We start from the raw sequence: 57,671 nt of genomic DNA, 5'->3' as shown, positions 1-57,671 counted from the left end.
GAAGCGCGCCGGAAGGTCCGCCGGGCGCGCGCAGTTCTCGCGGATCACGCCGGCAACACGGCGCAGCACCTCGTCCCCGGCCACGTGGCCGTAGGTGTCGTTGTAAGCCTTGAACGAGTCCACGTCGATCATCAGCAGCGCCAGCTGGCTTTGCTCGCGATTGGCGCGCTTCCATTCGGCCCCGAGGTACTCGTCGAAATAACGCCGGTTCGACAGCCCGGTCAGGCCGTCCGAGTTGGTCAGCCGCTGCAGCTCCAGGTTGGTCTCGAGCAACTGCTGCTGGCTCTGGCGCAGCGCGCGGTAGGCCTCGTCGCGCTGCTGCAGGTTGAGGTACGAGCGCGAGTGATAGCGGATGCGCGCGACCAGCTCGATGGTGTCAGGCAGCTTGACCAGATAGTCGTTCGCGCCGGCGGCGAAGGCCGCACTCTTCATGAGCGGGTCTTCCTTGGTGGATAGCACGATGATGGGGATATCGCGCGTTGCCGGGTTGGCGCGGTAGCGGCGCACCAGCGTCAGGCCATCGATGCCAGGCATCACCAGATCTTGCAGGATCACCGTGGGACGGGTGCGCTCGGCCACGGCTACGGCCTCGTCAGGCTTGGCGCAGTAGTGAAAATCGATATCTTGTTCGGGTTCCAGCTCGCGCCGTACCGCTTCGCCTACCATGGCCTGGTCGTCCACCAGCAGCACCATGGCCAGGTATTCATCCGGGCGCAGGGGCGCTCTAGGGGTTGTATCTTTAGACATTGTCTTCCTCGTGCTCTCCGACCTGGAGACGCTAACAGCATGATCCTGGCATGGCGGCGCAGGCGCGCGCGGCCAGGTTTGCATTGTGTTTCATGTTGTTAGCGCCTCTGTGCTACCCCTGGTTGTTGATGGCATTGCATGCCCGTACGATGCGGGCGGCGATCTGCTGCAAAGGCAGGATTTCGCTGGCGGCCCCAATGGCGGCGGCGGCCTTGGGCATGCCGTAGACGGCACTGCTGGCCTGGTCCTGGGCGATGGTCAGGTAGCCGCGCTCGCGCATGGCCTTGAGGCCCAGCGCGCCGTCCCGGCCCATGCCGGTGAGCAGCACGCCCACCGCGTCACCGCGCCAGTGCTGCGCCACGGTCTCGAAAAACACATCGATCGAGGGCCGGTACAGGTAGTCGCTCGGCTCTTCGGTGTAGACCATGCGCGAGGCGCTGACCAGGCGCAGGTGGTCGTTGCTGCCAGCCAGCAGCACGGTGCCCGGCTGCGGCCCCTCGCCCTCGCGGGCCAGGCGCACCGGCAGCGCGCACTGCGCGTCCAGCCAGTCGGCCATGCCGGCCGCGAAGGCCTCGTCCACGTGCTGGACCGCGACCACGGCGGCGGTGAAGCCGGCCGGCAGGCCGCCCAGCACGGTAGCCAGCGCGGCCGGGCCGCCGGCTGATGCGCCCAGCGCGACAAGGCGCTCGGCGCTGGCCTTGTGCCTTGGCGGCGCGGCCGCGCGCGCGGGTCCGGTGCGGCCCTCCAGCAAGCGGCCGATATTGCGGATCTTGCGCAGCAGGGGGCCGCTTGCCAGTTGCGAATCCGGCTGGGTCAATGTGGGCGTGTCCACGGCGTCGATGGCGCCTTGCCCCATGGCATCGAAGACCTGGGTGGCGTTGCGGCCAAGGTCCATGGTCACCACCACGATGGCGCATGGCGTGGCTGCCATGATGCGGCGGGTTGCCTCGACGCCATCCATCACCGGCATCATCAGGTCCATCAGGATCAGGTCGGGCGTGCGCGCGGCGGCCAGGCGCACAGCGCTCTCGCCATCCTCGGCCACCCATGTGACCTCCAACGCGGGATCCAGGGCAATGACGCGCCGCAGCGCGACCACCGCCAGGTGGGAGTCGTTGACGATGCCGATCTTCATGCGCGTGCTTCTCCAATCAGGTCTTGCACCGCATCGAGCAACGCGGCGTCCTGGAAGCTGCCCTTGGCCAGATAATAGTCCGCGCCGGCCTGCAGCCCGCGCTGGCGATCCTGCTCCCGGTCCTTGTAGGACACCACCATCACGGGCAGGTGCATGAGGCGGGCCTCGCGCTTGATGCGGCTGACCAGCTCGATGCCGTCCATGCGCGGCATGTCGATGTCGGTGATGACCAGGTCGAAGGATTCCGCGCGCAGCACGTTCCAGGCATCCATGCCGTCCACCGCTACCGTGACGTCATAGCCGCGGTTGGACAGGAGCTTGCGCTCCAGCTCGCGCACCGTGAGCGAATCGTCCACCACCAGCACGCGCTTGCGCCGTACCGGGGCGGCCTCCGCTGCGCGGCGGATGCGGTCGATCTTGCCCTCCGAGAGCAGCTTCTCCACGGAGCGGACCATATCCTCCACGTCGAAGATGAGCACCGGCGTGCCATCCTCGGTGAGGCTGCCGGCGGCGATGTCCTTGATCTTGCCCAGGCTTGCCACCAGGGGCTGCACCACCAGGATGCGCTCGCCCAGCAGCCGGTCCACCGCCACGCCGTAGGTACGTTCGTGATCGCCCAGGACCACCACCGGCACGGTGTCCTCGTCGCGCCGGGTCTCCGCTTGCTGCAGGACCTGTGCCGCGCTCACCAGCCCGACCTGGCGCCCGCCAAAGCGGAAGTGCTGGCGGTTTTCCAGCTGCTCGATGCTGCCGCGCTCCAGGTTGATGGCCTGCATGACATAGGCCAGCGGGAAGGCATAGGCCTCGCCGGACACCTCCACCAGCAAGGCGCGCACCACCGACAAGGTGAGCGGCAACTCCAGGTGGAATTGCATGCCGCGCCCGCTCTCCTGCGTCAGGCGGATGCTGCCGCGCACCTGGCGGATCATGTCCTGCACGGCGTCGAGCCCGACGCCGCGCCCGGACACTTCGCTGACGGTTTCGCGCATGCTGAAGCCGGGCAACAGCAGGAAGTCGAGCAGCTCGGCCTGCGACAGCCTGGCCACGGTTTCCTCGGGCACCAGCTTGCGCCGCACGATGGCGGCGCGCAAGGCGTCGAGGTCCACGCCCGCACCGTCGTCGGCAATCACGATCATCAGGCGGCCGGCGTTGTGGCGCGCGTTCAGCGTGATGCGGCCTTCGACCGGCTTGCCCGCGGCGCGGCGCGCCTCGGGCAGCTCGATGCCATGGTCCACCGCGTTGCGCAGCAGGTGCGCCAGCGGCGCTTCGAGCTGCTCCAGGATGTCGCGGTCGACCTTGGTGCTCTCGCCGACCAGTTCAAGGTGCACGGCCTTGCCCAGCGAGCGCCCCAGGTCGCGCACCATGCGCGAGTAGCCGGTGAGCCCGTCGGCGAGGGGCCGCATGCGACTCGCCAGCGCCCGGTCATAGAGCTGGTGCGAAAGCTGGCCGGTGCGGTGGTCGTACTGCTCCAGCTCCGTGACCCGTTGCGACAGTTGCTGGTGGCTCTCGCCCAGCAGGCGCTGTGCTTCTGCCAGCGCGGCGTGGGCGGCGGGATCGGCCGTGCCGGCCGCGAGCGTGACCTGCAGGGCGTCGAGTGCCTGCAGCGCGCGCATCTGTACGCGCCGGGTCTGCTGCAGGGCGTTGCCGAAGGGCTTGAGCCAGTGCGTCTCCACCATCGCCGCGCCCGACAGCGCCAGCAGCTGGTCCAGCGTATCGGCGCTGACGCGCAGCATGCGCTCCTGGGCTTCCGGCTCGCGGGGGGCTTCGCCGGGCGCGAACGTGGCTGGTGCCGTGGCCGTGCCGGGGACCATGCCGGGGACCGCATCGGAGACCACGTCGGCCACCGGGCCATCTGGTGGCGCCGGGTGGACGGCCGCTGTCACCGTGGCCTCTGGCTCGGCCGTGGATGCACTCGCAGGCGTTGCCGCCGCCGAGGCATGACCCGTGGCCCAGGCGTCGGAGTCCACCTCCTCGCCGGCCAGCAGCGCGGCCATGCGCAGCACCAGCGCATCGACTTCGGCCTTGCCGTCCCGGTCGGCCCAGTCCAGATCGCCGCCGGGCGGGCAGCCCAGCCGCAGCAGGAGGTCGGTGCCATGCAGCAGGGTGTCGATATGCACGGGCCGCAGCAGCAGCTCGCCGCGCTGAGCGGCCACCAGGCAGTCTTCCATCACGTGTGCCACGCGCACGCCGCCATCCAGGCCGACGATGCGCGCGGCGCCCTTGAGCGAGTGCGCGGCGCGCATGCACGCCTCGAGCTGCTCGGCCGCGGCGGGGTCGCGCTCCAGCGCCAGCAGGCCGGTGTTGAGGACTTCAGCCTGCGACTGCGCTTCCAGCGCGAACAGCTCGAGCAGCGAGGCGTCGCGCAACTGGTCGGGGTTCATGCCAGGCTCCGCTTCAAGGCTTGTTGCAGCCGGGCCGGGTCGAGCAAGCCCACCGTGCGCTGGCCGCTTGTCAGCAGCGCGCGGGTGTAATGCGCCGAGGCGCGTGACAAGGTGGTCGGCAAAGGCTGCAGGTCGGCTTCGGCGATCCGTTCGATGCCGGTGACTTCATCCACAGGCAGCGCGATGGCGGTGCGGCCCTGGCCCAGCACCAGCAGCCGGGCGCCGTGTCCGGCGCTGCCTTTGGCATTGGCGGCGGCGTTGGAGGCGGCGCCGGCGGCAGGGTCCTGCCCGAGCAGCCGTGCCAGCGAGATGCATACCAGCAGATTGCCGCGCACGCTGGCCAGGCCCAGTACCGCGGCGTGGCGGCGGTGCGGCAGCGAGTGCACGGGGCAGGGCGCGGTGACCAGCGCCAGCGCGCCCGCGGGCAGCGCCAGCCATTCGTCGCCGATGCGAAACACCAGGCATGACATGGCAGGCCCGCGCGCGGTGGCATTGGCATGAACGGCGTGGCCGTCCGGCAGGCTGACTTCGCCGGTGGGCAGGTTGTCGAGCAGCGTGAGCGCCGCGCGCGAATAGGTTGGGCAGTTGCGGCAATGGATGTGCACGGCCAGCAGCGCACAGCTGCCATCGCCCAGCACGCCGATGCGGCGCCAGCAATCGTCGACGGCGACCGTAACAGTGCCCATGCCGGGCGGCTGGCCATGCGCGGCCAGGGGATGCGATGCGGGCTCAGCCATGACGGATCGGGGTCTTGCGCTGTGCGCGGTTTCTCAGGCGGGCCGAGGCCGCGCCGTCGCCTTCCGCTTCCAGGATGGCAGCCATATGGTAGAGCGCCTCCTGGTGAGCCGGGTCGAGGTAAAGCGCGCGGCGATAGGACTCGCGCGCGTCGGCGGGACGGCCGGTGGCGTCGTGGAGCACGCCCAGCAGGCAGTAGCCGGCAGCCGACGGACCTTGCGCATCCAGGTGCGCCACGCAGGCCGTCACTGCGGCGGCCAGTTCGCCGCGATCGGCGAGCCGGGAGATCCGGGACAGTGCGTCGGTGCTGGCCTCGGCCCGCTCGGCCGCTTTGCCGGTGGTGGAGGCGCCAGGCGCCGGTGCCGAGGGCGCCGGCACGCCGATGGAGCCCGCATGGCCGCCTGCGGCCGGCGGCCTCGGCGGCTGCGGCCACGGTCGCGGGGCGGCCCGGGCCGGCGCACTCGGCTGCGCAGGATAGCGCGGCATTGCCGGCGTGGCGCTGCCCGCCTGGTGCGCACTGCGCCGGGTGAAGGCAAAGGCAAGCGGCACGCCCGCCGAGATAAAGCCGTGCCGCGTGAGCAGGCTGGCCTCGGCCGGGCCGACAAAGAGCGTGGCATCCTGCCGGCTCAGCCGTTCCAGCATCTTGAGCGAACGGTGCTGGGTCGGTGCATCGAAATAGATCAGGAGGTTGCGGCAGAACACAAAGTGGTAGGGCGGCTCATTGGCCATTAGCCCCGGGTCGAGCAGGTTGCCGCGCAGCATCCGTACTTTGGCGCGCACGTTGGCCTTGAGCGCGTAGCCACCCGCGCAGGGGGTGAAATGCCGGTCGCGGAAGTCCAGCGGGGTGCCCCGGAAGGAGTTGTTGCCGTATTGCCCGATGCGCGCGCGTTCCAGCGAGCGGGCACTCACGTCCACGGCATCGACCTGGAAGCGTTGCTCCGGCACGCCGGCGTCCAGCAGCGCCATGACAATCGAGTATGGCTCTTCGCCGGTCGAGCAGGGCACGCTGAGGATGCGCAGGGGCGCGGCGCCGTCCGGCGCGCGATCGCTGCCGAAGACCCGCAAGGCGGCGAAGCGGCCGAGCGCCAGCAGCGCCTCGCGATGGCGGAAGAACCAGGTCTCGGGGACCACCACGGCTTCGATCAGCGACTGCAGTTCGTCCGGGTGCGAGTGCAGCAGGTTCCAGTACGCGTGGTGGTTGGGCACCGCGGCCGCTGCCAGGCGCTCGCGCAACGCGCGCTCGATCATGCCGGGGCCGACGGTGGCGGCGTCCAGGCCAATGCGCTCCTTGAGCAGTGCTTCGATATGGGAGGCGGTGGTCATGGCCCTGGCGCGGTGGCGTCAGCCGCCGGCAGATCGGGGAATAGCCTGGCGTGCACGTCGTCGGGCAGCAGGGCATCGACCTTGATCCACTGCACCAGCCCCTGGCTGCCGCTGCGCACGGGCCCCAGGTAGCGGGCCGGGGCGGCGTCCACGCCGCTGTCGATAAACTCGGCGGGTTCGCAGCGCAGCGTCTCGGTGGCGTACTCCAGCCGTAGCCCGAGCAGGCGTGCAGGCGCCTCCGCGTGCCGGCGGTAATGCACCAGTACGGTGCGTGTACTGGTCCGGCTGGCGACCGGCGTGCCGATGGCCAGCGCATTGATGTCGATGACCGGCACCACCTGGCCGCCCCGCGCCAGCAGCCCGCTGACCCAGGCCGGCGCCTCGGGCAAGTGCTTGAGCGTGGTCAGCGGCAGCACTTCGACGATCTCCTTCGCGTCCAGCGCGTAGTGGTCGGTCCCGATGCGAAAGAGCAGGAAGAGTTTCATGGGGTTGCGTGGGTGCCCGGGGCGCTCAAAGTGCGCTCAAACCTTGAAGCGCGACACGCCGGTGCGCAGGTCGTTGGCGACCAGTGTCAGCTCGTCGATCGCCTGGCTGGACTGGCGCAGGGATTCCACCGTCTGCTGGGCCGCCTCGGACAGCTGCATCAGGGCCTGGTTGATCTGTTCCGCGCCGCCCGCCTGGGCTTGCATGCCCTCGTTGACCATCTGCACGCGCGGTGCCAGCGACTGCACCTGGCCGATGATCTGGGAGAGCTGGTCGCCCACCTGGGTCACCTCCGACATGCCGCGCCGCACTTCCTCGGAGAACTTGTCCATGCCCATTACGCCCGCCGCCACCGCTGACTGGATCTCGCGCACCATCTGCTCGATGTCGTAGGTGGCCACCGCGGTCTGGTCGGCCAGGCGGCGGATCTCGGTGGCGACCACCGAGAAGCCCCGCCCGTACTCGCCAGCCTTCTCGGCTTCGATGGCAGCGTTGAGCGACAGCAGGTTGGTCTGGTCCGCGACCTTGGCGATGGTCGTGACCACCTGGTTGATATTGCCCGCCTTCTCGTTCAGGGTGGCCAGCTTGGCGTTGACCGAGCCGGCGGCTTCCATCACATGGTGCATGGTGGCTTCCATGCGCGACAAGCTGGCCTGGCCGGTGCCGGCCAGGCCAGCGGTCTGCTCAGCGGCGCCGGAGACTTCGGTCATGGTCCGGACCAGGTCGCGCGAGGTGGCGGAGATCTCGCGCGAGGTGGCGCCGATCTCGGTGGTGGTGGCCGCCGTTTCGGTGGCGGTGGCCTGCTGCTGGCGCGCGGTGGCGGCGATCTCGTTGACCGAGGTGGTGACCTGGATGGCCGAGCGCTGGGCCTGCCCGACCAGCGCGGTGAGGTCGCCGGTCATCTGGTTGAAGCCCTGCTCGACTTCCAGGAACTCATCCTTGCGGTTTAGCGACAGGCGCTGGCGGAAGTCGCCGCCACGCATGTCGGCGAGCTGCTTGACGATCGAGCGCATCGGCACCGTAATGGAGCGGAACAGCAGGTAGCCGGCCACCAGCGACTCCAGAAGGGCAGCGATCAGGGAGACCTCGATGCTGATCTTGGCCGTTTGCACCGCCTGGTTGATGCTGCTGGCGCCTTCTTCGGCCACTTTGTTGTTATCTTCCAACAGTGCTTGCACGGCCGTGCGGCCTTCGGTCCAGGCTGCGTGGATGGGTCCGCGCAGCTTGGCCTCCGCGGCGACGACCTCCGGGCCGGTCGCCGCGAACAGCGGCGCTGAAAGCTCGTCATAGTGCCGGCGCAGTTCCCGGTATTTCTCGAAGCGCTCGCGATCGTCGGCGCGCCGGATCGAATCGGCGTACTTTGCCTCCAGGCCGTCCAGCCGCTTGAGCAGGGCCGAGTTGGCCTCGGCGTATTGCCGGCGCTCGGCGTCATTGGCCGCGGTCACGCTCTGCCAGGCCAGCACATAGGTCTCGCCCCAGGCGCCGCGCATCGCGGTGCTGTAGTAGAGTCCCGGGAGCGCATCGTCGCGCAGCGCATTCGCATGGGTCTGGATGGCCGACTGGCGGTCATAGGCGACCACCGCCGTGAGTAAAATGACCGCCAGGATGAAGGCAAAACTTGCCAGGATGCGCGTGCGGATGGTCCAGTGAGTCACGGTGCGGTTTCCCGTTGCTTATTCTTGTCGGAAGGCGGTCCATGACCGGCCGGGCGCACGGGAATCGGCGCGCGTGCGCGGGCCGGGCGCGAGCGGCCGGTTGATAGCGGCGTAGGGTACTGTAAGGCCCCGGCCATTTCAATGGCGCCCGCGCAGCGGCAAGGGGATTCGGTGCGTTGCAACTTGTTGCCGCAACATATCGTTTAACTCGGCTTGATTTTTTCCTGGTTTTAGTCACACTTGCCAAATAGACAGATCGGACCGATGTCGATAATCACGAACAGGGCAGGCATGGTGGCCAGGTCAGAGGCGAAGGCCGGCGCCCCGCCAAACGCGGACATTGATCCGCTGACAGGCGTAGCGTCGCGCCAGGCATTCTTGAACACGCTGGAAGGCCGCCTGCGCACGGAGGCTTCCCCGCGCTGCTCGCTATTGCTGCTTGGCATCGACGATTTCCGCGCGTTCAATGACATGCATGGCCATGCCGAGGGCGACGAGATCCTGCGCCGGGTGGCCCGCCGCCTGCGCGACGCCTCGCCGCGCGATGCCATTCTGGGACGGGTCGGCGGCGACGAGTTCGCCGTCTTGCTGCCTTCCATTGCCGATCCCACCCTGGTGCGCCACGTCAGCGCCGCCATCCTTTCGCTGCAGACCGAGCCCCACGAGTACGGCAACCGGCGCCACCACGTGCTGGCCAGCCTGGGCGCCTGCGTGATGCCGGCTGGCGGCGACAATGCCTCCGATGCCCTGGCCTCGGCCAGCCTGGCCCTGGGCCGGGCCAAGCGCGACGGCGGCCGCACCATCCGCTTCTTCAAGCCGCAGATGCGCACCGACGTGACGACCCGCCTGTCGCTGGTGCAAGCGCTGCGCGACGCCTACGCGCAGCGCCAGTTCGAGTTGCTGTACCAGCCCCAGATCGACCTGCGCGATGGCCGCGTGGTTGGCGCAGAGGCGCTGATGCGCTGGCGCCATCCCACCCAGGGCTTGCTGACGCCGGCCAGCTTCATCGACGCGCTGGCCGCCAGCAGCGTGGCGGCGGACGTCGGCGTCTGGCTGCTGCATACCGCCTGCGCCCAGGCGCGCATGTGGTCGCTCGGGTTTGCCGATGCACCGCGGGTGGCCATCAACCTGTTTGCCGCGCAGCTTAGCGAGAGCCGGCTGCTGACCGAAGTCCGCCACGTGCTGCGCGAGCTGGCACTGGCGCCGGAGCGGCTGGAGCTGGAGATCACCGAGACCATCGCCCTGCAGCAGGGCGACGAGTTTTCCGGGCAGTTGCAGACCCTGCGCCGCGACGGGGTGACCCTGACCTGCGACGATTTCGGCACCGGCTACGCCTCGCTCAGCTTCCTCAAGTCCTTCCCCGTGGACCGTATCAAGATCGACCAGTCGTTTATCCGCAATGTCACGCAGAACCCGGTCGACGCCGCCATCGTGCGCGCCATGGTGAACGTGGGTGGCAGCCTGGGCATCGGCGTGGTGGCCGAAGGCGTGGAAACCGTCGAGCAGCGGGATTTCCTCTCCGAGAATGGCTGCCATGAGGTACAGGGCTACCTGTATGGCAGGCCCATGTCCGCCGACAAGTTCACCGAGTTCCTGCAGCAGTCGGCACGCTGATCCGGGCCGGCTGCCCGGGCACGTTGCGCCACTTTCCGCCACTTCCCCATCGTCCCATGGCCTTGCCGCGCGGCGTGCGCGCAAGGCCCGCGCTCGCGCGGCTTGCGGCAAATTGTTTCCGGCTTTGTCCCGGCCACCGGGCTCCTGCGGCTAACGCCGGCAGCACCTGGGCCGCCGCGCGGGGCACGCAGGCGGGCGCGCTTGCCGGTCACGGCCGGGCCGGGGACATATGTGCTTACAAAGTCAAGTCGGCCAGTCTGGCTGCGTGGCGTTATCGGAAGTATGGTGATATCAGGGGCGGCGAGTCTCGGCCCGGGCGCCCATACTGACCAAGAGGTATTCCAAATGTTCTCTGATCGCAGGCTTGGCCCCGGCGCCCGCGCCTTGCTGCTTGCCGCAGGCCTCGTTTTCGCCACCTGGCAACTGCCGGCGCTGGCGCAGTCCGCCGATCCCTCCGGCCGCATCGCCACCGTGACCGATGCTGCCGGCAACCTGAGCTTTGCCCCGGCGGGTTCGGACGATTGGGCAGCCGCGGCGCTGAACCGGCCCATTACCACCGGCGACCGCCTGTGGGTCGACAATGGCGGCCGTGCCGAGCTGCATGCCGGCTCCACGGCGATCCGGCTGGGCAGCGGTACCGCCGTGACGGTGCTCAACCTCGACGACAGCGCTACCCAGGTCAAGCTGACCCAGGGCACGCTGCAATTGCGTGTGCGCGCGCTGCCGCCGGACCAGCCGGTCGAGGTGGATACGCCCAACCTGGCGTTCGTGCCCAGCGAGCCCGGCGACTACCGCCTGGACGTGGCGCCCGACGGCACCAGCACGGTCGTCACCATGCATCACGGCACTGCCGTGGTCTACGGCGACAACCACTCGCTGGTAATGCGGCGCGGTGACCAGATCCGCTTCGATGGCTCCGACCTGGCGCAAGACGGCAGTGCTTCCAATCCCCCGATGGATGCGTTTGACCGGTGGGCCCTGGCGCGCGACGCGCGGGAGGATGGATCGCCGTCGGCACGCTACGTGCCGCGTGAAATGACCGGCTCCGCCGAGCTGGATAGCTACGGCGACTGGCAGGAAGATCCCGGCTATGGCGCGGTGTGGTTCCCGCGTGTGGTGGCGGCGGACTGGGCGCCGTACAGCACAGGCCACTGGGCCTGGGTGGCGCCGTGGGGGTGGAGCTGGTGCGACGATGCGCCCTGGGGCTTTGCGCCGTTCCACTACGGCCGCTGGGCGCGCGTTGGCGAGCGCTGGGGCTGGATGCCGGGCCCGGTCGCGGCGCGCCCGGTCTATGCGCCAGCGCTGGTCGGCTTTATCGGCGGCGGTGGCTGGAACGCGTCCATCCAGATCGGCAATGGTCCTGGCGTCGCCTGGTACCCGCTCGGCCCGCGCGAAGCTTATCGGCCTGTCTACGGCGCAAGCCCGACGTACATCACGCGGATTAACAACGTCGCGGTCAACAACGTGACGATCAATAACAACGTCCACAACACGTACATCAATCGCGATGTACCCGGCGCCATCACTGGCATGCCGGCGCGCGCCTTTGTACAGGGCCAGCGCGTGCCTCCGGGTGCTCGCAACGTGGCCTGGCGCGACCTGCCGCGGGGCGAGGCCAATGGCGCGCCGCCGCTGGCACCCGTCAAGGCGAGCCTGGCCGGCCCGGCGCCCGCACGGCCGGCTCCGGCCGCGGCGATGCAAGGCTTTGCGCGTCCCGCTATCGCGGCGCGCCCCCCGGGCCGCCCGGCCAGCGACGAACTGGCCCAGCGCTTCGCCCGCGCCGGCGGCGCAGTGCCTGGCGCCGGGCCAGTCTGGCAAGGGCGGGGCAACGGTCCTGCCGCCATCCAGGCGGCGCCCGCGCCAGTCCGGCTGAGCCAGGCAGCCCAGGCCAATCATGGCCGCATCGCAGGCGGCCAGGTCGGCGGTCCGGCAGGCGGTAACTTCGGCAACCCGGCCATGGTGCCGCAGCGGGCGGAAGGCGGGATCCGTCCGCCGATGCCGCAGGGCCTGGCAGGCGAGCATGGCGCCCAGCCGCCCGCCCAGGGCATCGATCCGCGCACGCGCGGCTGGACCACGCGCCCGGGCCAGGCCGGCGGCATGCCGCCGCAGAACGGCCAGCCGGCAGCGCCCCTCCAGCAGGCACAGCCGAATGGCCACAGCCCGCAGCCGGAGCCGCAAGGCATGGCTCGCGGCCAACAGGCGCTGCAACAGCAGCAGGACATGCAACGGCAGCAACAGCGGCAGGCGGGCGACCAACAGCACGCGCAGCAGGCGCTCCAGCAGCAGCAAGAGATGCAGCGCCAGCAGCAACAGCGGCAGGTGGGCGACCAACAGCACGCGCAGCAGGCGCTCCAGCAGCAAGAGATGCAGCGCCAGCAGCAACAGCGGCAGGCGGGCGACCAGCAGCACGCGCAGCAGGCACTCCAGCAACAGCAAGAGATGCAGCGCCAGCAGCAACAGCGGCAGGCGGGCGATCAGCAGCGCGCGCAGCAGGCGCTCCAGCAGCAGCAAGAGATGCAGCGCCAGCAGCAACAGCGGCAGGAGGGTGACCAGCAGCGTGCGCAGCAGGCGCTCCAGCAGCAGCAAGAGATGCAGCGCCAGCAGCAGCAACGGCAGATGCAGGAGCAGCAGCGCGCGCAACAGGCCGCGCAGCAGCAGGCCCAGCAGCAGCAGGCCCAGCAGCGCCAGATGCAGGAGCAGCAACGGCAGCAGCAAGCCATGCAACGGCAGATGCAGGAGCAGCAGCGCGCGCAACAGGCAGCGCAGCAACAGGCCATGCAACAGCAGGCCCAGCAGCGTCAGCAACAGCAACAGCAGCAGCAACAGCAGATACAGGAGCAGCAGCGGCAGCAGCAAGTGATGCAACGTCAGCAGCAGGAGCAGCAGCGCCAGCAGCAGGACCAACAGCGCCAGCAGCAGGAGCAGCAAAAGCGCCAGCAGGAACTGCAGCGCCAGCAGCAACACGCGGCGCAGCCGCATCCCGTGGCGGCGGATGCGCAGCCACCCCACGCGTGAGGGCGGGGCGGATCGCTTGCGAGAGCGCGGTTGCGCACGCCTGAAGGGCAACGAGCCCGCCCTGGCTAGCCAGGACGGGCTCGTTGCCGATGGCGCCGGCGGTGCGCCGGGCCTGTCTCTTGCCGCGCGTTACTTCGCCAGTTCCGACAGCCGCACCGGTGCGATCTTGCCGTTCTGCACCCAGCCCACCACGGTGTCGGCAACGGTGCCGCCCTTGGCGTCGATGCTCTCGATCTCGTTCGGGTTGGCATCCTTGGCCAGCGTCTTCACCGCCTCCGGCATCCTGGCCCGGATCGCGGCCACGTCGCTGGTGGTGCCGGCCAGCTTCATGGCGCCGGCCAGCGCGTAGACCATGGTGTAGTTGAGCGACATCTCGGTGGTGGCGTCGCGCCCGTCATGCAGCTTCTTGTATTTGCTGTTGTAGGTTTGCGCGGCCGGGCGGGCATCGTTGGCCAGCGGCATCACGCCGATGGAGCCTTCGAGCATGGCCAGGCCGTTGGTGACCTTGGCCATCTCATCCAGCTTGGCCTGGTCCATCACGATGAAGCCGCCCTTGAAACCCAGCTCGCGCGCCTGCTTGACCACCAGTGCGGTCGGCTCGGACGGGCCGCCCACAAACATCACGTCGGGCTTGTCGGCCAGCACGCGTGACACGCCGCTGTAGAAGTCGGTGGCCTTGGTGTAGGACATCGGGTTGTTGGCCACCACCTTGCCGCCCGCGCCTTCCCAGGCCGGCACAAACGCCTGCACCCAGGCCTTGGCGTAATCGTGGTCGGCCGGGGCCAGTGCTACGTTCTTGCCGTAGCGCTTCATCTGCGCCTTGATGAAGGGCTCGATATAGCCAGTGTAGGACGGCGGGATGCGGATGGTCAGCTTGTTGCCTGTGTCCGTGATGCGCGGCACGCTGGAGTAGGCCATCACCAGGAATTTCTCCTGCTCGTTGAACGCCTGCAGTGCGAAGATGCCACCCGAATGGGGCACGAACACGGCGGGCGTCTTGTACTGCTGCACCAGGCGGCGCGCATTGATGGCGGCCTCGGCGGGCGCGTACTTGTCGTCCAGCGACACCACTTCCAGCTTCACCTTCTTGCCCTTGACCTCCAGGCCCGAGGCGTTGATTTCGTCCACTGCCATCTGGATGCCGGACAGGACGTTCTTGCCGTACAGCGCGGCGCCGCCCGACAGCGGGCCGGTGTAGCCGAGTTTGACGACTTCCTGCGCGAAGGCGGTGCCGGATGCCATCAGGGTGGCCACGGCGGTGGCGGCGAGGGGGAAGAGGCGGCGGATCATTTTGGTTTGCATTTGGCTGTCTCCTGATGTGGTTGTATTGGATTTAGTTGGAACGGCTTAACTTCAAAGTCAAAGGCTAAAGGCTTAAAGTCAAAGGCGGTTTCACCCCCTGCGGGGGCGACCTACTTTCTTGTCTTGCCAAGAAAGTAGGCAAAGAAGCGCGCCGGATGGGGCGACACCCCCTCGGGCTCCGGCGAAAAGAGCGGCCGGGACCCAAACTCGCATCGCCTTAAGGCGATACTCAGACATGGGTCCCTCTTTTCCGCTCTTTTCGCCGGATCCCGAGGCGCCCCATACGGCTTGGTACACCTTCACGGCTCGCTTCGCATCGCTTGAGGGGTGGCCCGTTTGGGCCACGAAAGCCGCCGGGCGCTATCCGCCGATGTACGCCTTCCGGATTCCTTCATCCTTTAGCAGCGTGTCGCGGTCGCCTTGCATCACGATGCGGCCGCTCTCGATCACATACGCGCGGTGGGCGATGCCCAGCGCCGCATAGGCGTTCTGCTCGGCCAGCAGCACCGTGGTGCCCGCGCGGTTGATGCGCTGGATCACCTCGAACATCTGCTTGACCACCAGTGGCGCCAGGCCCAGCGATGGTTCGTCGAGCAGCAGCGTGCGCGGGCGTCCCATCAGCGCGCGGCCGAGCGCCACCATCTGCTGCTGTCCGCCTGACAGCGAGCCGGCCGGGTCGTCCTTTTTCTGCCGCAGGATCGGGAACATCTCGAAGACTTCTTCCAGCGAGCGCTTGATGCCGGCCGAGTCGCGCCGGTGCACGTAGGCGCCCAGCGTCAGGTTCTTCTGCACGCTCATGGCGGGAAACAGCTTGCGCCCTTCGGGGCAGTGCACCAGCCCCGCCTGCACGATCTGCGAAGGCTTCATGCCAGCCAGCTCGCGGCCGTCAAAGCGCATGCTGCCGCCGCTGGTGCGATGGATGCCGCTGAGCGCCATGAAGATCGAGCTCTTGCCAGCCCCGTTGGCGCCCAGCAGCACCACCAGCTCGCCGGCGGCGGCGTTCAGCGTGATGTTGTCGAGCGCGCGAAAGCTCCCGTACGAAAGCGAAACGCGTTCAAGCTGCAACATGGTCGGCTCCCAGATAGGCTTCGATGACCTGCGGGTCTTGCTGGATCTGCGCGGGCGACCCCTCGGCGATTTTCTCGCCGTAGTTCAGCACCATGATCTTGTCGGCCAGCCGCATGATCATGTCCATCTTGTGTTCGATCAGGCAGACCGTCTTGCCGTGGCGGACCATCTTGCGGATCAGTTCGGCCAAGCCCACGGTCTCCTCGGGGTTCACGCCACCCGCGGGTTCGTCGAGCAGCAGCAGTTCGGCATCGGTGGCCAGCGCCAGCGCAAAGGCCACGCGCTTGCGCTCTTCCTGCGTGATGTCCGCCGCCACTTCATGCGCGAGGTGCGCCAGGCCCACGAAGTCGAGCGCCTCCTCGGCCTTGGCGCGGCACAGCCGCTCTTCCTCGCGCAGCCGGCGCGTGTTGAAGATCACGTCGGCCAGCCCCGCTTGCGTGCGCAGCCGGTGGCCAACGATCAGGTTGTCCAGCACGGTGGCGCGGTCGAACAGGTGCGTGGCCTGGAAGGTGCGGGCCACGCCGAGGCGGGCGATCTGGTCGGCGCGCAGGCCGGCCACGTTGCGGCCCTTGAGCAGGATCTGCCCGGAGGTTGGCGCATGGGTGCCGGCGATCAGGTTGAAGAAGGTGGTCTTGCCCGCGCCGTTGGGGCCGATGATGGCGTTGATATGGCCCGTCTCGAAGGTGATCGAGACATCGTGCACGGCGCTCAGGCCACCGAATTTCTTGGTCAGGTTGCGGATCTCAAGCATGGTCGGCCCCTGCGTTCGCAGCGTTTGCATTCGGGTTGCCGGCGACGGGCGCGTCGGCCGGGTGCACGCGGCTTGTGCCGCCGCGGCGTGCAGCGGCGGCGCGGCGCGCCTGGCGCTTGGCCCACGAGCCCACGATGCCGTCCGGCACGAAAATGATCAGCAGCACCAGCACCGGCCCGAACACCAGCATGCGGTAGTCCTGCAGGAACTGCAGCGTCTGCGTGACCCACGGCACCAGCACCGCGCCCAGCAGCGGCCCCAGCAGCGTGCCGGTGCCGCCCACCAGCATCGCCATCACCATCTCGAAGGTCAGGTCGGTGCGCGCGATGTCCGGCCCGAGAAAACGCACCTGGCCCGCGTACAGCGCGCCGGCAAAGCCGGCATAGCCCACCGACAGCACGAACGACAGCACCTTGGTGCGCATCAGGTTGATGCCGAGCGCCTCCGCCAGCGCGTCGCTGTTGCGCACGGCCATGAAGCTGCGGCCCAGCAGCGAAGTGACGATGCGGTGCATCAGGAAGGTGCCCACCACCAGGAAGAACAGCACCAGGTAGTACTGCGCCTGCACGTTGTCGAACGCGAGCGGGCCCACCGAGGCCGGCACCGGGATGCCGATCAGGCCCACGGTGCCGTGCGTCAGGCTTTCCCACTTCTCGATCAGCAGGTAGATGATGTATCCGATGCACAGCGTGAAGATCGAGAAGTAATGGCCTTTGAGCCGCAGCGATACCACGCCGACGAAGTAGCCCACCACCATGCACACCACGCCGGACAGCACGAACGCCGCCCAGAACGGCACCTGGTGATCCACCGTGAGGATGCCCAGCGTATAAGCGCCGATGGCCATGAAGCCGCCGTGCGCCAGGTTGAGCTGGCCGGTGTAGCCCGTGATCAGGTTCAGCCCCAGCGTGGCGATGGCGTAGATGAAGGCCAGCGTCATCACCGTCAGGTAGTAGCTGTTGGGCGTGACCAGCGGGAACGCGATGGCCAGCGCCAGCAACAGGGCCCAGCCGGTCTTGCCTTGCAGTGTCTTTGTCATGGTGCGCTCCTTATGCGGCCTTGCCGGCAAACAGGCCTTGGGGCCGGATCGACAGGATGAGCACCAGCAGCGCAAAGGCGATGATGTCCTTGTAGTCCGTCGAGACGTAGAAGCCGCCGAAGCTCTCGGCCATGCCGATGATCAGTCCGCCCACGATGGCGCCGGGAATGCTGCCCATGCCGCCGAGGATGATGATGACGAAGGCCTTGGTGATGACCAGGTTGCCCATGCTCGGGTAGACCAGGTTGATCGGCGCGTAGAGCGTGGCGGCAATGGCGGCGAGCGCGCCGGAGATGGCAAACACCAGCAGCGTGACACGCGTGGCGTCGATGCCCACCAGCGCCGCGCCCTCGCGGTTCTGCGCCATCGCCACGATGGTGGAGCCGGTCACGGTGCGCGTGAGGAACAGGTGCAGCAGCACCATCAGCCCGAAGGCGGCGGCGATGATCAGCAGCCGTTGCGCCGGCGCGGTCAGGCCCATCACTTCCACCATCTGGCCATAAGGCGTGGGCATGCGATGGAAGTCGGCGCCCCACATTGCCTGCGCGCCGGCTTCGAGGAACAGCATGATGCCGATGGCGGCGATCATGTCGTGCAGCTCCGGCGCGTTGCGCAGCGGATGGAACACCAGCCGGTCGGCCAGCATCGACAGCGCCGCCACCGCGATGGCGGCGGCGCCCATCGCCAGCCAGTAGTTCATGCCCAGCGACGTCATCAAGTAGTACGAGACGTAGGCGCCTGCCATGTAGAAGGCGCCATGCGCGAAATTGGGCACGTGCAGGATGCCGTAGACCAGCGTCAGGCCCAACGCCACCAGGCTATATACGCCGCCCAGCGTCAGGCCGTTGAGGACTTGTTGAAGAAACAATGTCACGGGCTTACCTCATGCGACTTTTCGAATCACGAACGAAGGCACGCAAGCCGCGCTGCGGGCTGCGTGGAAATGGCGGCGCCGCGCAAAAAACAATGCGGGGGCCACTTGGTCAGGCGGGGCGAAAGTCAGCCGCGGGGCGGTGCGGCCTGGTGAATGGCGTGATGCATGCTTGGTCTCCTGTGCGATGCGGCAATGGCCTGCCGTGCAGGCCCCGGGTGCGGTGTCGTCGTGTACCGTGAAGCGCTACGCATGTCTGCGTAGGTATGTTCCAGCACGATCGTTCGTTTTCATTGACTGTTGCATACGGCCTGAGGCACAGTCAAGAAATACGGAATAGTCTTCCGCACAGCGAAATAGCCGGCTTACCTCCGGCCCGCCATCTCCAAAGGCGGCCACAGGTCTGCTTCCCGCACCCAGTAGCCAAGCGTTATCGCCACGTATGAAGCGCACCTCGTCGATCCCGCTCTCGCCTGCCTCCTCCGCTTGCTTGCCCGGCGGCGCGCATGCCACGCCTGTGCGCGCCGCCGATGCGCCGCACCACGGTGGCGAACCGGACATCGACCGTGACGACCGCAATTTTGTCACCGCGCTGGCGCGTGGGCTGGACCTGCTGCGCGCCTTCGGCCCGCACGACGATTACCTTGGCAATGCGGAACTGGCGCGGCGCGCCGGCATCCCGCGTCCCACGGTTTCACGCCTGACCTACACGCTCACCAGCCTGGGCTACCTGATCTACTCGGCGTCGCTGGAGAAGTACCGGCTCGGCCAGGGCGCGATGGTGCTTGGCCAGCGTTACCTCGCCGGCTCGGGCATCCGCGAGATCGCGCAGCCGCTGATGCAATCGCTGGCGTTTGCCACCGACTGCACGGTGGCGCTTGCCACATCGGACCGCCATGAGATGGTGTACCTGGAAGTCTGCCAGCCGCGCGGCGCGCTGGTAATGCGGCTGGCGCCCGGCTCGCGCCTGCCCACCGCCACCTCCGCCATTGGCCGCGCGTGGCTGGCCGGGCTGGAGCCGGAGCGGCGCGCCGCCGTGCTGGCCGACCTGGAGCGCCACTACGGCGCACGCTGGCCCGCGATCCGCATCAAGCTCGAGCGCGCGCTGCGCGACTACGCCAAGCGCGGCTTCTGCCTGGCCCACGCGGAGTGGGACCGCACGGTCAGCGGCGCGGCCGCGCCCGTGGTGCTCGAAGACGGCGCGGAAGTGCTGGCCATCAACATCGGCGGCGCGGCCACGCGGCTGACGCCGGAAATCCTCGACGGCAATCTCGGCCCGCGCATCCGCGAACTTGCTGAAGCGCTGCAGAGCCGTCTGTGGCAGGGGCGTGGATAGCTGTGCCATGCGCGCCATCGATGCCATCGCCACGTATCGCTTTCTCACGGCCCCAGGGCCACACATCTAGCTGGCAATACAGACATAGCAAACAAAGGAGACAAAGATGGAGATTCGCAACAAGACCGTGGTGGTGACGGGTGCCGCCACCGGCATCGGGCGCGCGCTGGCGCTGGCATTTGCCGCCGGCGGCGCGCGCGGCGTGGCCGTGGCCGACCTGGATGGCAAGGGCGCGCAGGCGGTAGCCGAGGAAGTGGCCAAGGCCAGCCCGGACTGCCAGGTGTTCGCGCAGCAAACCGACGTGGCCGATGCTGCCGCCGTGCAGGCGCTGGCCGATGAGGCCACGCAACGCTTCGGCCAGATCGATGTGTTCTGCTCCAACGCCGGCATCATCCTGCGCAAGGGCCTGGATGCCAGCGCCGAGGAATGGCAGCGCATCTGGGAGATCAACGTCATGGCCCACATCCACGCCTCGCGCGCGGTGCTGCCGCAGATGCTGGCGCGCGGCGATGGCTATTTCGTCAACACCGTATCGGCCGCCGGCCTGCTGTCGCAGATCGGCTCGGCGCCCTATGCAGTGACCAAGCACGCCGCCATCGGATTTGCCGAGTGGCTGTCGATCACCTACGGCGATCGCGGCATCAAGGTCAGCTGCATCTGCCCGCAGGGCGTGCAGACGCGCATGCTGTTCGGCGAGGATGGCGAGCGCAAGGGCTTCCTGCAGGCCGGCTCGGTCACGCCCGAGCACGTGGCACAGGTCACGCTGGAAGGCGTGAAGGACGAGCGCTTCCTGATCCTGCCGCATCCGGAAGTGCTCGAGTATTACCAGCGCAAAGGACAAGATTACGATCGTTGGCTAAAGGGAATGCGCCGGCTGCACGATAAAGTGATGGCGGAGTTCGGCGGCACGGTGGTTTAAGCGTGGCGTGAAACCCCGCGCAACGTTCAGAACAGTCAGAACAGTCAGTTGAGTTACCGCTGCCGGCGCACGGGTGCAAGGCTTCGCCCCTTCGCCCCTTTGCCCTGGCCGCGTGCAAGATCAGTCCGACACCAGAATAAAACCGAACATCGGGAGACACACCATGCGTTGCAAACCTTTCGCAGCTGCCGTCCTGGCCGCCTGCGCCACCTTCGCCGTGCCCTCGGCCCATGCCGACACCTATCCTTCCAAGCCCATCCGGATGGTGGTGGGCTTTCCCAGCGGCGGCGCGCCCGACATCCTGGCGCGCATCTTCTCCGAAAAAATCTCACCCTCGTGGGGCCAGCCCGTGGTGGTGGACAACAAGCCGGGCGCAGGCGGCAACATCGGCGCCGAGTCCGTCGCGCATGCCGCGCCGGATGGCTACACGTTGGCGCTGGGCACGGTCGGCACGCACTCCATCAACGGCGCGCTCTACAGCAAGATGCCGTACGACATGGTCAAGGATTTCACCCCGGTGATCCTGGTCGCCTCCACGCCCAACGTGCTGGTGGTCAACCCTTCCGTGCCGGCCAAGAACGTGGCGGAGCTGATCGCGCTGGCCAAGGCCAAGCCGGGCGCCCTGACTTTCGGCACGCCGGGCATCGGCACCTCGCCGCACGTGGCGGGCGAGATGTTCAACTCCCTGGCCGGGGTCAAGCTCACCCACGTGCCCTACAAGGGCCGCGCCATGGCCATTCCCGATCTGCTCGGCGGCCATATCAGCATGATGTTCGACAACCTGCCGTCGGCGCTGCCGGTGATCAAGGAGGGCAAGGTGCGGGCGCTTGGCGTGACCAGCGCGAAACGCTCGCATTCGGCGCCGGATATTCCCACGCTGGCAGAGCAGGGGCTGCCCGGGTTTGATGCGGACTCGTGGTTTGCGATCTTTGCACCGGCGAATACGCCCAAGGATGTGATCGCCAAGCTGAACACCGAGCTCAACCGGATTTACCAGCTTCCCGATGTGCAAGCCAAGCTCAAGACCTTGGGGCTGGATCCTATTCTTGGTACGCCGGAGAAGTTGGCGGGGTATCAGAAGGTTGAGATTGCCAAGTGGGCGAAGGTGGTGAGGGATTCGGGGGCTAAGGCGGAGTAAAGGTGTTGGTTTTTGGGGCTAGGGGCTATACGACGTCGCTCTGCGGGGTTGGTCGCTGTTTATTTCTTCGGCGTTGGTTTTTGGACCCAAAAGCCATACGACATCCCCCTGCGGGGGCTGCCGGTCACTCTTCTTTGCGTCGGCAAAGAAGACTAACGAGAAGAAAGCCGACCCTGCCGGGGGCAGAGCAATCGGGCTTATGTGGGGCTGTGGTTTCGTCGTACGGCCCGGAGTGTTGGCTGGCGTGTCCAACCGGCTCGAAGGTCATCGAACTTGCATGACCCATGGGTTACGTCGTGCAGCCGCTGACCTCGCTTGCGGTGACCATTCACACATCTGCCGTTCGCGGTGCAAGGGGCTGCGCCGTTTCGGGTGTCGCTGGTTTCGTGGTTTTGTCTCGAAGACGAGCGCCGTGGGTGTGAGCGCGCCCCTCGCGGACGGGCCACGGTGCCCACCACGAAACCCGGGAAGCCGAGAGCAAGGCGCAGATAGAGCCGGTACGGCAGGGCGTCAAATAGGCCGGGCGCCCGCCGCCAGAGACAAAACCACGAAACCACCAAGGAAGGCAGGATCGCGGCGCTACGCACCGCGAACGGCAGATGTGTGAATGGTCACCGCGCAAAGCGATCAGGGGCACCACCACGTGACCATTGGGTCATGCAGTTATGATGATCTGTGAGCCGGTAAGGCAAAGGCCAGCCAACACTCCCGGCCGTACGACGCAACCACCGAGGCTGAACAGCCTTATTGCTCTGCCCCCGGCAGGGTCGGCTTTCTTCTCGTTAGTCTTCTTTGCCGACGCAAAGAAGAGTGACCGGCAGCCCCCGCAGGGGGATGTCGTATGGCTCTTGGGTGCAAGAGCCAACGCCGCTCAAACAAACAGCGACCAACCCCGCAGAGCGACGTCGTATAGCCCCTAGCCCCAAAAACCACCGCCAACAAAAATCACAAATCCGCCTCAGCCGCCACCCCCACCCGCACCGCAGGCCCACTCCCACTCCGCAACCGGCTAAAACTAACCACAGCCCCCACCAGCGCCACCCCCGCGGCAACAAAAAGCGCCACCCGAGCCGCCCCGCTGGCATCAACACTAAACAACAACGCCACAACAGCTGTCCCGGTGGTCTGCCCCAGCAACCGCGTTGTCGCCTGCGCCCCGCTAGCGCCGCCACTGCGCGCCGGCGGCGTAGCGCCAATCATCGCGCGGTTGTTCGGTGACTGGAATAACCCGAATCCCAATCCGCACATGGCCATGCGCCAGCACACGGCAAAGCTGGACGCTTCCGGCCCAAGTGTCGCCAGGCCGATCAGCCCGCTCCCGAGCAAGGCCAGCCCGATGCCGGCCAGGATGCTGGCGGGATAGCGATCGGACAGGCGTCCCGAGATGGGCGCCATGATGGCCACCATCAGCGGCCACGGCGTGATCAGCAGCCCCGTCTCGTGCAGCGTGCGGCCAAGCTGGTATTCAAGGTAGAAAGGCAACGCCACGAAGGCCAGCATCTGCGCCATGAAGGAGCAGAACGACGTGCCCACCGCCAGCGTGAAGGCGCGGCTGGCGAACAGGTCCACCGGCACCAGCGGCGCATGCTTGCCGCGCTGCATGCGTACCAGCCACCATCCCAGCAACGCTGCCACCACCAGGCCGGCGGCGGCGGCGGGGCGCCATTGCGCGTGGCCCGCGCCGTCCACGCCCAGGATGAACAAGGCAAAGACCACGGCCGAGAGCAGCGCGCTGCGATAGTCGAAGCTGCGCGGCTGGGGCGGCGTCGCCGGCAGTGCGGTGCGGGCCAGCGCGAGCGCAAAGATTGCCACCGGCACGTTGATGGCGAACAGCCACGGCCAGCTCGCCACCGACAGGATCAGCGCGCCCACCGAGGGCCCCACGGCAATGGTGATGCCCACCACCAGCGCGTTCAGCCCGATGCCCCGGCCCAGCTTGGTGGGCGGATAGATAAAGCGCACCAGCGCCGTGTTCACGCTCATGATGCCGGCGCCGCCGATGCCCTGCAGCACCCGCGCGGCCACCAGCACCGGCAGGTTGGGCGACAGCGCGCACAACAGCGAGCCCGCCAGGAATATCGCCAGGCCGCCGCGGTACACGCGCTTGTAGCCAAGGATGTCGCCCAGCGAGGATAGCGGCAGCAGGCACACCGTGACGGTGAGCTGGTAGGCGTTGACCACCCAGATGGTGCTGGACGGGTCGGCCGCCAGCTCGCGCGAGATCGAGGGCAGCGCGATATTGGCGATCGAGCCATCGAGCACGGCCATGATCAGGCCGCAAAACACGGTGAGGATGGCCCAGGAGCGTTGGGGATAGGGTAAGCCTTGGTGTGGCTGCATGAGGGAGGGCGGCTGCTGAAGGAGTGGCGCGAGCAATACATTAGATGCTTGACGACACAATTATCGTCTCGCGGAGCGGCACTCGCAAATGATTGGAATGTGGTAAGGCAGCGCCGGCAGTGTTGTTTTTCGGTCGCAGAGAAATAGGGCGGAAAACCGGCCGTACTCCACCAAATGCCCTGCTGGCCCAGCGCTATGATCCCCGGCACGATGTCCCGGAAACCAGGTCGCGAACCGCACCTCCCATGGGGACGCAGCGTTTTCCGGACCGCCATTAGCCATGTCAACACCAACCACCCAGGGCTGCTGGCAGCCAGTCACCACTAGTCTCGATCCCGTCGACTGGAGCGCGCTGAGGGCGCAGGGGCACAGCATGCTCGACGATATGCTGGACCACCTCCAGGGCATCCGTGCCCGCCCGGTCTGGCAGCCGATTCCCGACGCGGTGCGCGCACGCTTCCGCGAGTCCCTGCCGCGGGAGGGCAGCGGGCTGGATCAGGTGCATGAGACCTTCATGGACAGCATCCTGCCATTTGCCGTGGGCAACGCGCATCCCGGCTTCATGGGCTGGGTGCACGGCGGGGGCACGCCGGTCGGGATGCTGGCGGAAATGCTGGCGGCCGGGCTCAATGCCAACCTGGGTGGGCGCGACCATATCCCGGTGGAGGTGGAGTGGCAGGTGCTGCGCTGGGTGATCGAGCTGTTCGGCTTTCCCGAGGATGCCAGCGGCCTGTTCCTGACCGGCTCGTCCATGGCCAACCTGTCCGGCGTGCTGGTCGCCCGGACCCGGGCGCTCGGGTCCGAGGTACGGTCAACCGGCATGGGGCAGACATCGCGGCCCCTGACGGCGTACACCTCCACCCGGGCGCATGGCTGCATCGCCCAGGGCATGGACCTGGCCGGCCTCGGCAAGGACAATCTGCGCTCGATTCCCGTTGACGAGATGGGGCGCATGGATATGGCGTGCCTTGCCGCCGCTATTGCCGTCGATCGCGCTGCCGGCTTGCAGCCATTTCTTGTGGTGGGCACCGCCGGCACCGTGGATACGGGCGCCATCGACGACCTGGCCGAGATCGCGCGCATTGCCCGCCGGGAGCAACTGCATTTTCATGTCGATGGTGCCTTTGGCGCCCTGGCCATGCTGTGCCCCCAACTGGCGCCGCGCCTGCGCGGCATCGAGCAGGCGGATTCGATCGCCTTCGATTTTCACAAGTGGCTGCAGGTCCCCTATGACGCCGGCTTCTTTGTGGTCCGCGACCGGCAATTGCACCTGCGCACCTTTGCCACGCACGAGGGCACGTACCTCAGCCGCGGCGAGCGCGGCATGGCGGCCGGCTCCCCCTGGCCTTGCGATTTCGGGCCGGACCTGTCGCGCGGCTTCCGTGCGCTGAAGACCTGGTTCACGATCAAGGTCTACGGCACCGAGCGGCTGGGCGGCATGATCGCCCACACCTGCACCCTGGCGCAGGAACTCGCGCGGCGCATCGAGTCCGAGCCGGAGCTTGAGTTGCTGGCGCCGGTATCGCTCAACATCGTTTGCTTCCGCTTTATCGGCGCGAATGCCAGCGCCAATGTTGATGCCGATGCGAACGGCGTCATCGAACAGCTCAACCGCGATCTTGTTGTCGCCCTGCAGGAATCCGGCCTCGCCGCGCCTTCGTCGACCGTGCTCGACGCTCGCTTTGCGATCCGGGTTGCGCTCTTCAATCATCGCAGCGCGCCGCAGGATATCGATGTCTTGCTGAACGCCACTCTCGCGCTTGGCCGGTCGCTGAGCGCCATATCACCCGTACCCGTTCCCGAAGCCAGCGGCCTACCACAATGAACGCAATTCTTGATTCCGCCAACATGACGCCGGCCCCTGACACCCTGATCGGCCTGCGCCACCTGCTGCGGGCGGCCCATCAGAACGAGGACCTGCGCCCGCTCGGCGCCGAGCTGATCAACCACCTGCAGGCGCAGCCGGACGATGCCAATGCGTTGATGGATCTCTCGCTGGTCCTGCAGCTCATCGGCGATCACGCGCTGGCCATGACCATGCAGGCCGAGGCGCTGCAGGCGCGCCAGCTCTATCACTTGCCGACCCTGCGCAATGGCGAAGCCCGCCTGCGCGTGCTGGCCATCATGGTGTCGGGCGACCTGATGGCCAACACGCCGCTGGAGTGCCTGCTGGGCAACTCCGACGTGGCGCTCGATGCGCTCTACGTCACGCCGGAGAACCCGCTGCCGCAGGCCGTGCCGGAGCACGACGTGCTGTTCATCGCGGTTGGCGAATCCGACCGTACCCAGCCCGTGCTGGAGCACCTGCGCGCGCTCGCGGCAATCTGGCCGCGCCCGGTGCTGAACCAGCCGGATCGCCTGCAACAGCTCTCGCGGGACCGGGCGGCGTCGTTGCTGGCCTCGGCGCCGGGCGTGTGCATGCCGCCGACGCTGCGGGTGGATCGCCAGGTGCTGGCAGGCATCGCCAGCGGGCAGGCAGCGATCTCGTCGGTGCTGGGCGAGGGCGCTTTCCCGATCATCGTCAGGCCGCTTGGCTCGCATGCGGGCAAGGGCCTGGAGAAGATCGGCGACGCGGCCGAACTCGCCGGCTACCTGGCGCAGACGGACGAGCCGGCTTTCTATGTCTCTTACTTCATCGATTACCGGAACGATGACGGCCAGTTCCGCAAATACCGGCTGGTGCTGATCGAAGGGCGCGCCTATGTGTGCCACGTCGGCATCTCGGAGCACTGGATGATCCACTATCTCAATGCCGGCATGGCCGAGAGCGCGGCCAAGCGGGATGAAGAAGCCGCCATCATGCGCGACTTCGACCACACCTTCGCGCTGCGCCACAAGGATGCCCTCGCACGGATCCAGGAGCGGCTGGGCCTTGACTACGTGGGCCTGGATTGCGCCGAGACGCCGGATGGTGCGTTGCTGGTGTTCGAGGCCGATACGGCGATGGTGGTGCACGATATCGATCCGGTTGACCTCTTCCCGTACAAGCAGCCGCAGATGCACAAGATCTTCGCGGCGTTCCGCACCATGCTGATCAACGCCAGCCAGGCCCATGCCGACCGCATGGACGCGCACGATGCCGCTGCCATCGACGGCTGACCTGCTGGTCAGCGGCGGGGACCACCGCATCGCGCTGGATCCGGAGACCGGCCGTAACAAGTACGGTTGCCAGCCGCTCGCCTCGACGGGGCTGGTTCCCTTTGGCTCCTCCACGTCCTCGGGGATTTCTCCCGCCGCGTTCGCCGAGGTGGACGTGCTGCGCAACCGGCTTGCCGCGGCGCTGCCGCACCAGAGCGCGGCCGAGCTGTATCGCCGCGAGCTGGACCGGCTGCGCGGCGAGTTGCTGGCGCTGTGCGGCATTGGCGATGCGCTTGGCACCGGGCTTGTCTTCTCGGCTTCCGGCACCGATGTGCACCTGCTCGCGGCGCGCGTTGCCGCGCGGGTGGCGGCCGATGGGGCCGGCAGCGATGCGGGCGATGCGGGTGTTCTTGGCGTTCAGGGCCGGCCGCTGGTGATCCTGGCCGGCGAGGCCGAGAGCGGCAGCGGCGTGGCCGCCGCGCTCGCCGGGCGCCACTTCAGCACGTACAACGCACTGGGCCGTACCACCATCCCGGGCGAGTCGCTGAGCCAGGCCTGCGCCAGCGACATCCTCGATGTGCCGATCCGCAATGCGGACGGCAGCTTGCGGGATGCGAGCGTGGTCGATGCGCAAATCGATGCGCTCGTCAGCCAGGCCGTGCAAGACGGACGCCAGGTGTTGCTGGTGCAGATCGACATCTCCAAGACCGGATGCATCGCGCCGAGCATTGCGTGCGTGACGGCGCTGCATCGCCGCTGGCCCTCGGCGGTGCAGGTCCTGGTCGACGCCTGCCAGTTCCGCATTGAGCCGGGTACGCTCCAGGCCTACCTGCGCAACGGCTGCATGGTGGCGCTGACCGGCTCCAAGTTTGTGACCGGGCCTTCGTTTTCCGGCGCCTTGCTGCTGCCAGCGGCCATGGGCAAGACACTACGCGAGCGCGGCGTCCCGGCGGAGCTGCGCCTGTACTCCGCGCGCGAGGAATGGCCGCAAGGCTGGGCAAGCGCGCAGGCGCTCGGCAGTTATGCGAACTTCGGCCTGCTGCTGCGCTGGCAGGCTGCGATCCACGAGCTGCGCGAATTCCTCGCGGTGCCGGCCGGGCAAGCCGCTGGCATTCTGCGGCGTTTTGCCAGTGCCATCCAGCAAAGGCTGGGCAGCGATCCCGCCTTTGCCGCGCTGGCGGTGCCGGCGCTGGACCGCACCGCGCTGAACGCGCCATCCCACTGGGACGAGATCCAGACCATTCACCCCTTCCTGCTGTACCGATGCCAGCCGGGAGGCGGCAGGGCCGCGCTCAGCCGGGAGGAGACGGCCGCCATCTTTCGCCGGGTCCAGGCGCCGGGGAGCGCCGACGCAGGCGTGGCCTACCAGCTTGGCCAGCCCGTGGACAGCGGCCACAGGGCAGGTGTCCCGGTCAGCGCCTTGCGGCTGTGCATGAGCGCCAGGCTGGTAGTCCAGGCGGCGCGAGACCCGGATCAGGAGCGGCACCTCATCGGCCAGGCCCTGGCATGCCTGGAGATGGTCTCCGCCCTTGTGCATACCCCCACGCGCGACGTTGGCGTTGCGCCAGTGCTGGATACCGCCTTTTCATAAATACACTCGCGTTTTCTCGCGGACTACGGCGTCACGATATTGAAGTCAGGCTTGAATGTGTCGAGCATGCCCGCGAGTTCGTCGAATTTCTCGCCAGCGCCTTCCACCTTTGCCCCTCCCGCCTGCGACAGTTTGCTCAGTGTGGTCGCCCCGCCCAGCACGCTGGCCAGGCCGAGCTTGTTGGTTGTGATCGTGACATCCGCCTTGGGGAGCTGTTTCCCGACGGTATAGATCAGGACCGAATTGCGCAACTCGATCGCGTACTGCTCGTTGGTCTGCGGATTGATCCAGTTGACATTGAGCGTCTTCCCGGCTGCCTTCTTCCCATTCAGGCGGATGCCGGCGTAGTCCAGGATCATGTCGGCGGTCATCGCATTCACCGTATCCGCCGAGGCCACGCCGGCGCCCGGTAGCTTGACGGTGCCGCGCCGCAATTCCAGGGCGCCCATCAGGAACTCGTTACGCCATGTGGGACTCTCGGTCTGGTAGGCGAGCTGCTCCAGCGCATCGGCGCCCAGTTCGCGCGCCTCCTTGTTATCCGGATCGGCAAAGACAACGTGGTTCATCACTTCCGCCACCCAGCGATAGTCGCCTTCCTTGAACGATTGCCGGGCCTTGTCGATGACGCGCTTCGCGCCGCCCATGAACGCCACGTAACGCACGGCTGCCTCGGTGGGCGGCAGCTTGTACAGGTTTGCGGGGTTGGAGTCATACCAGCCGAGGTAACGCTGGTAGACCGCCTTGGCGTTGTGATTGACCGAGCCATAGTAGTCCCGGTTGTACCATTGCTTGCCAATGCTGTCGGGGAGTTTCAGCATCTCGGCAATTTCCACCGACGTGTAGCCCTGGTTGGCAAGATTCAGCGTCTGGTCGTGAAGGTACTTGAACATGTCACGCTGGTTCTCCAGGAATGGCACGATGGCGTCGCCCCAGGTCGGCCAATGGTGCTGGGCGATCACGGCCTTGGCGCGCACGCCATAGCGATTGGCCGCTTCGTTGACGGTCTTCCACCACTCCCTGGCATCGCGCACCTGGGCGCCGCGCAGCGTATAGAGGTTGTGGAGCGTGTGCGTGGCATCCTCGGCCATGTTGAGCACCTGGAACTGAGGCAGCCAGATCAGCATTTCCGCGGGCGCTTCGGTATTGGGCGCCATCAGGAACTCCATCTGCACGCCGTCAATCGTGCGGGTCTCGCCGGTCTTTGTCACCGAATCGGTGGGGGAGATCAAGGTGACCTCGCCAAGCGAGGTACTCTTGCCGAGTCCACCATCGACCTGGCCTTGCGGCCCGCGCGGCAATAGCGACCCATACATATACGTGGCCCTGCGGCTCATGGCGGTACCGGCGTAGATATTCTCGCTGACCGCTTCTTCCAGGAAGCCCTCGGGCGCCAGGATCCTTACCTTGCCAGCCTTGACATCCGCCTCGTTCACGACGCCCTTGACGCCGCCATAGTGATCCACGTGGCTGTGGGTGTAGATCACTGCCACGACCGGCTTGCGCGGCCGGTGCTGGTAATACAGGTCAAGCGCGGCTTTCGCGGTTTCCCTGCTCATTAACGGATCGATCAGGATCAGTCCGGTGTCGCCTTCGATCATCGTCATGTTTGACAGATCGAAGCCGCGTACCTGGTAGACGCGGTCGACAACGGCGAACAGCCCGTTGAACATATTGAGCTGGGCCATACGGTACAGGCTGGGATTGATGGTGTCGGGCGCCGTCTCAGCCTTGAGAAAATCGTACGCCGGCAGGTTCCAGGCAGCGTGCTTGCCGTTCCCCGCCTGAATGACAAGGTCCGGTGTGGTGCCGATAAACCCGCGTTGGGCCGATTCGAAGTCGGTCCGGTCGTTGAACGGAAGCGCCTTGAGCACTGCGGCGTTGGCTTGCCGGGTCAGGTCAGTGGCAGGTTTGCCAGGCGCCGGGGCGGATTGCGCGCAGAGGAGTGCCGGGGTGCTCGCCAGGGCGAACGCCATTGCCAGCAGGCGTTGCCGGGGACCAAGTCTGTTCTTCATGTTTATCGCTTCTTCTTGTTATGGGTATTCACAGCAAGGATGTCGACTACTACCACGCATGGTTGTAGCTGATGGAAAAGACCTTCACATTAGCGGCCCCTGCTGGCGTGCTGACGGTCTTGAGGAAGGAAGCCGCCACGGCATCCGTAGGGGTGAAATTGAAACTTCCGCTGACGCCAAGCTTGAGCGTGTTCTGCGCATTGTCTTGCTTGATGCCGTTGATTCTGGTCTGCCCCCCGTTGCTGTAGACCATGTCCACCGCCGCCCACAGCGCGCGGTTGAAGCTGTAGCTGTAGTGCGCTTCCAGCGTTCCTAACGGCGCTTGCTGTAGCTTTCCGTGACCATCCGGCTGGAAGTACTCGCCGTTCTCGGTGTAGAACGAGACATTGCCATTGACGGACAGCATCGACTTGCCAAAAGGGTAGTTGAATGCAAGCTGTGGCTTGATCACCCAACGATTTCCACCGAAATTGACGGGCTTGTTCCGGTCATACTGCCCGGTGGGGACGGTAAGGAAGACGGCCGAGGTAAGAAGCGTCTGCGGTGTGGCCTTTGCAAATGCTTCCTGAGTCAGTGCCGGCGCGCCAAACAGGTTGGCCGCGAGCACAACGGTCAGGTCGCCCGCGCCGTTCTTGCTGAACTCGCGCGACGCCAGCGGGGCCATGGAACTATCGACGTTGGCGCTCGCCCAGCTGTAGGGCAGCAGGAACTGGATGCCACCGGTCTTGCCTGCCACCGGAAAGGAATATGCATAGCGGGCCAACGCCATGTTCATGGTGGCGTTGACCCCCTGCACTGGAAGGGTCGTGTCCAGTTGCGTGTTGGACTGAACATGGTTGTAGTAGAGATAGACCAGATTCGTGTCGATCGGGAGATTCATCCAGTCCCGTGCGCCATCGGCAGCCGCAATACCAGGCAGCAGGCCGAACAACAATGCCGCGGCCGATGGGGCCAACCGTACGGTGTCGAGATGGCCATGCCATGCAGGCCCGCGCGAAGTGCGTGCGTCCGTTACGTTCTTGCCGCATGTCATTGCGCGTTTTCCCAGCGCGCGGCGTACGGAACGAACGGCCGGGGTAATGCTATTTCGCATGAATGCTCCCAATCTGATGCGAAGTGAAACGCAATAAGTGATCATCGGTGGATGACCGGCTGATGTGTGACGACGAGCTTGGGTAAATGACAACGAGCTTGAAGCCTGGAAAATGGGCGCCAAAGCGATGCCTTACGGCTGCCTGCACAAGGCTAGTCGGCCATTCCCTTTTCACCCGTGAGAAGATCCTCGGACCCAACGAAAGCGATGCCCGGCGCAAAGGCGATTGGGTAGACGTCTCCCACAAATTGTGCGTAGGTGGCGAAATAGTAGTAGACGGTCTCGCATCTCCGTACGCGGATATCCTGCGTTAGCGAGTGGATTGGTGCGCGCCAGGTCTTGGGGGACGCTTTGCAGTTGCTCCTATCTCGGGAGTCACTGACTGCCATGCTCTCCGCCTTCGCCACCGCTTCGTCAAGCTGAGACCGGATCATGGATTCGGGCGTCAAAGCGCAGCCGGAACTGAGTGCAATCAGGGATAGCGATAGCGGAAGCAGGTACATTTTCTTGGGTAAGAGTGACAGGCGCCAGAGGCCGGTCGGCTATGGCCCAGGGCAGCCGTTCATCAACGCGATTGAACGGATAATCAGCAGTGCGAGCGAGCCGGCGCCGCAGGCAGGCCTCGGGGGTGAACCGGTTGGACTTGCCAAGAGTTTGATGCAGAAACCATTCGACGATGGTCGATGGCTTGTCACGGCTCATCCTCCGCTCATGGCATCGTCGTCGTGAGGTCTTGTCCCGCCCTCCACTCGCGCGCCAGCCGCTCGGACTCGGCGCGCTGTTTGGCGGTCAGTTCCGCGGCCATTCCGGTGCGCAGCGTCATGTCCTCCGAACCCGGCTTGGCCTCGCGGGTCGACAGCAGCACCCAGGCGTAGGCCAGTACCAGGTTGCGCGCCACGCCCCAGCCATTCTCGTAGGCTGCCGCCAGGTTGTTCTGGCCGGTGGGATGGCCTTGCATGGCGGACTTGCGCAGCCAATGCACGCCTTCGCGCTTGTTGCTCAGGACCATGCCTTCGCCTTTGATCAACATGGCGCCCAGGTTCGCCTGCGCGTCCGCAAGGCCCTGCACGGCCGCCTTGCGCAGCCATATGACCGCCTCGCGATCATCCACCGGCCCGCCTTCTCCGAAGTGGTACTGGAGTGCCAGGTTGTATTGGGCCGGCCCGTAGCCTTGCTCGGCCGCCAGGCGGGTCCAGCGCCTCGCCTGCGCATAGTCCTTGGGCACGCCATCGCCCGTCGAATAGAGACTACCAAGCTCATTGCGCGAATCCGCGTCGCCCTGCGCGGCGGCCTTGCGCAGCCAGGCCACGCCTGCCTGCATGTCCTTCTTGACGCAGGCGCCGCGGACATAGGCAATGCCCAGATGGCCCTGGGCCGCGGCCACGCCAGCCTTGGCGCGCGCTTGCAAGGCGGCGGCGGCGGGCACGCACTTGCCACTGATCATCGCCGCGTACAGGTCCTGGGCCTCGCCGGCCCAGGCGCTGCCTGCGGCCATGGAAATGGCGGCGAGCCCGAGCGTCAAGGTACGGCGCGTTTCGTTGTGCTTCATTTCGCTTCTCGGTAAGGCAAGGCGCAAGCTTACTGGCGGCATGCCGTCAAGAGAATAGGACAAGTCCTAAAATGCAAGCGTCGGCCGCAACCGACCCCTTCGAGCGGAATCGATCGCTATGCCCGGGCCGGTCACTGCACCGACATCAATGCGAGAGAGGTTGCGGTGATTATGGAATTCGCCGCCTAAGCGATGCCTTATTGTAAGATCCATCTTCTAAATTTAGGATTTGTACTAAAAATGAGGGCCCCGGCCAGGATGCAGCAAGGTAAAGGGAACGCTCGCGAGACAAACACAAGATCATCGGGAAGTCGACCTGGATTGCAGCGGTTGTCGTGCTGAAGGTGGGGCCTGGACGCATGGCGGGCCCGGACGAGTACACATCAATCACACCGTAGCGCGAGCACGTCAGCAGGGATGGGGTACCTAAACTTGGCCTCCCGACTGCACGTCACGCGCAGGAGCATCGAACGTGCAGATCATCAAGCTTCGGCGTGAGCAATACTGGCACCCGGCAATCGTGCTGGCAGCCATGCTGATCCCCGCACTCGTCATGGTGCCGCTGGTATTCCTGCAGGGAAGGCAACGCGCCGACGGCGAAGCGTTGGTCACGGCGGTGTCGATCCAGAAGCAGATGGACAACATCCTCGGCGTGGTCACCGCCAATGTCGACAAATCCATGGCGCTGCTCGGCAAGCCATGCCAGGAGGTGATCGGCGAACTCACGCGGGCGAGCACCCTGAGTCCGTATTTCCGCTCGCTCATCCTGGTTCATGAAGAGAAGCTCTACTGCTCGCCGGTCCTGGGCAAGGTCAACGATATCCCGCTCACCCTGGCATTCGACGCGATGACCAGCTTGCCATTGGGGCCGCGGATCACCCCGAGCGCGGGCACCTCCCTGGTCCCGGACCGGCCCGCGGTCATCGTCTCGCGAGGCATCGGCAACGGCTCGGGCGTGCTGGCCGTGATCGACGGGCAGTACCTGCTGGACATTCAGGCAGCCGCCTCGTACAGCGGCCAGTTCCAGGTCCAGATCCTGCTCAGCGACTCGCTGCGCCAGTTGCCGACCGGCGCGCCGTTGGCGACGACAACCGGCCCGCGCTACCGGAACAGCATGAAGCTGGCCAAGTCCGCCGCCTTTCCCATCGAGGTGCGCGTCGCGGTCGCACCGGCGCTGATCACTGCCTACCGCCATGAGCTGTGGCGTCACTACGCGCCTTTCCTGGTACTGGCGGCGCTGCTCTCGGGATACCTGGCGCATCTGTTCTGCAGGCGGCGCTTGTCGCTGGTCAACGAGATCTACCGAGGCATGCGCCAGCGCGAGTTCCACATGGTCTACCAGCCGGTCATCCGGTTGGCCACGGGGGAGTGCAGCGGGCTCGAGGCCCTGGTCCGCTGGCACCGGCCCGGCCGGGGCAATATCCGGCCGGACATCTTCATCCCGCTGGCCGAAGACAATGGCCTCATCGGCGACCTGACTCGGCATATCTTTGATCTGGTGGCCGCCGACTTGCCAGGCCTGGGGCTGGGGCCGCGTGACCACATCGGTGTCAATGTCAGCGCTTCCCACCTGGCGACGCCCGGATTCGTCGCTGATGTGCAGCGGCTCCTGGGCAAGCTCGGCCCCGACGGGCCACTGCTGGTCCTGGAGGTGACCGAGCGCGAAGCGCTGCCGAACGACGAGCAGGTGCAACGCAACATCGCGCACCTGCGCGCGCAGGGTGTGCTCTTGGCGCTCGACGACTTCGGCACGGGGCAGAGTTCGCTGTCCTACCTTGAACAGCTCCATGCCGATTTCCTCAAGATCGATCGCTCGTTCGTCATGGGCATCGGCACGGACTCCGTCAACGCCGTGGTGCTCGACACCATCATTGGCCTGGGCCAGCGGCTGCATCTGGAGCTGACTGCCGAGGGGATCGAGAACGAGGTGCAGGCCGCCTACCTGCGACAGCACGGCGTGCATTGGGCGCAAGGCTATCTGTTCGCTGCGCCGTTGGGGGCGGGGGAGTTGGCGGCGTGGCGCCACAACCGTCCCCGTGTCACCGAGGCCGCCCAGGAGACCATGCCGGACCCATTGCCGGCTTGAGCCTGCGGATTCGGCCAGTGGGTGACACCACGCCGCTTGCTGGTTGAGACCTTAACGCTCCCCATTAACGCCCGCTTGCGCAACGCAAAGCGGCCCCGGCGCTACTTGGCCGAATTCCATAAAGCCTGCCCCTCTCCAGGAGGGGGGATATCTTCCGATTTCTTGCCGTTAGCCATTCTGCAGCGTGCTTCCGTATGCATTTGGAATTGTGCTGTTTAGGCCATAACAAGACGGCGCGACGCGAAGACGATCGCCCAGATCATCACAAATAGGAAAAGCGGGAACGGGATTGCAGCGCAACGGTTCGCATTGGCGATTCAAGCCATGACTCATGGACCATTCCGCAGCACCAACGTCCCAACGGGACAAGGGGATTAAATCGTGAATTTCAACAGCCTGACCATCAAGGGCAAGCTCGTGCTGAGCTTTAGCCTGCTAGCCGCCATCGCGCTATCCATTTCCGCTTTGTCGCTACGCGCGCTGAGCCAGACCACGGACGGCTTTTCCCGCTACCTGCATGGCATCAACGCGCGCGCCGAAGTCGCCGCGCAGGTGCGGACCGCTGTCGACCGGCGTGCCATCGCGGCGCGCAACCTGGCTCTCGTCACCAGGCCCGAGGACCTGACCCTGGAGAAGGCAGCCGCGTTACGCGCACATGACGATGTGCAGGCGCAGCTGGCAAAGCTCAAGGACATGGTGTCGGGCGACAGCGACGCCAGTGACACCGCGCGCAACCTGGTGCGCGAGATCGATCGCGTGGAGTCGCGCTATGGTCCCGTGGCCATCGCCATCGTCGACCTCGCGCTCGCCGCCAAGCGCGACGAGGCCATCCTCAAGATGAACGACGAATGCCGCCCCTTGCTAGGGGCGCTGGTCAAGGCGACCGATGCCTATACCGAGTTCACCAAAGGCCGCCAGGTCGATACGGTGCGCAGGCTGGAGGAGGACTATGCCGCGCAGCGCAACCTGCTGATCGTCATGTCCATTTGCACCATGGTGCTCGCCGCGGTGAGCGGCCTGCTGATCACGCGCTCCATCACCCGGCCCATGCAAACGGCCGTGGACGTGGCGCAAACGGTAGCGCGCGGTGATCTGGGCAGCCAGATTGCCGTAGTAGCGCGGGACGAGACCGGCCGCCTTCTGTCGGCCCTGCGCGACATGAACGCGCGCCTGACGGAGATCGTTTCCCGCGTGCGCGAGAGCAGCGCAAGCATCGCCGGGGCATCGGCGCAGATCGCCGCGGGCAATGCGGACCTGAGCCAGCGCACCGAAGAGCAAGCGGCATCGCTTGAGGAAACCGCCGCCAGCATGGAAGAGCTGACCACTACGGTACGCCTGAGCAGCGAGAACGCCCGGCAAGCCAACGAACTGGCCCGCGAGGCCGCCGATATCGCGCAGAGCGGCAGCACGGCGGTTGGCCGCGTGGTCGATACGATGCAGGGCATCAGCGCCAGCTCCACCAAGATTGCCGACATCACCGGCATGATCGAAGGCATCGCCTTCCAGACCAATATCCTCGCGCTCAACGCCGCGGTGGAAGCTGCCCGCGCCGGCGAGCAAGGCCGCGGCTTTGCCGTGGTGGCCAGCGAGGTGCGCAGCCTCGCGCAACGCTCGTCAAGCGCCGCCAAGGAGATCAAGGAACTGATCGCGGGCTCGCTCCAGCAGATCCAGGACGGCTCCACGCTGGCGGGCGAAGCCGGGCAGACCATGAGCTCGGTGACCAAGGCGGTCGCGCGCGTGAGCAGCATCGTGGAAGACATTGCCAGCGCATCGATGGAACAAAGCCGCGGCATCGAGCAGGTGAACCTGGCGATCTCGCAGATGGACCAGGTGACCCAGCAAAACGCTGCCATGGTGGAACAGGCCGCCAGCGCATCCCGGGCGCTGCAGGAACAGGGCCAGGAGCTCAACGAGGTGGTGGCGTTCTTCCGCCTGCCGGGCGCCGGCGGCGCCGGGCGGCCGCATGCGCCGGCGAGCGAACGGGACGCACGCCTCCAGCGCGCCGCCGCAGTGGCCTGATCGCGCACTTGCGTTCCCGGCATGGCTGGCGTGGGCCAGCGCCCCGGAGTCATCCCGGGTGCCGCTGGCACATTGGGAAAAATGATTTTTATCCTGGATTACGGTAATTAAATTCTATGGTAATTACGGATTCTCATATGCTGGAGGACAAAGCAGCACATTCCACGTCGTGGCACGCCGGGGTACGTTGCGCTATTAAGTTTCTTCTTAATAAATATAAGTCCAGAAATCGAAATATTTTCGGTTTCGTTCTTTGCCAACTACTACGGGGATTGCCCAATTTCAACTTAGCCATCATGATGGTTTACTGTGCCGGTGGATGTAGAGCGTGTCAGGTGTCCGAATGGCCCTATCGACTGCATTGCGCAGTAGGTGAGCGTACGGGCAGGCCGAAATTCGGTCGCAGGGAGCCAGGAACTGGAGGCGTAGGTTGTGGCAACTGAACGATCCGTCATCTATCTAGTCGACGACGATGAAATTGTGCTTTGGGCGTACCACGAGTTGCTCCGTGGTCTTGGCGCTGACATAAGGACGTTTGTTTCCTCTCGCGAGTTTGTTGAATCGTACCGGCCGGCGCCAGTTGAATGCCTGGTCTGCGATCTGCGCATGCCGGGGATGTGCGGCCTGCAGGTGCAGGGAGCGCTGGCGGGCATGGGCATTCTTCCTCCTACCATCTTTGTTTCCGCTTACTCCGAGGTCCCTTCGGTGGTCAAGGCGATCAAGGCGGGCGCGCTCGATTTTCTGGAGAAGCCCGTCGATGGCGCCATGCTGGTGCAAAAAGTGCGGGGCGCGCTGGAACGCAGCCGCCAGATGCACGAGCAGAAGCTGGCTTGCGCCGACAAAAGCACGCGGCTTGCACGCCTGACCCCGAAGGAGCGAGTCGTTGCCTGGCACGTCACGACTGGCAAGACCAGCAAGGCGATTGCCAGGGAACTGGGGATCAGCGTTCGCACCGTGGAAAATCACCGGGCGCACTTGATGGAGAAACTGCAAGTCAAATCAGCGATTGAATTGACAACGCTGCTTCTCGATTGAGTCATCCCGTTTGGTCGCCATAAACGGTGACGAAAGCCAGAAATTTCGGTCGCGTTAGCTATTGGCACTGGTCCGGAATGCCGCCGCCGTTTTATAAGCCGAGAACCGTCGCAGGAAATCATGCTCAAGCGTTACTTCAGGAGTCTGCGAGGGGCAGCCGGTAGAGAAGCCCGCCTGAATTTCATCATGACGGCGGTCGCCGTTGCCTTGCTGCTGGTCTTGAGCCATGAGGTGCTCCGGGGCCTTGAAAAGCAATTTCATCGGAGTGCCGAAAGCCGCCTGAAATCCGTGCTGCAGGCCATATCGGACCTGAACCGGACGATGGGAGAGGATTCGGCGGGGCGAGTCGGGACCATTGCCGAGAACCCTGCCCTGATAAAACTGGCGAAACGTATACTGGCCGATCCCGGCAGCGCCGATCTGCGGACTGAACTCGATCAGTGGATCCTGCCGATCTACAGGAGCCGGGGCTTCGATGGCTATGCCCTGATCCGGCCGGACCACACCATAGTCGCGGCGAGCAGCCCGCGCTATGTCAACGCCTCGGACCTGACCGAGCCGACCTTACGCACGTTGCGGGGGGCGCAGGAGCTCGGATTTGCCATTTCGCGCCCCACCGTCTCGACGCAGCCGCTCATGGTCCAGGGCATTGAGCAGCCGGCCGGGATGTTCTATCAGCTGGCGTGCGCACGCATCAACGCGGATGGATTGATCGTGGGCTTCTTGTGCCTGCGCATTGATCCCTATGTGAAGCTGTTCAAGATTCTCAAGGCGGGCCGGATAGGCGAAACGGGCGAGGCTTACGTGATTGACTCCTCCGCGCGCATTCTCTCCCCGACCCGCGCCTCGGAGCGCGATGCGGCGCCAGATCGTGCGCGGCGGGACGTTTCCGAGGCGCTGTGGGCGAGAGTGCCCGGCAAGCGGCTTGCGGCCGATTCGCTGGTGCGTGGCCGCATTGGCGATGCCCCGACGGAACTTGCGTTGCAACTGCTGATGGATAGAGGCGAGGAGGCGGTCGCCGCCGAGGGCTATGACGGCAATGACGGGCGCAAGGTCATCGGGGCTGGCCGATGGTTGGGTGACCAGGACATGGGGCTGGTCGTCGAGCTACCCGTTGACGAAGCCTATCAGTCGTACTTCCTGGTCCGCACGGCGATCGTGAGCCTTAGCGCGATCGCGATCGGGCTGATCCTTGCGTTGGCGGTGTTCCAGTGGCGCGCGCGCCGCGGCGTGTCCGAGAACGAGGAACGCATGCGCGCATTCCGCGAGAACGTGCCGACCGGGCTGGCTTACAAGAACCCCAAGGGTGTGGGCATCATGGCCAATCACGCCTACGAGCAAGCCATCGGGGTGCCCCAGGGCGCTGCCGTGGGATGCTGCGACTGGGACATCATCCCGAATCGCCATATCGCCCAGATCAGCCGCGATATGCACGAGCTGGTACTGGCCAGCGGGACATCCCAAAGCCAGGTGCATGCGATCAGTCCTCGTTACGGCTATGAACGCATTTTCCGCGTGGTCAAGTTCCCGGTGCCCGGGCCGGACGATGCCGGCATCATCGGCGTCGGTACGGTGGTCGCCGATATCACCGAGCAGGAACGCACCCGGCAGGCCCTGGAGGCGCTGACCAACACGCTGGAAGCACGCGTCGAAGAGCGCACCCTGCAGCTGACGGCAGCGCGCGAGGCGGCTGAGTCGGCAGCGCGCGCCAAGGCGAAGTTCCTGGCCAACATGAGCCACGAGATCAGGACGCCGCTGAATGCCATCATCGGCATGTCGCATCTGGCGCTCAAGCGCGAGCGCGCGGACAAGCTGGACCGCTATCTGGAGCGCATCGGCGCATCCGCGGCGCACTTGCTGGGGATCGTCAACGATATCCTGGATTTCTCGAAGATCGAGGCGGACAAACTCACCATCGACGCGCGCGAGTTCGACTTGTCTGAACTGCTGGATCGTGTCACTGGCCTGTTCTGGGAAACGGCGGAAGCAAAAGGCATCATGATGTCTATTTTCACGTCCCCCGCGATTCCGCCTCGGCTTGTCGGCGATCCGCTGCGGGTCGGGCAGATCCTGATCAATTTCCTGAGCAATGCGCTGAAGTTCACGGATCGTGGCGAGGTCTGCCTGCGAGTCAGGGAGACACTCGTGCGCGACAGCCATATCGGCTTGTCCTTCGAGGTCGAGGACACGGGCGTAGGCATTGCTGCGGAAGCGTTGCCGGAGCTTTTCACGCCGTTCCAGCAATTGGACGGCGCGCTGAACCGCCGCTTTGAAGGCACGGGCCTAGGGCTTGTGATCAGCAAGAAGCTGGCGGAACTCATGGGTGGGCGCGTCCTCGCGCGGAGCCAGGCCGGTGTGGGAAGCATCTTCTCGTTCGAGGTGTCGCTGGAGATTGGGCGGGCAGACCGGGCGACCGGTCCGGGCTCCGGCCTTTCGCATGCGGCGATGGTGCCATCGGATTGCCGCTCGATCGCCGGGCCGGCGTGGCAGGCATTGCACGGGCGCAAGGTCTTGCTGGTCGAGGACAACCCGATCAATCAGGAGGTCGCGCACGATCTTCTCGTACTGGTGGGCATGGACGTGCACGTTGCCGGCGACGGTCAGCAGGCGCTGGCGGCGCTCAAGGAACACGCATTCGATATCGTGCTGATGGACATCCATATGCCGGGCATGGATGGCATAGAGACCACTGGCGCGATTCGCCACGACCTGGGCCTTTATGCCCTGCCGGTGCTGGCACTGACGGCAGACGCGATGTCGGCGGACCGCATCCGCTGCATCGAGGGCGGGATGAACGATCATATTTCAAAACCGATCGACGCAGAGGCGATGTTCCGCACCATTGCGGCATGGCTGCCGCCCGTTGCCGCGCCGTGGGGCGCGACTCGTGGCTTGGCAGGCGCAGGGACTACGGTGGCGGTGACGGCGCAGGCGACGCCACCGGCGTCAGCGGTGACGCAGGCCCTGAAGGCCATACCGGGCCTGGACGCCGCCTCGGGGATCAAGCTCTTGTTCGGTCGCGAGGATCTTTACATCAATCTGGCCAGGCGCGTATGCGCAGAACGCGCGGACATGGCAACGCGGATCCATGAGGCCATCGGGGCCGGCGATGTTCGCCAGGCTGGCCTGCATGCCCATGGCATGAAGGCCATCCTGGGCATGCTTGGGGCGGCGCAGCTCGCGCAGGCCTGCGCGGCGCTGGAGCGCGGCTTGCAGGATGGCCGTGCGGATGCCGCGGCGCTCTCCACGCTGGGCCGGGACTTCCCGGCGCTGATCGCCAACATGCGCTCGGCGTGCGCCGTGGGCGCGGTATAAAAAGGGTCCAGAGCCAGCCCTGCGCGTGAATCTGGCGCTTCATCTGCAAGGGGGGGACACAGGGGAGTGCTGTTTCCCTGCAGAATCGGCCATGCTGGCAATCCTCACACGCAAAGCGGGCTCTGGACCGGAAAAAAGGGGGGGGCGGCCATCGCGCCATCGCGTCGGTCGCCAGGACCCATCAACGTTTCAGCGGCTCTCCACACCGACCGGGGCGGCACACAGGTCGAGTCCGGCGGATAGCAACCTGAGTGTGAACAGTTCGACGTGGGTGAGTGCGCCGTCGATCGTCACCCATGGGTAGCGGACACCGGAGATCGTATTCTCGAAGGCGATCAATGTCGCATCGCTGTCGACGGCGCACACGAAGCGCCGGATGCCGATCCTCGGATGCCGGACTTCATAGCGTGCGCGATGCTGGAGCCGGAACTCGCACTTGCCTTCCCGGGTTGCTATCGATATGGCATGCTCCTTCAGTCCGGGCGCCAGGCCATTGAGAACGTGGCTTAACCAGTCGTCATACGCCAGCGACGTTTCCCCGCCGCCCACCGCCGTTATCCACTGGTCGATGCGCAAGGTATGGCGAACCGTTTGCTGATGAGATTCCATGCCTCATGATGGCTCGGCGATGGCCGCCGCGAAAGAGTGGAATTACTCAGGTTGCACACCCCGTATCCGCATCCGTTGCCAGGGGAAAATTGGGGGAGGGGGAGAGTATTCTTACTCTTTCCGATCTTGCGAGAGCCAATGACAATGCCGCCGTTGCTTCGATTCAGCGAAAGACGGGCCTTGATGCCTGCATGGACTCGCTGTTGGTCGGGCAACAGCCGGTGCGGTGCGTGGTGTGTGGCGGTGCCGGCAATGCGGACGCGTCTTTTTTTTGACGTAGTCGGCGTGCATTGAAGCGATCGCGGGGTGTCAGTGTCAATGCCATGTGACCGATGTCCGTTGCTCTTGCGAAAGCCCACTTCGGTGGGCTTTTTTTTTGCCATGCCCGCCCGGAGCGGGGTTAACGGCAGCGGATGCCAAACCTTTATGCCCTCCGCAAGAGGGGGCTGAATTGCGACGCAAGATGGCCGTTATGGCAAGGCAGGGGCCGGGATGCGCCTGGGGTTGTTGCGTCCCGTGCAATCTGTGGCCTGGCCCGGGCGAAAAGCGAACCGGTGCGAGTAATCCGCTATGTCAACGCAATATGACGGTATGTCTTTCGAAGCGCGCCGGAAACGCCGTCATCTTGCCTGCCCGGCAAGTATCCCGACCTGAATCTCCCCATGCGCTCTGATAATTCCGACGCCCTGCCCACGATTCTTGTGGTGGATGATCTTCCAGAAAACATCGCGATGATGGCCGCGTTGCTTCAGGATCGCTATCGGGTGAAGGTGGCGACCTCGGGCAGTGCGGCGGTGCGCATCGCCACGGCGGCGGCGCCAAGCCTGATCTTGCTTGACGTGATGATGCCTGACATGGACGGCTACGAAGCGTGCCGCCAGCTCAAGGCGAACCCGGCCACCATGGACGTGCCGGTGATCTTCCTGACATCCCGTACCGGCGAGCACGACGAGACGCGCGGGTTCCAGGTGGGCGCGGTGGACTACATCATGAAGCCGCTCAGCCCGTTGGTGATGCACGCGCGCATCGCCACCCATCTCACCCTCAAGAACGCCAGGGATTTTCTCCGGGACAAGTCGGCCTACCTGGAGCAGGAGGTGCAGCGCCGGCTGCGGGAGATCTCCGTGATCCAGGACGTCACCATCATGGCCATGGCATCCCTGGCGGAGACGCGCGACAATGAAACCGGCAACCACCTGCGGCGCACCCAGCACTACGTGCGCCGCCTGGCGCAGGCGCTGCGCCACCATCCGCGCTTTTGCGACGAGCTCAACGACGAGACCATCGAGCTGCTGTTCAAGTCGGCCCCGCTGCACGACATCGGCAAGGTCGGCATCCCCGATCGCATCCTGCTCAAGCCCGGCAAGCTGACCGCCGAAGAGTTCGAGGTCATGAAGACCCACACCACGCTGGGGCGTGATGCCATTGCGCACGCCGAGGCCCAGTGCGGCACCCCTAACTCCTTCCTGCGCTACGCCCGCGAGATTGCGCACTATCACCAGGAGAAATGGAACGGCAGCGGCTACCCCGACGGGTTGTCGGGCGATGCGATTCCTGTCTCCGCGCGCCTGATGGCGATCGCCGATGTCTACGATGCGCTTATCAGCCGGCGCGTCTACAAGCCCGCATTTCCGCACGAGCAGGCGGTAAGGATGATCAGCGAAGGACGCGGCAGCCATTTCGATCCGGACATGGTGGACGCGTTCCTGGCCATCGCGCCGGAGTTCCTGGCCATTTCGCAACGCTACGCGGACACCGACGCGGACCATGCACGCGAGGCGGCATTAGTGGCCGCCAACGGCTATCCCGTCACCACGCCGCAGGCATGATGGGCGCATCCGCCTCTGGATGGCTGGCTGCCTGGCGCAGGCGGGTGGCCACGCGCGCCGGTCTGCGGCGCTACGTCTATCCCGTGCCGCTGGTGGTGACAGTCTGCCTGCTGGCCGGCGGCGCCGCCCAGCTGGTGTACGAGAACGACCGGGCCAACCTGGGCGCGCGGGTGGAGTCGATGCTGGCGACGAACGCGCGGCTGCTGGGACTCTGGAGTGGCGAGCAACAGCGGCGCGCCGAGCGGATTGCGCGCCTGCCGGAGGCGCTCAGGCTTGCGCGCCCGCTGCTCTTGGCGCCAGGCCAGCCGTTGCCGGATGGCGAGGCGGTGGCCAGGTTCGAACGCTGGGTGACCCCGGTCTTCCAGAGCAGCGGCTACCTCGGTTATGTCCTGGCTACGCCGGACCTCAAGATCGTGGCGTCGGAGCTGCCCGGCCGCACCGGCCGCCTGCTCTTGCCGGAACCTGCCCGGACGGCCCGGCGGGCGCTGGAAGAGGGTAGCGCGGCCTCGCCGCCTTATCCTGCCCCGGAGCGAACCCGGGACCCATGGGGCACGCTGGTGGACCTGCCGTTCCAGGTGGTGTGCGCCCGGCTGCTGGACGCGGGACGCGCCATTGGCGTGCTATGCCTGCGGCTGGATCCCGGTGCCGTGATGCTGCCGATCATCGCGGCCGGCCAGTTCGGCCGCACCGGTGAGCTCTACGCCATCGACGCCCGGGGCCGGCTGGTGTCTCCCAGCCGCTTCGGCCCGGAGCTGGAGGCCAAGGGCCGGCTGGCGCCGGGCACCGCGTCCATGCTCAACGTATGGGCCCGGGTCCCCGGCCAAAGCGGCAAGGACGGGGGCAGCGCCCAGCCGGGCGGCCCGCTGACCCTGGTTGCCGAGCGCTTGCTGCGCGACCATGCCTCTGTGCTTGCCTACGACTATGCCGACTACCGTGGCCAGCGGGCCGCGGGCGCAGGGATCTGGGTCCCCGGCCTGGAGATGGGCTTGATCGTGGAGCAGAACATGGGCGAAGCGTTCGCCCCGTACCTGTTTACCCGCGACGTGCTGGCGGCACTGACGGCCATCATCCTGCTGCTGATCGGCACCGCCACGTGGATCGCGCGGCGGGACGGCAGGCGCCTGGCGGAGAGCCAGGAAAGGATGCGCGCGATGCTCGAGCACTCGCCCGCCATCATGTCGCTCAAGGACCGCGATCACGCCATGCTGGCCCTTAACCCGGCCATGCAGGCGCTGCTCGGCGCGAGCGAGGGCGAAGTCCTGGGCAGGTCCGACTGGGATTCCGGCTCCAACCCTGAAGTCGCGCGGGTACGCCGGGACATGGAGGCGCGCGTGATGTCCTCGGGCAAGGCCGAGGAGCATGTCTATGCGCTTCAGACGCCCCATGGCGAGCGCCATCTCCAGGTGACGCGCTTCCCGGTGCGCAACCCGGCTACCCATGAGGTGGTGGGGGTCGGCGCGGTGGGCATCGATATCACGGAGCAGGTCGAGGCCAACCACCGGCTGACCTCGCTGTCCCAGACGCTGGAGCGCCGCGTCGAGGTACGTACGCGCGAGCTTGCCGAGACCAATGCCGAACTGGTCGTGGCCAAGCAGGCCGCGGAGAGCGCGGCGCATGCCAAGGCCAGCTTCCTGGCCAACATGAGCCATGAGATCCGTACCCCGATGAATGCGGTGATCGGCATGGCACATCTGGCGCTGCGCACGCGGCTCGACGACAAGCAGCGCGGCTACCTGGAAAAGATCCAGCATTCCGGCCAGCATCTGCTCGAGATCATCGATGACATCCTCGACCTGTCGAAGATCGAGGCCGGCAAGCTGGAGATCGAGCGGGTCGATTTTTCGCTGGAGCGGATGCTGCGCACGGTGTGCGACCTGGTGGCCGAGCGGGCCGATGCCAAGCACCTCGAGCTGATCGTCGAAGTCGCCCCGGACGTGCCGGACTCGCTGCGCGGCGATCCGCTGCGCCTGCGCCAGATCCTGATCAACTTCGCCAACAACGCGGTGAAGTTCACGCACCAGGGTGAAATCGTCATACGCGTCGAGCACCACGGCGACGGGCAATGCCAGCCCCGCATCCGCTTGCGCTTCGAGGTGCGCGACACCGGCATCGGCATTGACGCGGCTACCTGCTCGCGCCTGTTCCAGAGTTTCGAGCAGGCCGACGCCTCGACTACCCGGCGCTACGGCGGCAGCGGCCTGGGCCTGGCCATCTGCCGCCGTTTGGTGGAGTTGATGGGCGGCACCCTCGGGGTCGAAAGCACGCCGGGCAAGGGCAGCAACTTCTGGTTCGAGCTGGACCTGCTGGCGGGCAAGAAGCGGCCTGCCAGCGCCTTGGTCGCGCCACAGCTGGCGGGCTGCCGCCTGCTGGTGGCGGACGATCACGACTACGCCCGCCAGGTCATCATTGCCATGCTGCGCAACTTTGGCTTCCGCGTGGACGAGGCCGCCTCAGGCCGTGCCGCTCTGGCAAGGATTGCCCAGGCCGACGAAGCCGCCGATCCCTACCAGGCCGTGTTCATCGACTGGAAGATGCCTGGTCTTGACGGCATCGAGACCGCTCGCCACATCGACGCCATGCGCCTGTGCCACCCGCGCCCGCGCCGCGTCATGATTACCGCCCATGGCCGCGAGGAAGTCTTGCGCGAGGGCGAGCGATCGGGCTTTGACGCGACGTTGATCAAGCCGGTGAGCGCATCGCTGCTGCTGGAGGCGACGGTGCGCACGCTGTCCCCGGACAATGACGCGCCACCGGAGGCGGCGGAGCCGCATTCGGCGGCGCTCGATGCCATGCCGGAGTTGCCGAGCGCGCGCGTGCTGCTGGTAGAAGACAACGACATCAACCGCGAGGTCGCGGTCCACTTGCTGCAGGCCGCGGGCATCTACCCCGATACGGCCGAGAACGGCGCCGTGGCGCTGCACCTGCTCCAGGCCGGCGCTTACGACCTGGTCCTGATGGACGTGCAGATGCCCGTGATGGACGGGTTTGAAGCCACCCGGCACATCCGCGAGCAAGAGAAGTTCGCAAGCCTGCCGGTGGTGGCGATGACGGCCAACGCGTTGCCGGAAGACCGGGCGCGCTGCCTGGCAGCCGGCATGAACGACCATATCGCCAAGCCGATCAGCCCGCCGGCCTTCTATGCCATGCTGCGCCAGTGGCTGGCGGTCCCGGGCGGCGACGACGCGGCCCCGTCAGCCGGGTCCCGGCCGGCCTGGGTGGACGCGCTGGCAACCTCTGCGTATCTTGACGTCGGCGGCGGCCTGGGCCGCGTCAGCGGCCGCGCGGAAGTCTACCGGCAGCTGCTTGAGCGCTTTGCCAGCGGTTACGCAGACATGCCGGACCGGATCGGCGAGCGGCTGTCCCGCGGCGACCGCGACGGCGCGTTGTCGCTCGCGCACTCGCTCAAGGGCTTGGCCGCCAATCTCGGTGCCATGTCGATCTCGTGCGCGGCGGCTACGCTGGAGGCGAGCCTGCAACTTCCTCATGCGCCCGGGCGCCCCGACCCCGTCACGCTGCTGGCGGCCTTGCGCACCACCTTCCCGCCATTGCTGGCGACCTTGCGCACGCACCTGCCAACCGGGCCCGCAGCGTTGGATGGCGGCGCGCCGGATACGTCCGGCCCCCTTGCGGATCCCGATGTCACGCAGGAGGCTGTGCTCAAGCTCCTGCGCGAACAGCTGGAAGAGGGCGACAGCGCGGCCAATCACACCTTCGCCCGCTACCGAGACGTCTTTACCCGCCTGCTGTCCGCCGATGGCTGCCAGCGCCTGCACGCGCAAGTCGAGCGCTACGACTACCTGGCGGCGCTGGCCACGCTGGATGGCGGCGTCGCGCCCTAGGGGCGGCCTCGGCATCCCCGGATAGCGGGAATCGCTTCGGGTACTTGTGGCGGTGTACGCCGTGAGGCGTTTCGATCGCAAGAAACGGAGTTCTTGCGATCGAATCGAGGATTATAGTGTCCTCACACCAAGCCGTTCTTGGACGCGATCATGAATATAGATGCCAATATGCCAGGGGCTCCTTCGCTTGATGACGAGCGATGGGCGGCCGTGGAAGCGCGAGATCCTTCGGCAGACGAAAAATTTGTCTACGGAGTCAGGACGACGGGGATTTATTGTCGCCCGAGTTCCTCGGCCCGTCTCCCGAAACGGGAGAACGTCGAGTTCTTCGATTCCGCCGAAGCCGCGGAAGCCGCCGGTTATCGATCCAGTCGACGTGTCTCTTCGGACCGAAGTGCTGCGGCTGCCCAGCGTGCCGCCCTGGTCGCCGAAGCTTGCCGGCTTATCGACGTCTCGGAGGTCCAACCCAATCTCGAAGCGCTAGCTCTGCAAGCTGGCATGAGCATGTTTCACTTCCACCGGATATTCAAAGCCGAGACTGGTTTGACTCCGAAAGCGTACGCGAGCGCGTCCCGTGCTCGGCGGCTGCGCGAGGAACTCGCCGGTGCCGAGACCATTACGAATGCGATCTACGAGGCCGGGTTCAATTCGAACAGTCGCTTCTACGAGGCATCCGCCGGCATGCTCGGCATGTGCGCACGTGACTATCGGGGTGGCGGCAAAAACGCGGTAATCCGCTTTGCTGTCGGCCAGTGCTCACTGGGTGCCATCCTGGTGGCGCAAAGCCAACGGGGCATCTGCGCGATCTTGTTGGGAGATGACCCCGACCTTCTCGTGCGTGATCTGCAGGATCTGTTCCGCAAAGCAAGTCTCGTCGGCGGGGACGCGGATTTCGAGCGACTGGTCGCGAACGTTGTCGGCTTCATCGAGGCACCGGCAATCGGGTTGAATCTTCCGCTCGACGTCCGAGGTACCGCGTTCCAGGAGAGGGTCTGGCAAGCGCTTCGCGAGATTCCGCCAGGTGCAACGGCCAGCTACGCCGAGATCGCAGCGCGTATAGGTTCACCGAAGGCCGTGCGGGCAGTTGCCCAGGCTTGCGGCGCAAATCATATCGCGGTGGCCATTCCTTGCCATCGCGTTATCCGGCGAGATGGCGACATCTCTGGATATCGATGGGGCGTTGAGCGTAAGCGGGAATTGCTGAAGCGCGAGGCATAGTCCCGCAACGCCAAAGCCGAACCACGAACGCGAAAGCGATAGCCGGCTTGGATTGGCCACGCTTGAGCGCCGAACGCGACCAAGAGGGATATGCCAGCGTTTGCTGGCGTCAGCATCACGATTGACGGACTGCGAACAACGAGGCTCCGTGTCTGACGACGTAAGAAGACGTAGGGAGACGTAAAGACCTCAGCGGACCTCGCGCGCCGACGCCCATAGGTCGCTCGCACCCACGCCGGCATACCAAGCCTCAAACTGCGATCGCCACTGTTCGAACGGCTCGCCCAGCGGATGCCTTGGGTCGCCGCTCAACGCGTACGCCATGCCTTCGATCAGCCACCCGGGTTGCGACGCCACGGCGATATTGCCCAGCATCTCTGCCTGCCGATGGTGAATCAGCTCGTGCGCGACATAGAACGCCTGCCACCCCCGCGGGGCTACCACTGTGCCGAAGTTCCCGATCGCCACCGCTGCACGCCGCCCCAGCCCGAAGGTATCGGTGCATGCCTGCGTCGAGCAAAACACCACACGCGGCGATTGCCGGAACGGGCCAACTGCGCTGGCCGCCTTCGCATACCCCTCCCGATACAGCGCCTGCGCGTCGGCGAGTCTGGCCAGGTCGTCGATGCAGATGCCTGGGAGCGGGCAGGCGACATCGGGCATCAGCGTGGGGGCGACCACTCGCAATGGCTTGATGACGGCAAGCGTGGTTGCCGGCAGCGCAACGCACGTCAGGGTGATAGCGAGCAATAGGTGTCTGAACTTCATGGGTTGATGCCGAAGAACCAGGCGTGGTTACGACGTTCGTTGATAGGTTGAATGTCCGCACTTGGCCTGATCGCAGCCGTCAGCGTCCGGCCGTACTATACCGCCATCCATCGCTCCCGATTCGAAGGCGATAGGAGAACGTCCGGCGGTTCGGCAGGCATTGAAGGTCGAAACGACTGAACAGGCGGTAGATCGCGTCAGGCCAGCATTTCCTCTAGCAGCCCCAGCCCCAGCCCCAGCCCCAGCCCCAGCCCCAGCCCAAGTCCCAACAACATCAGGTGCGATTGATCGACACGCCTCCGTCAACCAGCAGCGCTGCGCCGGTCATGAATGACGAGGCGCCGGATGCCATGTAGAGGACCGACTGCGCAAGTTCCTCCGGTGTCGCGATGCGTTTGAGAGCGTGTAGTCCTGCTACATGAGCCATGGCTTCGGGCGACGCACTCATTGTGCGCCCCATGGGCGTGTCTACTCCGCCAGGAAGGATTGCATTGACGCGAATGGCCTTCGGCCCAAACTCTGCGGCGAGTGATTGTGTCAACCCGATCAATCCTGCCTTGCTGGCGGCGTAGGCTGCGACGCCGGGGAAGCCGACGGTGTACCCAACAAACGTCGAAGTGAAGATGAGGCTTCCGGCGCCACGAAGCACCATCGCGGGGATCTGATACTTCGCGCCAAAGAACGCGCTGGTGAGGTTGGTGTCAATGGTCTCGCTCCAACCCGTCGCCGAGACGCCCGGTGTAGGCCCCATTTCGCCGAGTGTCCCCGCGTTGTTGAACGCGATGTCCAATCCACCGAAACGCTCAACAGCCGTCTGAACGAGAGTCCGAGCATATGCCTCCTCCCTGACGTCGCCTGCGACATATGTAGCCGTTCCGCCATTTTCAGTGATTTCCCTCACAAGGTCTTCCAGCTCAGCCTTGCGACGAGCGGCAACGATCACCGCTGCGCCCTCACGAGCGAAAAGTAGCGCGGTCGCGCGTCCAATCCCGGAACTAGCGCCGGTGACGATGGCGACTTTGTTTGCAAGCGTGTTCATTCTTCTTTCCGATGTTCAAATTGATCAGCCGTCAGTCTGCTCGCCTGTCGAGGCGCAAGAACTCCGTTTCTTGGCATCGAATTCAGGCGAAATGGAAAGACACGACAGCCGCCGATCACCGATTTCAACAACGGCAACCTCGCTCAGGGCAGTGTTGGAAAAAAACGCAACTACGTGCACGGCTTCAAGAAAACCGTGTGGATACCGAGCCCTTGCCTCAATGCCTCAGTGCGAGTGCCGGTGATGCGTATCCGGATAGTGCGGGTGCTTGTGCACCAGCGGCTCGTGCCGATGCAGGTGCCGGTGCGGCTCCTGCCCGTCCCAGTCGAAGGCGTGCTCGTGCTGGTGGTGCGCATCGTGGCGATGCGCGTGGCTGTGCTCGGTCGCCTCGTGGCTGTGCTCGTGCTCATGATGCTCGCGCAGGTGCAACCACACGCCCAGCGCCATCAGCAGCGCCGCCACGTAGAACACCGGCTGCGGAGCCTGCGGCCACATGCCGAACGCGATCGCCACGCCGAACAGCGGCGCCACGGAGAAATACGCGCCGGTGCGGGCGGTCCCCAGCAGCCGCAGCGCGATGACGAACAGAGCCAGGCTCACGCCGTAGCCGAGGAACCCGATGATCATGGCCGCGCCCAGCGCGGGCAGCGCCGGCAGGTGGTTACCGCCGGCCAGTGCCAGCCCGGTGTTGCACACGCCGGCAACCAGCCCCTTGATACAGGCGATCAACATGGCGTCGTTGCTTGACACCTTGCGCGTCAGGTTGTTGTCGATGGCCCAGCACAGGCACGCGCCGACGATCAGCAAGGCACCAGCGGACAACCGCAGGCTGCCCGGCTGCCAGGACAACAGCAAGCCGCCCGCCACGATGGCAAGCATGCCAAGGACGATGTGGCGGCTGGCGTTTTCCCTGAAGACCACCCAGGCGATCAGCGCGGTGAATACCCCTTCCACGTTCAGCAGCAGGCAGGCCGATGCCGCGCTGGTGCTGGCCAGGCCGGTCATCAGCAGGGCCGGCCCCGCCACGCCGCCGGCCAGGATGGCACCCAGCAGCCATGGCGCCTCCTGGCGCGGCACGCTGAGCGGGCTTGCTGCGGCGCCGCTCATGCTGCGCCGCAGCGCCAGCAGGATGCCAAGCCCCAGCCCGCTGCCCAGGTAAAGCAGGCCGGCCAGCAGCAACGGCGGGATCGACCCGGCCAGGGCCTTTGCAAGTGGCGTACTTGCCCCAAACAGCAGGGCGGCGGCCAGGGCGGGGGCGGCGGTTCGGATGGTCATGGGCAAGGCAGCAAGGCGTGGCAATGCCGTATTGTCGCGCCACGGCGTGGTGGCGGGGGATGCTATATATTTCAGCCTTGGACGCCATGCCGGGCATGGCGGTTTCCCCTCTGGAATGCTATGAAAACCCCCTCGCAATACGTGGGCGGCTGGCTGATCTGCGCGGCTGCGCTGCTGATGCTGCCAGCCTGCGCCGTCCTGCAACCGGTGCAGGAAGGCCAGAAACTGATCGGCTCGCCGGAAAGCGCGGTGCGCGCGACCTTCGGTGAGCCCACCAATATCTACCGGCTGGCCGACGGTTCCGTGCGCTGGATCTACTCCAAGCAACCGCTGGGCTATGAGGCCTACGCGGCCGATTTCGATGCCAGCGGAAAACTCACGAACTTCCGGCAGATGCTGGTCACTTCCGAGATCTACCAGGCCAAGGTCGATAGCTGGACCAAGCGCGACGTGGAAGAGCATTTCGGCAAGCCGCTCGAGCCGGTGCAGTACTACCCGCTGATGCAGCGCGACGTCTGGTCCTATCGCTTCCGCCAGGACGGCAACCTATCCTCGCTGTTCAATTGCTACTTCGACAAGCAGGGCATCCTGAGGCAGGTGCAGATCACCCTGGATCCGCTGGGTGGGGATTCCAGCAGGGCGCCCTGATGCCCTGATGTGGGCTGGCTTGGCCTGCAATCCATGCTTCGCCACAAGCTGAAACGTTCTCCCGCGGCACGCGCCCACAATGGCGATGAGCCCTTTCAGAGAGAACGCCATGCCAGCCCTGCCCAGCGCGGATGCACGCGCCAACCACGCCCAAGGCGCCAGCGGCCGCGCGCTGGACATGGTCCTGCTGCTGGCTTTGTCCACGCTCTGGGGCGCGTCTTACACATTCATCCGGCTTGGGGTGGCCACGATTCCCCCCGTCACGCTGATTGCGGCCAGGACGTCGATCGCCGGTGCGCTGCTGGTGGCGTGGATGGCGGCAAGAGGCATGCAGATCCCGCGCGGTGCGGCAGTCTGGCGCCGCTTTGCGGTGCAGGCCATGCTCAACAGCGTAGTGCCGTTCACGCTCATTGCGTGGGCCGAGCAATCGGTCCCGGCGGGGCTGGCGACGATCCTGAACTCCGCGTCGCCGGTGATCGCCGTACTGGGCACGTGGCTGGTCACGCGCCATGAGCGCATCACGGCGCGCAAGCTGTTCGGCGTGGTGGCGGGGCTTGCGGGCATCTGCCTGATCGTCGGCACCAGCGTGCTGGGCGGGCTTGGGCAGCAACTGCTTGCGCAACTGGCCATCGTTGCCGCGACCGTCTGCTACGCCGGCGCGGCTATCTACGGGCGCTCGTTCAAGGACCTGCCCGCCGCCGCGCCCGCCGCGGGCTCGATGATCGTCGGGGCGGCGGTGCTGGTGCCGGCAAGCTTGGCCATCGACCGGCCCTGGACGCTACATCCGTCGCTGTCATCGCTTGCGGCGCTGCTGGCGTTATCCGTGTTCTCGACCGCGCTGGCCTTTGTCATCTACTTTCGCCTGGTACGTACGCTGGGGCCGGTGGGCACCACGGCGCAAGCCTATCTGCGCGTGCCGATCGGCGTGGCCATTGGCATCGTGTTTCTTGGGGAATCGCTGGCCGCGGGGGCTTGGGCCGGCCTGGCGTGTGTCGTCGCGGGCGTAGCCGCCATGACAATGCCTGCGCGGCACCGGCCAGTCGCGCAACGGGAATAAGCCGCGGCCAAGGTATATTGTGGTTCGCGCCAGCCAGGCACTCCGCCCGGCACTCTTGCCCACACCATGGAACGCTTCACCATTTCATGATGGTCGAGGCTGACGCCGGCCACACGCACCGGCATTCGCACCCGCACCCGCATGCTTGAACCCGCTTAGGGCGCCTGGCGCTGCCAATGGCATCCGGGCCGCGGCCCTTGGCTCAGAACCCGGCCTTGTGCACCGGGCCATCCCAGCCGTCGAGGTACTTGGGCAGGGCGTCGTCGACTTCCAGCACGCGATGGCGATAGAACAAGTGCATGGCTGGCTGCAGCGCATCCGGCAGCGCACCGCCGCAGGCCCGCGCGAAAAGGGTGTTCGGGATCACCGACATGCCCAGCCGGTTGATGCCAAAGAGCGTTTCGCCGCACTGTGGACAAAACTGGCGCTGGAGCTGCCGGGTCGCATGATGATAGGTGGCCAGGTGCTGCGCGCCGCGCGCCACCACCACGTTGGCCGGCTCCCAGGCCGTGGCGGCGAACACCGGCGTGGCATAGAAATCCCGGCAGGCCTGGCAATGGCAATTGGCTCTCGCCACCGGTTCTCCGGCAATGCGCAGCTGCACCTGGCCGCAAAGGCACTCCAACGTAGCGGGAATCTGCATAGGCGTTATCTCCTGTTGTTTGTGTTTCCTGAATGGCGGGGTGCATTCTACTTGGCCGCGATGCAGGCTGCAGGGCGTGCCCTCCGGGCGCCTATCCCGCCACGGCCGCATCCAGCATGGCGCCGAACAACCCGATCAGCAGCGCGATGGCCGAGGCGATGAACCAGCGCACCGTCTTGCGGTACTCGGGCACCTGGTCGTCCTCCACCCGCAGCGAGCGGAACAGGGCGATGATCTGCAGGCACACCGCCGCCACCAGGGAGGTGGCGGCGAACAGCGCCTGGACACTCCAGTGGCCGGGACTCTCGAAGCCCCAGAAGCGCCAGAACGCCAGCGAGAAGCCCAGCAGGACCGTGATAGCGGTGATGATGCCTTGCCGGTAGCCGGCCGGCACGACCTGCGGCGGTGCGCCTGCCGCCTTGGGGACGGGCGGCGGCGGGGCCGCGGGGCCAGGATCGGGATCGGCTTGCGAGGCGGTCATGGGCTGTCCTCCTGATTGGTGCCGCAAGGCCATGGAAGTGATGCAACGAGTATAGGCACCGGCCGGGCGCGGGTCGCGGCGCGAACGCTCCCGCCTGACCTCTGTATCCGACCATCCGTGGCTGTCATCCACCCTTGCGGGCATTACAATGCGGCTGCAAAGCCGCCGCGTTGCCCGCAAGGCTGGCCGGTCTGTTTTTTCCTACGCCTAATCCCCTACCTCCTTATGTCCTCGCTTCCCCCCTCAGGCAATCGCATCTGGTTCGATGGCGCTGCCGGTAGCATCGAAGCCCTGGCGGATGCGCCGCAAGGCCCGATCCGCGCGATCGCTGTCGTGGCGCACCCGCATCCGCTGCTGGGCGGCAGCGCGGAACACAAGATCCCGGTGGCGCTGGCCAGGATCTTCCAGGCGCGAGGCTTCCTTGCCGTGCGGCCGAATTTCCGGGGCGTGGGCGGCACGCAAGGCGGCCACGATGCGGGGGCGGGCGAGACGGACGATGTGCTTGCCGTGGTCCGGCAGATCCAGGCAGCGCACCCGGGCCTGCCGCTGGCGCTGGCGGGATTCTCGTTCGGCGCCTATGTGCAGACGCGCGTGGCGCAGCGCTTGCTGCAGAGCGGCGAGCCCGTCGCGTACCTGATCCTGGCCGGCATGCCGGCCGGGCCAGCGGCCGGCGGGCGCACCTACGACACGCCCACGGTGCCGGCCGAAGCTTTTGTCATCCATGGCGAGAACGACGCCAATGTGCCGCTGCAAGCGGTGTTCGACTGGGCGCGCCCGCAGGAGCTGCCGGTCGTGGTGGTGCCCGGCGCTAACCATTTTTTCACCGGCAAGTTGCCGGTGTTCCAGCGCGCCGTGGCGGAGTACCTTGATGTCCGGCAGCGAATCGCCGGGGCCGCCAGCTAAAGATTAGCTAAGAGGTTGTTTCAAAATGAAGCGAAGCGGTTCTGGCTAGGCGCGCGGCCGCAGACAGTACAAGTGGATCGGCCAAGGCTGCGCAACGACGCCAGCATCTTTTGGAAATGGCCTCCACATCTCTAAAGGTTCTTTAAACCGAGATTGTTCATTAGCCCCTCAGGGCGATCCTTGAAAGCAAGGGCGTCCCGAATTAGGATGGCGGATTTCTAATGGCCGTCATTAGGATTTGTTCAGTGAGATCAACGTTTCGCCATGCAGTGATTCGTCAGAAGGTGCATCACACCCTCTCCACGCCTCACCATCAGGTACTGGCGCGTGGGCGCCCTGTGGGATGACGATGCAAGAAACGTCAAGCTAGTCTTGCGCCTGGCCGTGGCGCGAGAACGAAGACCGTGGTTTGAGGGCTAGTGGGGCAATGCCGGTGAGCCAGTCGATCTCTCGCGGGCGCGAGCACATTGCTAATGAACAATCACGGTTCAAATGTTATCGAGAGCGTTGAGTGTTGCAGTGGCGCCTCCGGGGTTTGCTCTCGATTCAGATCTGATTTATATAAAAAGGCTGAATGAAAATGAAAATATTATTCATCGTTTCGCTAGGAATTTTGTCGCTAGTTCAAACATCACTATCCTTCGCGGATAATTTCAATGGGAAAAATCTCTATTTACAGAGATGTGCCATGTGCCACGGAATGGATATCAAAGGAACGGGGCCATTGGCTAATAAAAGCAATCCTCCTACACCTGATCTTACAACATCCGCTTTCAAAAAACGACTAAATGATTATCCTGGTGTTATTGTATCCTCGATAATACTTCGTCCAAACGGAGACTTGATTCCCAAAACTTTGCAAGAGAATGGTGTAAAGCTATCGCCGTACCCTTGGAGGATTAAGGATCTGCGCGATTTAAATCAATACATGAGTGGTGTGATTTCAAAAAATCGATGATTTTGCGATGAGAGGTGGGCACAGAAATATAAGAGCCATTTCAGGGTTGGTTACAAACAAATTCGCCAGCACATCGGCCGCAAGGACGGCGCCGAGAACGCCACCGTTGGGGGCAAGACGCTGCCGCTGTTTGCCGATGACGCCGATTTGCAGGGCTGGCGCTAGAAGGCCATGCTCACCGATCTGCAACTTCCCGCGCTGGAAGTCTGGCGCCTGTACCGGGGCAGGGCCGATTGCGAGAACCGCATCGAGGAGCTCAAGGCCGACTTTGGTTTGAGTCGCTTTGTGTTACGCGACTTTTGGGCCACGGAGGCAGCGCTGGGCGTGGCGATGCTCGCTTACAACCTGATGAGCGTGTTTTGCCATGCAGTGATGCGTCAGAAGGTGCATCACACCCTCTGCACGCTTCACCATCGGGTACTGGCCGTGGGCGCCCTGTGGGATGACGATGCAGGAAATGTCAAGCCAGTCTTGCGCCTGGCCGTGGCGCGAAAACGAAGACCGTGGTTTGAGGGCTTGTGGGGCAATGCGGGTGAGCCAGTCGACCTCTCGCAGGCACATCGCTAATGAACAATCTCGGCTAAAAGCGCGTCAATCCATGGCCGCATGCGCCACGGCATCGTCCTCGACGTGGCGCGTGGGCTTGATCAGCAGGATGAGCGGCACCACCAGCAGCGTCGCAAGGAACATGACCTTGAAATCGTTGAGGTAGGCGATCATCGCGGCCTGCTGGTTGATCGACTGGTTGAGCATGGCCAGGTCATAGCGCGAGCC

General features: G+C 65.6%; 44 protein-coding genes (2 of these 44 only partly in view). 20 read left to right on the top strand and 24 right to left on the bottom strand.

All coding sequences use genetic code 11. The annotated features are described in order from the left end of the window. The 7 genes from AC1Q7Q_RS35515 to AC1Q7Q_RS35485 all read right to left on the bottom strand — a co-directional run. Positions 1-747, bottom strand: partial view of a diguanylate cyclase gene (locus AC1Q7Q_RS35515; protein WP_492376493.1) — the 5' portion only. The gene continues 264 nt to the left of window position 1, outside the view; only the first 747 of its 1,011 coding nucleotides appear in the window; it begins with the start codon at positions 745-747; the stop codon falls past the left edge of the window. Positions 748-859: 112 nt separating this feature from the next. Next, positions 860-1,882 carry a chemotaxis response regulator protein-glutamate methylesterase gene (locus AC1Q7Q_RS35510; protein ID WP_492376492.1) on the bottom strand — a complete coding sequence of 341 codons (1,023 nt, stop codon included), beginning with the start codon at positions 1,880-1,882 and terminating at the stop codon, positions 860-862. Further along, on the bottom strand, positions 1,879-4,263 hold the full coding sequence (locus AC1Q7Q_RS35505; protein WP_492376491.1) for a hybrid sensor histidine kinase/response regulator: 2,385 nt from the start codon (positions 4,261-4,263) through the stop codon (positions 1,879-1,881). Before AC1Q7Q_RS35505 ends, AC1Q7Q_RS35510 begins: the two co-directional genes overlap by 4 nt. After that, a complete protein-coding gene (locus tag AC1Q7Q_RS35500) occupies positions 4,260-5,000 on the bottom strand; it encodes a chemotaxis protein CheW (RefSeq protein WP_492376490.1) in 741 nt (246 codons plus the stop codon). Before AC1Q7Q_RS35500 ends, AC1Q7Q_RS35505 begins: the two co-directional genes overlap by 4 nt. Next, a complete protein-coding gene (locus AC1Q7Q_RS35495; RefSeq protein ID WP_492376489.1) occupies positions 4,993-6,321 on the bottom strand; it encodes a CheR family methyltransferase in 1,329 nt (442 codons plus the stop codon). Before AC1Q7Q_RS35495 ends, AC1Q7Q_RS35500 begins: the two co-directional genes overlap by 8 nt. Continuing rightward, entirely contained in the window at positions 6,318-6,806 is a 489-nt protein-coding gene (locus tag AC1Q7Q_RS35490; RefSeq protein ID WP_492376488.1) for a chemotaxis protein CheW, read from the bottom strand. The genes AC1Q7Q_RS35495 and AC1Q7Q_RS35490 overlap by 4 nt, the downstream gene beginning before the upstream one ends. A gap of 36 nt (positions 6,807-6,842) precedes the next feature. Beyond that, positions 6,843-8,459, bottom strand: coding sequence for a methyl-accepting chemotaxis protein (locus AC1Q7Q_RS35485; protein WP_492376487.1), 1,617 nt, complete (start codon positions 8,457-8,459; stop codon positions 6,843-6,845). A 291-nt stretch (positions 8,460-8,750) separates the two neighbouring features. On the opposite strand from AC1Q7Q_RS35485, the gene AC1Q7Q_RS35480 reads away from it, so the two are divergent. Together AC1Q7Q_RS35480 and AC1Q7Q_RS35475 are read left to right on the top strand one after the other, a co-directional pair. Continuing rightward, complete coding sequence (locus AC1Q7Q_RS35480) at positions 8,751-10,073, top strand: putative bifunctional diguanylate cyclase/phosphodiesterase (RefSeq protein WP_253928481.1); 1,323 nt, start codon at positions 8,751-8,753, stop codon at positions 10,071-10,073. Positions 10,074-10,418: 345 nt separating this feature from the next. Then, positions 10,419-13,088: a DUF6600 domain-containing protein gene (locus AC1Q7Q_RS35475; protein WP_492376486.1), complete on the top strand. Its 2,670-nt coding sequence runs from the start codon at positions 10,419-10,421 to the stop codon at positions 13,086-13,088. Positions 13,089-13,217: 129 nt separating this feature from the next. On the opposite strand, the gene AC1Q7Q_RS35470 is transcribed toward AC1Q7Q_RS35475, so the two are convergent. The 5 genes from AC1Q7Q_RS35470 to AC1Q7Q_RS35450 form a co-directional block, all read right to left on the bottom strand. Next, positions 13,218-14,390 (bottom strand): ABC transporter substrate-binding protein, encoded by a 1,173-nt coding sequence (locus AC1Q7Q_RS35470; protein ID WP_492376485.1) that lies wholly within the window; start codon positions 14,388-14,390, stop codon positions 13,218-13,220. Positions 14,391-14,750: 360 nt separating this feature from the next. Next, entirely contained in the window at positions 14,751-15,458 is a 708-nt protein-coding gene (locus AC1Q7Q_RS35465; protein WP_492376755.1) for an ABC transporter ATP-binding protein, read from the bottom strand. Then, positions 15,445-16,209, bottom strand: a complete 765-nt coding sequence (locus AC1Q7Q_RS35460) for an ABC transporter ATP-binding protein (RefSeq protein WP_150993389.1) — start codon at positions 16,207-16,209, stop codon at positions 15,445-15,447. Before AC1Q7Q_RS35460 ends, AC1Q7Q_RS35465 begins: the two co-directional genes overlap by 14 nt. After that, positions 16,202-17,248: a branched-chain amino acid ABC transporter permease gene (locus tag AC1Q7Q_RS35455; RefSeq protein WP_492376754.1), complete on the bottom strand. Its 1,047-nt coding sequence runs from the start codon at positions 17,246-17,248 to the stop codon at positions 16,202-16,204. Before AC1Q7Q_RS35455 ends, AC1Q7Q_RS35460 begins: the two co-directional genes overlap by 8 nt. 10 nt (positions 17,249-17,258) lie before the next feature. Then, positions 17,259-18,122: a branched-chain amino acid ABC transporter permease gene (locus AC1Q7Q_RS35450; RefSeq protein ID WP_150993602.1), complete on the bottom strand. Its 864-nt coding sequence runs from the start codon at positions 18,120-18,122 to the stop codon at positions 17,259-17,261. Between the two features lie 439 nt (positions 18,123-18,561). Here AC1Q7Q_RS35450 and AC1Q7Q_RS35445 point away from each other — a divergent pair, with 439 nt between their 5' ends. From AC1Q7Q_RS35445 to AC1Q7Q_RS35435, 3 genes are all read left to right on the top strand, one after another. Next, positions 18,562-19,455: an IclR family transcriptional regulator gene (locus tag AC1Q7Q_RS35445; RefSeq protein WP_492376753.1), complete on the top strand. Its 894-nt coding sequence runs from the start codon at positions 18,562-18,564 to the stop codon at positions 19,453-19,455. 106 nt (positions 19,456-19,561) lie between these two features. Next, entirely contained in the window at positions 19,562-20,374 is an 813-nt protein-coding gene (locus AC1Q7Q_RS35440) for an SDR family oxidoreductase (protein WP_150993598.1), read from the top strand. 163 nt (positions 20,375-20,537) lie between these two features. After that, positions 20,538-21,512, top strand: a complete 975-nt coding sequence (locus tag AC1Q7Q_RS35435) for a Bug family tripartite tricarboxylate transporter substrate binding protein (protein ID WP_492376752.1) — start codon at positions 20,538-20,540, stop codon at positions 21,510-21,512. Positions 21,513-22,457: 945 nt separating this feature from the next. On the opposite strand, the gene AC1Q7Q_RS35430 is transcribed toward AC1Q7Q_RS35435, so the two are convergent. After that, the gene (locus AC1Q7Q_RS35430) at positions 22,458-23,852 is read right to left on the bottom strand and encodes an MFS transporter (protein ID WP_492387271.1); all 1,395 of its coding nucleotides are present in this window, start codon (positions 23,850-23,852) and stop codon (positions 22,458-22,460) included. 280 nt (positions 23,853-24,132) lie between these two features. On the opposite strand from AC1Q7Q_RS35430, the gene AC1Q7Q_RS35425 reads away from it, so the two are divergent. Genes AC1Q7Q_RS35425 through AC1Q7Q_RS35415 form a run of 3 tightly spaced genes read left to right on the top strand, consistent with a single transcriptional unit; the run spans position 24,133 to position 28,521 of the window. Then, positions 24,133-25,677 carry a pyridoxal phosphate-dependent decarboxylase family protein gene (locus AC1Q7Q_RS35425; RefSeq protein ID WP_492373434.1) on the top strand — a complete coding sequence of 515 codons (1,545 nt, stop codon included), beginning with the start codon at positions 24,133-24,135 and terminating at the stop codon, positions 25,675-25,677. Further along, complete coding sequence (locus tag AC1Q7Q_RS35420; RefSeq protein WP_492373433.1) at positions 25,674-26,951, top strand: ATP-grasp domain-containing protein; 1,278 nt, start codon at positions 25,674-25,676, stop codon at positions 26,949-26,951. Before AC1Q7Q_RS35425 ends, AC1Q7Q_RS35420 begins: the two co-directional genes overlap by 4 nt. Further along, positions 26,929-28,521, top strand: a complete 1,593-nt coding sequence (locus tag AC1Q7Q_RS35415; protein ID WP_492373432.1) for a hypothetical protein — start codon at positions 26,929-26,931, stop codon at positions 28,519-28,521. Before AC1Q7Q_RS35420 ends, AC1Q7Q_RS35415 begins: the two co-directional genes overlap by 23 nt. A 23-nt stretch (positions 28,522-28,544) precedes the next feature. Here AC1Q7Q_RS35415 and AC1Q7Q_RS35410 read toward each other — a convergent pair whose 3' ends face one another. The 4 genes from AC1Q7Q_RS35410 to AC1Q7Q_RS35395 all read right to left on the bottom strand — a co-directional run bounded on the left by AC1Q7Q_RS35410 (position 28,545) and on the right by AC1Q7Q_RS35395 (position 33,175). Next, positions 28,545-30,533, bottom strand: coding sequence for an alkyl/aryl-sulfatase (locus AC1Q7Q_RS35410; protein ID WP_492373431.1), 1,989 nt, complete (start codon positions 30,531-30,533; stop codon positions 28,545-28,547). A gap of 49 nt (positions 30,534-30,582) precedes the next feature. Then, positions 30,583-31,671 (bottom strand): transporter, encoded by a 1,089-nt coding sequence (locus tag AC1Q7Q_RS35405; RefSeq protein WP_492373430.1) that lies wholly within the window; start codon positions 31,669-31,671, stop codon positions 30,583-30,585. A gap of 369 nt (positions 31,672-32,040) precedes the next feature. Beyond that, positions 32,041-32,328 carry a hypothetical protein gene (locus AC1Q7Q_RS35400; RefSeq protein WP_492373429.1) on the bottom strand — a complete coding sequence of 96 codons (288 nt, stop codon included), beginning with the start codon at positions 32,326-32,328 and terminating at the stop codon, positions 32,041-32,043. A 7-nt stretch (positions 32,329-32,335) separates the two neighbouring features. Further along, a complete protein-coding gene (locus AC1Q7Q_RS35395) occupies positions 32,336-33,175 on the bottom strand; it encodes a tetratricopeptide repeat protein (RefSeq protein ID WP_492373428.1) in 840 nt (279 codons plus the stop codon). A 472-nt stretch (positions 33,176-33,647) separates the two neighbouring features. On the opposite strand from AC1Q7Q_RS35395, the gene AC1Q7Q_RS35390 reads away from it, so the two are divergent. From AC1Q7Q_RS35390 to AC1Q7Q_RS35375, 4 genes are all read left to right on the top strand, one after another. Continuing rightward, a complete protein-coding gene (locus AC1Q7Q_RS35390) occupies positions 33,648-35,261 on the top strand; it encodes an EAL domain-containing protein (protein ID WP_492373427.1) in 1,614 nt (537 codons plus the stop codon). 381 nt (positions 35,262-35,642) lie between these two features. Next, on the top strand, positions 35,643-37,280 hold the full coding sequence (locus AC1Q7Q_RS35385) for a methyl-accepting chemotaxis protein (RefSeq protein WP_492373426.1): 1,638 nt from the start codon (positions 35,643-35,645) through the stop codon (positions 37,278-37,280). 432 nt (positions 37,281-37,712) lie between these two features. After that, complete coding sequence (locus AC1Q7Q_RS35380; protein ID WP_492373425.1) at positions 37,713-38,315, top strand: response regulator transcription factor; 603 nt, start codon at positions 37,713-37,715, stop codon at positions 38,313-38,315. A gap of 120 nt (positions 38,316-38,435) precedes the next feature. Continuing rightward, positions 38,436-41,630, top strand: a complete 3,195-nt coding sequence (locus tag AC1Q7Q_RS35375) for a response regulator (RefSeq protein ID WP_492373424.1) — start codon at positions 38,436-38,438, stop codon at positions 41,628-41,630. Positions 41,631-41,819: 189 nt separating this feature from the next. Here AC1Q7Q_RS35375 and AC1Q7Q_RS35370 read toward each other — a convergent pair whose 3' ends face one another. Continuing rightward, complete coding sequence (locus tag AC1Q7Q_RS35370) at positions 41,820-42,239, bottom strand: hypothetical protein (RefSeq protein ID WP_492373423.1); 420 nt, start codon at positions 42,237-42,239, stop codon at positions 41,820-41,822. Positions 42,240-42,901: 662 nt separating this feature from the next. Here AC1Q7Q_RS35370 and AC1Q7Q_RS35365 point away from each other — a divergent pair. The 3 genes from AC1Q7Q_RS35365 (at position 42,902) to ada (ending at position 49,125) form a co-directional block, all read left to right on the top strand. Beyond that, entirely contained in the window at positions 42,902-44,068 is a 1,167-nt protein-coding gene (locus AC1Q7Q_RS35365) for an HD domain-containing phosphohydrolase (RefSeq protein ID WP_492373422.1), read from the top strand. Further along, positions 44,065-47,907, top strand: a complete 3,843-nt coding sequence (locus tag AC1Q7Q_RS35360; protein WP_492373421.1) for a response regulator — start codon at positions 44,065-44,067, stop codon at positions 47,905-47,907. Before AC1Q7Q_RS35365 ends, AC1Q7Q_RS35360 begins: the two co-directional genes overlap by 4 nt. A 150-nt stretch (positions 47,908-48,057) precedes the next feature. After that, positions 48,058-49,125: a bifunctional DNA-binding transcriptional regulator/O6-methylguanine-DNA methyltransferase Ada gene (gene ada, locus AC1Q7Q_RS35355; RefSeq protein ID WP_492373420.1), complete on the top strand. Its 1,068-nt coding sequence runs from the start codon at positions 48,058-48,060 to the stop codon at positions 49,123-49,125. Between the two features lie 189 nt (positions 49,126-49,314). On the opposite strand, the gene AC1Q7Q_RS35350 is transcribed toward ada, so the two are convergent. The 3 genes from AC1Q7Q_RS35350 to AC1Q7Q_RS35340 form a co-directional block, all read right to left on the bottom strand. Further along, a complete protein-coding gene (locus AC1Q7Q_RS35350; protein ID WP_492373419.1) occupies positions 49,315-49,893 on the bottom strand; it encodes a hypothetical protein in 579 nt (192 codons plus the stop codon). A 274-nt stretch (positions 49,894-50,167) separates the two neighbouring features. Next, positions 50,168-50,932, bottom strand: coding sequence for an SDR family oxidoreductase (locus AC1Q7Q_RS35345; RefSeq protein ID WP_492373418.1), 765 nt, complete (start codon positions 50,930-50,932; stop codon positions 50,168-50,170). A 225-nt stretch (positions 50,933-51,157) separates the two neighbouring features. Further along, entirely contained in the window at positions 51,158-52,207 is a 1,050-nt protein-coding gene (locus tag AC1Q7Q_RS35340) for a DMT family transporter (RefSeq protein WP_492373417.1), read from the bottom strand. Positions 52,208-52,327: 120 nt separating this feature from the next. Here AC1Q7Q_RS35340 and AC1Q7Q_RS35335 point away from each other — a divergent pair, with 120 nt between their 5' ends. Both AC1Q7Q_RS35335 and AC1Q7Q_RS35330 read left to right on the top strand, forming a co-directional pair. Continuing rightward, complete coding sequence (locus AC1Q7Q_RS35335; protein WP_492373416.1) at positions 52,328-52,855, top strand: hypothetical protein; 528 nt, start codon at positions 52,328-52,330, stop codon at positions 52,853-52,855. Positions 52,856-52,964: 109 nt separating this feature from the next. Continuing rightward, entirely contained in the window at positions 52,965-53,912 is a 948-nt protein-coding gene (locus AC1Q7Q_RS35330; protein ID WP_492373415.1) for a DMT family transporter, read from the top strand. Positions 53,913-54,114: 202 nt separating this feature from the next. On the opposite strand, the gene AC1Q7Q_RS35325 is transcribed toward AC1Q7Q_RS35330, so the two are convergent. Continuing rightward, positions 54,115-54,555 (bottom strand): GFA family protein, encoded by a 441-nt coding sequence (locus AC1Q7Q_RS35325; protein ID WP_492373414.1) that lies wholly within the window; start codon positions 54,553-54,555, stop codon positions 54,115-54,117. 91 nt (positions 54,556-54,646) lie between these two features. Next, complete coding sequence (locus tag AC1Q7Q_RS35320) at positions 54,647-55,036, bottom strand: hypothetical protein (RefSeq protein WP_492373413.1); 390 nt, start codon at positions 55,034-55,036, stop codon at positions 54,647-54,649. Between the two features lie 225 nt (positions 55,037-55,261). Here AC1Q7Q_RS35320 and AC1Q7Q_RS35315 point away from each other — a divergent pair, with 225 nt between their 5' ends. The 3 genes from AC1Q7Q_RS35315 to AC1Q7Q_RS35305 all read left to right on the top strand — a co-directional run bounded on the left by AC1Q7Q_RS35315 (position 55,262) and on the right by AC1Q7Q_RS35305 (position 57,464). Next, positions 55,262-55,939, top strand: coding sequence for an alpha/beta hydrolase (locus tag AC1Q7Q_RS35315; RefSeq protein WP_492373412.1), 678 nt, complete (start codon positions 55,262-55,264; stop codon positions 55,937-55,939). 580 nt (positions 55,940-56,519) lie between these two features. Beyond that, positions 56,520-56,897: a c-type cytochrome gene (locus AC1Q7Q_RS35310; protein ID WP_492373439.1), complete on the top strand. Its 378-nt coding sequence runs from the start codon at positions 56,520-56,522 to the stop codon at positions 56,895-56,897. A 171-nt stretch (positions 56,898-57,068) separates the two neighbouring features. After that, the gene (locus AC1Q7Q_RS35305) at positions 57,069-57,464 is read left to right on the top strand and encodes a transposase (RefSeq protein ID WP_492373411.1); all 396 of its coding nucleotides are present in this window, start codon (positions 57,069-57,071) and stop codon (positions 57,462-57,464) included. A 24-nt stretch (positions 57,465-57,488) separates the two neighbouring features. On the opposite strand, the gene AC1Q7Q_RS35300 is transcribed toward AC1Q7Q_RS35305, so the two are convergent. Next, a protein-coding gene (locus tag AC1Q7Q_RS35300; protein ID WP_492373410.1) for a DHA2 family efflux MFS transporter permease subunit crosses the window boundary here: on the bottom strand, positions 57,489-57,671 show its end. Its footprint extends 1,356 nt past the window's final position; only the last 183 of its 1,539 coding nucleotides appear in the window; the start codon falls outside the window, past its right edge — the gene reads right to left on this strand; its stop codon occupies positions 57,489-57,491.

The organism is Cupriavidus sp. GW823-FHT07A04, from assembly GCF_058794615.1.
Note: the sequence above shows the minus strand (reverse complement) of the source record. Positions and strands in the feature narration are given on the sequence as shown.

Coding starts and splice junctions, on each gene's coding strand:
- AC1Q7Q_RS35510 (WP_492376492.1), bottom strand. CDS start 1,882: ATGAAGATCGGCATCGTCAACGACTCCCACCTGGCGGTGGTCGCGCTG.
- AC1Q7Q_RS35505 (WP_492376491.1), bottom strand. CDS start 4,263: ATGAACCCCGACCAGTTGCGCGACGCCTCGCTGCTCGAGCTGTTCGCG.
- AC1Q7Q_RS35500 (WP_492376490.1), bottom strand. CDS start 5,000: ATGGCTGAGCCCGCATCGCATCCCCTGGCCGCGCATGGCCAGCCGCCC.
- AC1Q7Q_RS35495 (WP_492376489.1), bottom strand. CDS start 6,321: ATGACCACCGCCTCCCATATCGAAGCACTGCTCAAGGAGCGCATTGGC.
- AC1Q7Q_RS35490 (WP_492376488.1), bottom strand. CDS start 6,806: ATGAAACTCTTCCTGCTCTTTCGCATCGGGACCGACCACTACGCGCTG.
- AC1Q7Q_RS35480 (WP_253928481.1), top strand. CDS start 8,751: ATGGTGGCCAGGTCAGAGGCGAAGGCCGGCGCCCCGCCAAACGCGGAC.
- AC1Q7Q_RS35475 (WP_492376486.1), top strand. CDS start 10,419: ATGTTCTCTGATCGCAGGCTTGGCCCCGGCGCCCGCGCCTTGCTGCTT.
- AC1Q7Q_RS35470 (WP_492376485.1), bottom strand. CDS start 14,390: ATGCAAACCAAAATGATCCGCCGCCTCTTCCCCCTCGCCGCCACCGCC.
- AC1Q7Q_RS35465 (WP_492376755.1), bottom strand. CDS start 15,458: ATGTTGCAGCTTGAACGCGTTTCGCTTTCGTACGGGAGCTTTCGCGCG.
- AC1Q7Q_RS35460 (WP_150993389.1), bottom strand. CDS start 16,209: ATGCTTGAGATCCGCAACCTGACCAAGAAATTCGGTGGCCTGAGCGCC.
- AC1Q7Q_RS35455 (WP_492376754.1), bottom strand. CDS start 17,248: ATGACAAAGACACTGCAAGGCAAGACCGGCTGGGCCCTGTTGCTGGCG.
- AC1Q7Q_RS35445 (WP_492376753.1), top strand. CDS start 18,562: ATGAAGCGCACCTCGTCGATCCCGCTCTCGCCTGCCTCCTCCGCTTGC.
- AC1Q7Q_RS35440 (WP_150993598.1), top strand. CDS start 19,562: ATGGAGATTCGCAACAAGACCGTGGTGGTGACGGGTGCCGCCACCGGC.
- AC1Q7Q_RS35435 (WP_492376752.1), top strand. CDS start 20,538: ATGCGTTGCAAACCTTTCGCAGCTGCCGTCCTGGCCGCCTGCGCCACC.
- AC1Q7Q_RS35430 (WP_492387271.1), bottom strand. CDS start 23,852: ATGCAGCCACACCAAGGCTTACCCTATCCCCAACGCTCCTGGGCCATC.
- AC1Q7Q_RS35425 (WP_492373434.1), top strand. CDS start 24,133: ATGTCAACACCAACCACCCAGGGCTGCTGGCAGCCAGTCACCACTAGT.
- AC1Q7Q_RS35420 (WP_492373433.1), top strand. CDS start 25,674: ATGAACGCAATTCTTGATTCCGCCAACATGACGCCGGCCCCTGACACC.
- AC1Q7Q_RS35415 (WP_492373432.1), top strand. CDS start 26,929: ATGCCGCTGCCATCGACGGCTGACCTGCTGGTCAGCGGCGGGGACCAC.
- AC1Q7Q_RS35410 (WP_492373431.1), bottom strand. CDS start 30,533: ATGAAGAACAGACTTGGTCCCCGGCAACGCCTGCTGGCAATGGCGTTC.
- AC1Q7Q_RS35405 (WP_492373430.1), bottom strand. CDS start 31,671: ATGATCACTTATTGCGTTTCACTTCGCATCAGATTGGGAGCATTCATG.
- AC1Q7Q_RS35400 (WP_492373429.1), bottom strand. CDS start 32,328: ATGAGCCGTGACAAGCCATCGACCATCGTCGAATGGTTTCTGCATCAA.
- AC1Q7Q_RS35395 (WP_492373428.1), bottom strand. CDS start 33,175: ATGAAGCACAACGAAACGCGCCGTACCTTGACGCTCGGGCTCGCCGCC.
- AC1Q7Q_RS35375 (WP_492373424.1), top strand. CDS start 38,436: ATGCTCAAGCGTTACTTCAGGAGTCTGCGAGGGGCAGCCGGTAGAGAA.
- AC1Q7Q_RS35370 (WP_492373423.1), bottom strand. CDS start 42,239: ATGGAATCTCATCAGCAAACGGTTCGCCATACCTTGCGCATCGACCAG.
- AC1Q7Q_RS35365 (WP_492373422.1), top strand. CDS start 42,902: ATGCGCTCTGATAATTCCGACGCCCTGCCCACGATTCTTGTGGTGGAT.
- AC1Q7Q_RS35360 (WP_492373421.1), top strand. CDS start 44,065: ATGATGGGCGCATCCGCCTCTGGATGGCTGGCTGCCTGGCGCAGGCGG.
- ada (WP_492373420.1), top strand. CDS start 48,058: ATGAATATAGATGCCAATATGCCAGGGGCTCCTTCGCTTGATGACGAG.
- AC1Q7Q_RS35350 (WP_492373419.1), bottom strand. CDS start 49,893: ATGAAGTTCAGACACCTATTGCTCGCTATCACCCTGACGTGCGTTGCG.
- AC1Q7Q_RS35345 (WP_492373418.1), bottom strand. CDS start 50,932: ATGAACACGCTTGCAAACAAAGTCGCCATCGTCACCGGCGCTAGTTCC.
- AC1Q7Q_RS35340 (WP_492373417.1), bottom strand. CDS start 52,207: ATGACCATCCGAACCGCCGCCCCCGCCCTGGCCGCCGCCCTGCTGTTT.
- AC1Q7Q_RS35335 (WP_492373416.1), top strand. CDS start 52,328: ATGAAAACCCCCTCGCAATACGTGGGCGGCTGGCTGATCTGCGCGGCT.
- AC1Q7Q_RS35330 (WP_492373415.1), top strand. CDS start 52,965: ATGCCAGCCCTGCCCAGCGCGGATGCACGCGCCAACCACGCCCAAGGC.
- AC1Q7Q_RS35325 (WP_492373414.1), bottom strand. CDS start 54,555: ATGCAGATTCCCGCTACGTTGGAGTGCCTTTGCGGCCAGGTGCAGCTG.
- AC1Q7Q_RS35320 (WP_492373413.1), bottom strand. CDS start 55,036: ATGACCGCCTCGCAAGCCGATCCCGATCCTGGCCCCGCGGCCCCGCCG.
- AC1Q7Q_RS35315 (WP_492373412.1), top strand. CDS start 55,262: ATGTCCTCGCTTCCCCCCTCAGGCAATCGCATCTGGTTCGATGGCGCT.
- AC1Q7Q_RS35310 (WP_492373439.1), top strand. CDS start 56,520: ATGAAAATATTATTCATCGTTTCGCTAGGAATTTTGTCGCTAGTTCAA.
- AC1Q7Q_RS35305 (WP_492373411.1), top strand. CDS start 57,069: ATGCTCACCGATCTGCAACTTCCCGCGCTGGAAGTCTGGCGCCTGTAC.